Annotated in this window: 57 protein-coding genes (2 of these 57 cut by a window edge); 37 read left to right on the top strand and 20 right to left on the bottom strand. The window is 37.4% G+C overall.

Annotated features, from left to right (window positions below):
- The 6 genes from C0430_RS03770 to arsB all read left to right on the top strand — a co-directional run.
- A protein-coding gene (locus C0430_RS03770) for a nitrophenyl compound nitroreductase subunit ArsF family protein (RefSeq protein ID WP_290865635.1) crosses the window boundary here: on the top strand, nucleotides 1-312 show its 3' portion. The gene continues 81 nt to the left of window position 1, outside the view; only the last 312 of its 393 coding nucleotides appear in the window; its start codon lies beyond the left edge, outside the window; its stop codon occupies nucleotides 310-312.
- 1 nt (nucleotide 313) lies between these two features.
- Nucleotides 314-1,015, top strand: a complete 702-nt coding sequence (locus tag C0430_RS03765) for an aromatic aminobenezylarsenical efflux permease ArsG family transporter (protein ID WP_290865633.1) — start codon at nucleotides 314-316, stop codon at nucleotides 1,013-1,015.
- A 74-nt stretch (nucleotides 1,016-1,089) separates the two neighbouring features.
- A complete protein-coding gene (locus tag C0430_RS03760) occupies nucleotides 1,090-1,422 on the top strand; it encodes a metalloregulator ArsR/SmtB family transcription factor (protein ID WP_290865631.1) in 333 nt (110 codons plus the stop codon).
- A gap of 16 nt (nucleotides 1,423-1,438) precedes the next feature.
- Nucleotides 1,439-1,909, top strand: a complete 471-nt coding sequence (locus tag C0430_RS03755; RefSeq protein WP_290865629.1) for a DUF6428 family protein — start codon at nucleotides 1,439-1,441, stop codon at nucleotides 1,907-1,909.
- Nucleotides 1,910-1,935: 26 nt separating this feature from the next.
- Nucleotides 1,936-2,568: a protein-tyrosine-phosphatase gene (locus tag C0430_RS03750; protein WP_290865627.1), complete on the top strand. Its 633-nt coding sequence runs from the start codon at nucleotides 1,936-1,938 to the stop codon at nucleotides 2,566-2,568.
- A 2-nt stretch (nucleotides 2,569-2,570) separates the two neighbouring features.
- Nucleotides 2,571-3,638, top strand: a complete 1,068-nt coding sequence (arsB, locus tag C0430_RS03745; RefSeq protein WP_290865625.1) for an ACR3 family arsenite efflux transporter — start codon at nucleotides 2,571-2,573, stop codon at nucleotides 3,636-3,638.
- A 124-nt stretch (nucleotides 3,639-3,762) separates the two neighbouring features.
- Here arsB and C0430_RS03740 read toward each other — a convergent pair whose 3' ends face one another.
- The 3 genes from C0430_RS03740 to C0430_RS03730 all read right to left on the bottom strand — a co-directional run bounded on the left by C0430_RS03740 (nucleotide 3,763) and on the right by C0430_RS03730 (nucleotide 6,133).
- Nucleotides 3,763-4,782, bottom strand: a complete 1,020-nt coding sequence (locus C0430_RS03740; protein ID WP_290865623.1) for a M28 family metallopeptidase — start codon at nucleotides 4,780-4,782, stop codon at nucleotides 3,763-3,765.
- Nucleotides 4,783-4,813: 31 nt separating this feature from the next.
- Nucleotides 4,814-5,587, bottom strand: coding sequence for a dienelactone hydrolase family protein (locus C0430_RS03735; protein WP_290865621.1), 774 nt, complete (start codon nucleotides 5,585-5,587; stop codon nucleotides 4,814-4,816).
- 93 nt (nucleotides 5,588-5,680) lie between these two features.
- On the bottom strand, nucleotides 5,681-6,133 hold the full coding sequence (locus C0430_RS03730) for an Lrp/AsnC family transcriptional regulator (protein ID WP_290865619.1): 453 nt from the start codon (nucleotides 6,131-6,133) through the stop codon (nucleotides 5,681-5,683).
- Between the two features lie 147 nt (nucleotides 6,134-6,280).
- Here C0430_RS03730 and rocD point away from each other — a divergent pair, with 147 nt between their 5' ends.
- From rocD to C0430_RS03715, 3 genes are all read left to right on the top strand, one after another.
- A complete protein-coding gene (rocD, locus tag C0430_RS03725) occupies nucleotides 6,281-7,564 on the top strand; it encodes an ornithine--oxo-acid transaminase (protein ID WP_290865617.1) in 1,284 nt (427 codons plus the stop codon).
- A 9-nt stretch (nucleotides 7,565-7,573) separates the two neighbouring features.
- On the top strand, nucleotides 7,574-8,536 hold the full coding sequence (locus C0430_RS03720) for an arginase (protein ID WP_290865615.1): 963 nt from the start codon (nucleotides 7,574-7,576) through the stop codon (nucleotides 8,534-8,536).
- 231 nt (nucleotides 8,537-8,767) lie between these two features.
- Nucleotides 8,768-11,050 (top strand): GH92 family glycosyl hydrolase, encoded by a 2,283-nt coding sequence (locus C0430_RS03715; RefSeq protein WP_290865613.1) that lies wholly within the window; start codon nucleotides 8,768-8,770, stop codon nucleotides 11,048-11,050.
- Nucleotides 11,051-11,158: 108 nt separating this feature from the next.
- On the opposite strand, the gene C0430_RS03710 is transcribed toward C0430_RS03715, so the two are convergent.
- A complete protein-coding gene (locus C0430_RS03710) occupies nucleotides 11,159-12,799 on the bottom strand; it encodes an FAD-dependent oxidoreductase (protein WP_290865611.1) in 1,641 nt (546 codons plus the stop codon).
- A 224-nt stretch (nucleotides 12,800-13,023) separates the two neighbouring features.
- On the opposite strand from C0430_RS03710, the gene C0430_RS03705 reads away from it, so the two are divergent.
- From C0430_RS03705 to C0430_RS03630, 16 genes are all read left to right on the top strand, one after another.
- Nucleotides 13,024-13,653, top strand: a complete 630-nt coding sequence (locus tag C0430_RS03705) for a Crp/Fnr family transcriptional regulator (protein ID WP_290865609.1) — start codon at nucleotides 13,024-13,026, stop codon at nucleotides 13,651-13,653.
- Nucleotides 13,654-13,717: 64 nt separating this feature from the next.
- Entirely contained in the window at nucleotides 13,718-14,521 is an 804-nt protein-coding gene (locus C0430_RS03700) for a sulfite exporter TauE/SafE family protein (RefSeq protein ID WP_290865607.1), read from the top strand.
- A 79-nt stretch (nucleotides 14,522-14,600) separates the two neighbouring features.
- Nucleotides 14,601-16,025, top strand: a complete 1,425-nt coding sequence (locus C0430_RS03695) for a rhodanese-like domain-containing protein (protein ID WP_290865605.1) — start codon at nucleotides 14,601-14,603, stop codon at nucleotides 16,023-16,025.
- Nucleotide 16,026: 1 nt separating this feature from the next.
- Nucleotides 16,027-16,230 carry a hypothetical protein gene (locus C0430_RS03690; protein ID WP_290865604.1) on the top strand — a complete coding sequence of 68 codons (204 nt, stop codon included), beginning with the start codon at nucleotides 16,027-16,029 and terminating at the stop codon, nucleotides 16,228-16,230.
- Nucleotides 16,227-16,529: a thioredoxin gene (trxA, locus tag C0430_RS03685; protein ID WP_290865602.1), complete on the top strand. Its 303-nt coding sequence runs from the start codon at nucleotides 16,227-16,229 to the stop codon at nucleotides 16,527-16,529. Before C0430_RS03690 ends, trxA begins: the two co-directional genes overlap by 4 nt.
- Nucleotides 16,529-16,726 carry a DUF6132 family protein gene (locus tag C0430_RS03680; RefSeq protein ID WP_290865600.1) on the top strand — a complete coding sequence of 66 codons (198 nt, stop codon included), beginning with the start codon at nucleotides 16,529-16,531 and terminating at the stop codon, nucleotides 16,724-16,726. Before trxA ends, C0430_RS03680 begins: the two co-directional genes overlap by 1 nt.
- Before the next feature lie 26 nt (nucleotides 16,727-16,752).
- Nucleotides 16,753-16,962: a DUF2892 domain-containing protein gene (locus tag C0430_RS03675; RefSeq protein ID WP_290865598.1), complete on the top strand. Its 210-nt coding sequence runs from the start codon at nucleotides 16,753-16,755 to the stop codon at nucleotides 16,960-16,962.
- A gap of 288 nt (nucleotides 16,963-17,250) precedes the next feature.
- A complete protein-coding gene (locus C0430_RS03670; RefSeq protein WP_290865596.1) occupies nucleotides 17,251-17,841 on the top strand; it encodes a methyltransferase domain-containing protein in 591 nt (196 codons plus the stop codon).
- Nucleotides 17,842-17,929: 88 nt separating this feature from the next.
- The gene (locus C0430_RS03665) at nucleotides 17,930-18,523 is read left to right on the top strand and encodes a TetR/AcrR family transcriptional regulator (RefSeq protein WP_290865594.1); all 594 of its coding nucleotides are present in this window, start codon (nucleotides 17,930-17,932) and stop codon (nucleotides 18,521-18,523) included.
- Nucleotides 18,520-19,764 carry a TolC family protein gene (locus C0430_RS03660; protein WP_290865592.1) on the top strand — a complete coding sequence of 415 codons (1,245 nt, stop codon included), beginning with the start codon at nucleotides 18,520-18,522 and terminating at the stop codon, nucleotides 19,762-19,764. The genes C0430_RS03665 and C0430_RS03660 overlap by 4 nt, the downstream gene beginning before the upstream one ends.
- A 13-nt stretch (nucleotides 19,765-19,777) precedes the next feature.
- Nucleotides 19,778-20,653, top strand: coding sequence for an HlyD family efflux transporter periplasmic adaptor subunit (locus C0430_RS03655; protein ID WP_290865590.1), 876 nt, complete (start codon nucleotides 19,778-19,780; stop codon nucleotides 20,651-20,653).
- Between the two features lie 17 nt (nucleotides 20,654-20,670).
- The gene (locus tag C0430_RS03650) at nucleotides 20,671-21,567 is read left to right on the top strand and encodes an ABC transporter ATP-binding protein (RefSeq protein ID WP_290865588.1); all 897 of its coding nucleotides are present in this window, start codon (nucleotides 20,671-20,673) and stop codon (nucleotides 21,565-21,567) included.
- A 153-nt stretch (nucleotides 21,568-21,720) separates the two neighbouring features.
- Nucleotides 21,721-22,455 carry an ABC transporter ATP-binding protein gene (locus tag C0430_RS03645; RefSeq protein ID WP_290865586.1) on the top strand — a complete coding sequence of 245 codons (735 nt, stop codon included), beginning with the start codon at nucleotides 21,721-21,723 and terminating at the stop codon, nucleotides 22,453-22,455.
- Between the two features lie 60 nt (nucleotides 22,456-22,515).
- Nucleotides 22,516-23,622, top strand: coding sequence for an ABC transporter permease (locus tag C0430_RS03640; RefSeq protein WP_290865584.1), 1,107 nt, complete (start codon nucleotides 22,516-22,518; stop codon nucleotides 23,620-23,622).
- 49 nt (nucleotides 23,623-23,671) lie between these two features.
- Nucleotides 23,672-24,796, top strand: a complete 1,125-nt coding sequence (locus tag C0430_RS03635) for an ABC transporter permease (RefSeq protein WP_290865582.1) — start codon at nucleotides 23,672-23,674, stop codon at nucleotides 24,794-24,796.
- Between the two features lie 183 nt (nucleotides 24,797-24,979).
- Entirely contained in the window at nucleotides 24,980-25,702 is a 723-nt protein-coding gene (locus C0430_RS03630; RefSeq protein WP_290865580.1) for a TIGR00730 family Rossman fold protein, read from the top strand.
- Nucleotides 25,703-25,760: 58 nt separating this feature from the next.
- On the opposite strand, the gene C0430_RS03625 is transcribed toward C0430_RS03630, so the two are convergent.
- Entirely contained in the window at nucleotides 25,761-29,576 is a 3,816-nt protein-coding gene (locus C0430_RS03625) for a PAS domain S-box protein (RefSeq protein ID WP_290865578.1), read from the bottom strand.
- Between the two features lie 167 nt (nucleotides 29,577-29,743).
- Here C0430_RS03625 and C0430_RS03620 point away from each other — a divergent pair, with 167 nt between their 5' ends.
- From C0430_RS03620 to C0430_RS03595, 6 genes are all read left to right on the top strand, one after another.
- On the top strand, nucleotides 29,744-31,057 hold the full coding sequence (locus tag C0430_RS03620; protein WP_290865576.1) for a TolC family protein: 1,314 nt from the start codon (nucleotides 29,744-29,746) through the stop codon (nucleotides 31,055-31,057).
- Nucleotides 31,058-31,113: 56 nt separating this feature from the next.
- Nucleotides 31,114-32,193, top strand: coding sequence for an efflux RND transporter periplasmic adaptor subunit (locus C0430_RS03615; RefSeq protein WP_290865574.1), 1,080 nt, complete (start codon nucleotides 31,114-31,116; stop codon nucleotides 32,191-32,193).
- 85 nt (nucleotides 32,194-32,278) lie between these two features.
- On the top strand, nucleotides 32,279-35,503 hold the full coding sequence (locus C0430_RS03610) for an efflux RND transporter permease subunit (RefSeq protein WP_290865572.1): 3,225 nt from the start codon (nucleotides 32,279-32,281) through the stop codon (nucleotides 35,501-35,503).
- Nucleotides 35,504-35,515: 12 nt separating this feature from the next.
- Nucleotides 35,516-35,821 carry a hypothetical protein gene (locus tag C0430_RS03605; RefSeq protein WP_290865570.1) on the top strand — a complete coding sequence of 102 codons (306 nt, stop codon included), beginning with the start codon at nucleotides 35,516-35,518 and terminating at the stop codon, nucleotides 35,819-35,821.
- Between the two features lie 19 nt (nucleotides 35,822-35,840).
- Nucleotides 35,841-36,026 carry a DUF2892 domain-containing protein gene (locus C0430_RS03600; protein ID WP_290865568.1) on the top strand — a complete coding sequence of 62 codons (186 nt, stop codon included), beginning with the start codon at nucleotides 35,841-35,843 and terminating at the stop codon, nucleotides 36,024-36,026.
- A gap of 134 nt (nucleotides 36,027-36,160) precedes the next feature.
- Nucleotides 36,161-36,745: a DNA polymerase ligase N-terminal domain-containing protein gene (locus C0430_RS03595; protein WP_290865566.1), complete on the top strand. Its 585-nt coding sequence runs from the start codon at nucleotides 36,161-36,163 to the stop codon at nucleotides 36,743-36,745.
- Here C0430_RS03595 and C0430_RS03590 read toward each other — a convergent pair.
- The 9 genes from C0430_RS03590 to C0430_RS03550 form a co-directional block, all read right to left on the bottom strand.
- Nucleotides 36,739-37,521 carry an RMD1 family protein gene (locus tag C0430_RS03590; RefSeq protein WP_290865564.1) on the bottom strand — a complete coding sequence of 261 codons (783 nt, stop codon included), beginning with the start codon at nucleotides 37,519-37,521 and terminating at the stop codon, nucleotides 36,739-36,741. The two genes, C0430_RS03595 and C0430_RS03590, sit on opposite strands and share 7 nt — an antisense overlap.
- A 62-nt stretch (nucleotides 37,522-37,583) precedes the next feature.
- The gene (locus tag C0430_RS03585) at nucleotides 37,584-38,300 is read right to left on the bottom strand and encodes a sulfite exporter TauE/SafE family protein (RefSeq protein ID WP_290865563.1); all 717 of its coding nucleotides are present in this window, start codon (nucleotides 38,298-38,300) and stop codon (nucleotides 37,584-37,586) included.
- Between the two features lie 6 nt (nucleotides 38,301-38,306).
- Nucleotides 38,307-39,386, bottom strand: a complete 1,080-nt coding sequence (gene hypD / locus C0430_RS03580) for a hydrogenase formation protein HypD (RefSeq protein ID WP_290865561.1) — start codon at nucleotides 39,384-39,386, stop codon at nucleotides 38,307-38,309.
- A gap of 446 nt (nucleotides 39,387-39,832) precedes the next feature.
- Nucleotides 39,833-40,459, bottom strand: a complete 627-nt coding sequence (locus C0430_RS03575; protein ID WP_290865559.1) for an FKBP-type peptidyl-prolyl cis-trans isomerase — start codon at nucleotides 40,457-40,459, stop codon at nucleotides 39,833-39,835.
- 10 nt (nucleotides 40,460-40,469) lie between these two features.
- The gene (gene hypF, locus C0430_RS03570; protein WP_290865557.1) at nucleotides 40,470-42,752 is read right to left on the bottom strand and encodes a carbamoyltransferase HypF; all 2,283 of its coding nucleotides are present in this window, start codon (nucleotides 42,750-42,752) and stop codon (nucleotides 40,470-40,472) included.
- Nucleotides 42,745-43,272 (bottom strand): hydrogenase maturation protease, encoded by a 528-nt coding sequence (locus tag C0430_RS03565; RefSeq protein ID WP_290865555.1) that lies wholly within the window; start codon nucleotides 43,270-43,272, stop codon nucleotides 42,745-42,747. The genes hypF and C0430_RS03565 overlap by 8 nt, the downstream gene beginning before the upstream one ends.
- A 62-nt stretch (nucleotides 43,273-43,334) precedes the next feature.
- The gene (gene cybH, locus C0430_RS03560) at nucleotides 43,335-44,060 is read right to left on the bottom strand and encodes a Ni/Fe-hydrogenase, b-type cytochrome subunit (protein WP_290865553.1); all 726 of its coding nucleotides are present in this window, start codon (nucleotides 44,058-44,060) and stop codon (nucleotides 43,335-43,337) included.
- Nucleotides 44,061-44,083: 23 nt separating this feature from the next.
- Nucleotides 44,084-45,820: a nickel-dependent hydrogenase large subunit gene (locus tag C0430_RS03555; RefSeq protein WP_290865551.1), complete on the bottom strand. Its 1,737-nt coding sequence runs from the start codon at nucleotides 45,818-45,820 to the stop codon at nucleotides 44,084-44,086.
- A 21-nt stretch (nucleotides 45,821-45,841) separates the two neighbouring features.
- The gene (locus tag C0430_RS03550) at nucleotides 45,842-46,963 is read right to left on the bottom strand and encodes a hydrogenase small subunit (RefSeq protein ID WP_290865549.1); all 1,122 of its coding nucleotides are present in this window, start codon (nucleotides 46,961-46,963) and stop codon (nucleotides 45,842-45,844) included.
- A 164-nt stretch (nucleotides 46,964-47,127) separates the two neighbouring features.
- Here C0430_RS03550 and hypA point away from each other — a divergent pair, with 164 nt between their 5' ends.
- The 5 genes from hypA (at nucleotide 47,128) to C0430_RS03525 (ending at nucleotide 51,800) form a co-directional block, all read left to right on the top strand.
- Nucleotides 47,128-47,469: a hydrogenase maturation nickel metallochaperone HypA gene (gene hypA, locus C0430_RS03545; RefSeq protein WP_290865547.1), complete on the top strand. Its 342-nt coding sequence runs from the start codon at nucleotides 47,128-47,130 to the stop codon at nucleotides 47,467-47,469.
- A gap of 10 nt (nucleotides 47,470-47,479) precedes the next feature.
- Nucleotides 47,480-48,316: a hydrogenase nickel incorporation protein HypB gene (hypB, locus tag C0430_RS03540; RefSeq protein WP_290865545.1), complete on the top strand. Its 837-nt coding sequence runs from the start codon at nucleotides 47,480-47,482 to the stop codon at nucleotides 48,314-48,316.
- Between the two features lie 4 nt (nucleotides 48,317-48,320).
- Nucleotides 48,321-48,557 (top strand): HypC/HybG/HupF family hydrogenase formation chaperone, encoded by a 237-nt coding sequence (locus tag C0430_RS03535; RefSeq protein ID WP_290865543.1) that lies wholly within the window; start codon nucleotides 48,321-48,323, stop codon nucleotides 48,555-48,557.
- A gap of 86 nt (nucleotides 48,558-48,643) precedes the next feature.
- Nucleotides 48,644-49,663, top strand: coding sequence for a hydrogenase expression/formation protein HypE (gene hypE / locus C0430_RS03530; protein ID WP_290865541.1), 1,020 nt, complete (start codon nucleotides 48,644-48,646; stop codon nucleotides 49,661-49,663).
- A 160-nt stretch (nucleotides 49,664-49,823) separates the two neighbouring features.
- Nucleotides 49,824-51,800, top strand: coding sequence for a dehydrogenase E1 component subunit alpha/beta (locus C0430_RS03525; RefSeq protein WP_290865539.1), 1,977 nt, complete (start codon nucleotides 49,824-49,826; stop codon nucleotides 51,798-51,800).
- Between the two features lie 131 nt (nucleotides 51,801-51,931).
- Here C0430_RS03525 and C0430_RS03520 read toward each other — a convergent pair whose 3' ends face one another.
- The 5 genes from C0430_RS03520 to C0430_RS03500 all read right to left on the bottom strand — a co-directional run bounded on the left by C0430_RS03520 (nucleotide 51,932) and on the right by C0430_RS03500 (nucleotide 55,583).
- Entirely contained in the window at nucleotides 51,932-52,285 is a 354-nt protein-coding gene (locus C0430_RS03520; RefSeq protein WP_290865537.1) for an RteC domain-containing protein, read from the bottom strand.
- Between the two features lie 150 nt (nucleotides 52,286-52,435).
- The gene (locus C0430_RS03515; RefSeq protein WP_290865535.1) at nucleotides 52,436-53,191 is read right to left on the bottom strand and encodes an SDR family oxidoreductase; all 756 of its coding nucleotides are present in this window, start codon (nucleotides 53,189-53,191) and stop codon (nucleotides 52,436-52,438) included.
- A gap of 11 nt (nucleotides 53,192-53,202) precedes the next feature.
- Nucleotides 53,203-54,387: an NAD(P)-dependent alcohol dehydrogenase gene (locus C0430_RS03510; RefSeq protein ID WP_290865533.1), complete on the bottom strand. Its 1,185-nt coding sequence runs from the start codon at nucleotides 54,385-54,387 to the stop codon at nucleotides 53,203-53,205.
- A gap of 335 nt (nucleotides 54,388-54,722) precedes the next feature.
- On the bottom strand, nucleotides 54,723-55,136 hold the full coding sequence (locus tag C0430_RS03505) for a cupin domain-containing protein (protein WP_290865531.1): 414 nt from the start codon (nucleotides 55,134-55,136) through the stop codon (nucleotides 54,723-54,725).
- 96 nt (nucleotides 55,137-55,232) lie between these two features.
- Complete coding sequence (locus tag C0430_RS03500; RefSeq protein ID WP_290865529.1) at nucleotides 55,233-55,583, bottom strand: cyclophilin-like fold protein; 351 nt, start codon at nucleotides 55,581-55,583, stop codon at nucleotides 55,233-55,235.
- Nucleotides 55,584-55,741: 158 nt separating this feature from the next.
- Here C0430_RS03500 and C0430_RS03495 point away from each other — a divergent pair, with 158 nt between their 5' ends.
- Nucleotides 55,742-56,638 (top strand): helix-turn-helix transcriptional regulator, encoded by an 897-nt coding sequence (locus C0430_RS03495; RefSeq protein ID WP_290865527.1) that lies wholly within the window; start codon nucleotides 55,742-55,744, stop codon nucleotides 56,636-56,638.
- Between the two features lie 217 nt (nucleotides 56,639-56,855).
- Here the strand turns inward: C0430_RS03495 and C0430_RS03490 are convergent, their stop codons facing one another.
- Nucleotides 56,856-57,671, bottom strand: the 3' portion of a protein-coding gene (locus tag C0430_RS03490) for an aldo/keto reductase (RefSeq protein ID WP_290865525.1). Its footprint extends 327 nt past the window's final position; the window shows 816 of its 1,143 coding nt (coding positions 328-1,143); its start codon lies off the right edge, out of view; the stop codon is at nucleotides 56,856-56,858.

The following is a 57,671-nucleotide window of genomic DNA, read 5'->3' as shown; positions in this document are numbered from 1 at the left end:
ACAACCACCACCGTTCAAGTGATTCAGTTTCACTCGGAACACCGCTGTATGACCTGTAACAAAATAGAAGAATTAGCAAGGGTTGCTTTGAAAAAATACCCAACCATTCCGTTTTCGTTGGTCAATGCCGACGATAAAAAGAACGAAAAATTATGTACCCAATTTCAGGCCTACGGAAGTTCCTTGTTTTTGTACAACACCAAAACCAAAAAGATCAAGAATTTAACCGAAATGGCTTTTATGAATGCCGGCGACCAAGATAAATTCATCAAGGAATTCAATAAAAATATGGATGCTTTCCTAAAATCCTGATATGGAATGGTTAAATGAGTTGGCTCAAAACAATGAAATTCCTTTATTGGCAGCCTTGGCTTTGGGATTGTTGACCGCGATTGCACCTTGTCCGTTGGCTACCAATATCACAGCAACGGCATTTATCGCCAAAACCATCAACAGCCGAAAGAAAGTATTGTTGAGCGGTTTACTGTATACTTTGGGCAGAATGTTTTCTTATACAATAATTGGTTCCATCATTTATTTTGGCGCCAACACATTCCAAATAGCCAAACTTTTTCAAGGAAACGGCGAAAAATATATAGGTTTTGTTTTGGTTATTCTGGGCTTGATAATGCTGGACATCATCAAACTCAATTTTATAAAAGGAGGGAACTGGATTGACCAACTTTCGGATAAATTCAAAACTAAGGGGTTGTTGGGCGCTTTTCTTTTGGGTGCTTTGTTTGCTTTGGCTTTTTGTCCTTACAGTGGTGCCTTGTTTTTCGGAATGCTGGTTCCAATGACTCTTAAGTCAGGATTGGTAATGCCTGTACTGTTTTCTATTGGCACGGGATTACCCGTAATTCTTTTCGCATTCGTGATTGCTTTTAGTATGGAAAAGCTGGGAATCTATTTCAAAGCGATAACCAAAATCGAAAAAATAATGCGAATATTAGCGGGAGTTACCTTTACCGTAACAGGTTTGTATTACATTAATATTTACTTCAAACTATTTTAGATAATTGATAAGTTCAAAAAATAATTTTGTCTTTACAAATATATATCGTAATATTGCAATATAAAAATATAACGATGGGAGCATCCAAAACAGAACAATTTACAGACCAACAAAATGAATTGGCGATTCTTGCCAAAGCATTGGGACATCCGGCACGAATCGCCATAATTGAATACTTGCTAAAAGTAGATACTTGCATTTGCGGCGATATAGTAAACGAATTGCCTTTGGCCCAGCCAACGGTTTCGCAGCATTTGAAGGAGCTGAAAAATGCAGGTTTAATCAAGGGAAACTTCGAAGGTGCATCTATTTGTTACTGCATCGACGAACTGGGATTCGAAAAAATAAAAGGCTTTTTCCAAGAAGTTACCAATCATTTGGAAAAAAATAAAAATCAATGTTGTTAATTTAAATTCAATACAAATGAAACTATCTCAAGCAAAAAACATTTTGAAGTCAGTAGAAGCAGTAAATTTCCTTTTGCCTGACGGTACTTCGGTGCCGGAACATTTTCACGTGACCGAAGTGGGATTGATTACCAAAAACTTCATCGATTGTGGCGGAACGGTTCGCAAGGAAACCGTGGTGAATTTCCAGTTATGGGATGCCAACGATTTCGAACACCGTTTGAAACCCCAAAAATTACTCAACATCATCGAATTATCCGAAAAGGTTTTGGGTATCGAGGATTTTGAAATAGAAGTGGAATACCAAGCACAAACCATTGGTAAATACGATTTGGATTCCAACGGAAACGACTTTGTTTTACTAGACAAACAAACCGCTTGTTTGGCTCAAGACCAATGTGGCATTCCTGCTGAAAAACAAAAAGTAAGATTATCGGATATTAAAATTGAACAAAGCTGCTGCACTCCAGGCGGAAGCTGTTGCTAATTTTTAAATGAATAAAACTAATATAAATGACATCAACCAAAAACATCCTTTTCCCAGAAATTGAAAAAGTTATCAATACTTTAAACTTCGAAAGTATTTCCGATGAACGAAAAATCGTTTTGCAACCGCTTGTTGATTTTATCCAAGGTAAAGCCAGCAAAAATCAAGAAATTCGTTTGAACTTGATTTGCACGCACAATTCCAGAAGAAGTCATTTGTCGCAAGTTTGGGCGCAAACAGCAGCAGCTCATTACAATATTAAAAACGTATTTTGCTATTCGGGTGGAACCGAAGCTACGGCAATGTTCCCGATGGCTGCCAAAACATTGGCAAAACAAGGCTTTCAAATCAAGACCATTGCCGAAGGAAACAATCCTGTTTATGCGATAAAATATTCGGAAAATGCGCATCCAGTAATTTGTTTTTCGAAAACTTTTGACGACGATTTCAATCCACAAAGCGAGTTTGCAGCTATTCTGACTTGTTCCTCAGCCGACCAAGGTTGTCCGTTTATTGCTGGAGCGGAAAAACGTATTCCAATGACTTTTGAAGACCCAAAAGCTTTTGATAACACGTCTGAACAAGCCGAAAAATATGAGGAAAGAAGTGTGCAAATTGCCACCGAAATGTTTTATGTATTCTCCCAAATAAAAAAATAAATATGTCAGCAAATCATTGTGCACCAGTTGTGGAAAGAAAGAAATTGAGCTTTCTCGACAATTACCTTACCCTTTGGATTTTCTTGGCGATGGCTTTGGGAGTTTTGATTGGTTATTTCATTCCTTCGAGTGGGAATTTCATCAATTCCTTTTCAAATGGAACCACCAATATTCCGTTGGCAATTGGCTTGATATTAATGATGTATCCGCCTTTGGCTAAAGTAAAATACGAACAAATGGGAGAGGTGTTCAAAAACACCAAAGTCCTTGGAGCATCCCTGTTCTTGAACTGGGTTGTCGGACCAATTTTGATGTTTTTCTTGGCATTGTTGTTACTAAACGGCTATCCCGAATACATGATTGGCGTCATCCTGATTGGTTTGGCACGTTGTATTGCGATGGTCGTAGTTTGGAATGATTTAGCCGATGGAAACCGAGAATATGCGGCAGGTTTAATCGCCTTGAACAGTATTTTTCAAGTGTTGTTGTACAGCGTTTATGCCTATGTTTTCATTACAATTTTGCCACCTTACTTTGGTTATACCGGCTTTGAAGTCAACATCAGCATTGGTCAAATTGCCGAAAGCGTGGGTATTTATCTAGGGATTCCTTTTGTAATGGGAATTGTCAGTAGGTATGCGTTAATCGCACTTAAAGGTTCAGAATGGTTTGAAACAAAATACGTTCCTTTTATTTCTCCAATAACACTGATTTCATTACTTTTTACGATTGTTTTGATGTTCAGCCTGAAAGGAGAATTGATTGTTCAAATTCCTTTTGATGTGTTGCGAATAGCGCTTCCTTTGGTAATCTATTTTACCATAATGTTCATCATAAGTTTCTTGATCGGGAAGTATTTTGGTGCCGATTATTCGAAAGCTACGGCTATCGCTTTTACCGCAACAGGCAACAACTTTGAATTGGCCATTGCTGTAGCCATTGGTGTTTTTGGTATCAATAGTGGTCAGGCTTTTGCAGGTGTCATTGGGCCTTTGGTAGAAGTTCCGGCTTTGATAGCTTTGGTAAATGTTGCCTTTTGGTTCAGAAAAAAATACTTCTTGAATCAATAAAACTAAATACTATCATATAAAAATAACCGCAGATTCTCGGATTTAAAAAATGATTTAAAAATCTGCGAATCTGCGGTAAAAAAATTATGTAATTTCCTGACCAAATTTATTCTTCTTTTAACAATCAATTCCCGCTTTTGTCCACCACGGGACGATTTTCCCTGTTGGCCAATTCCCAAGCAATGGCAAAGGCGAATTGGGTTCTTTTGGCTAAAACATCAAACTCGATTTTATCAACTTCGTCCGTGGCTTTGTGGTAATCAGCATGCACTCCGCTAAAAAGAAAAACCGAGGGAATCCCGTTTTTGGCAAAATTATAATGATCGGAACGGTAATAGAAACGGTTGGGATCGTTTCTGTCATTGTATTTGTAATCCAAAAACAGTTTAGAATAGTTTGTATTGGCAGCTTCGCAAATGTTGTGCAAATCGCTCGAAAGATAATCGGACCCAATGAGATAAACATAATTGCTGGAATCATTATGGAATTGGTCGTGACGACCAATCATGTCGATATTGATGTCAGCAACGGTATTGGCCAACGGAAACAAGGGATTTTGGGAATAATAACTGGACCCCAATAATCCGTGTTCTTCGCCGGTTACATGAAGAAACAAGATGGAACGTTTCGGGCCATTGCCTTCTTTTTTTGCGGTTTCAAATGCTTGGGCAATTTCCAGCAAAGCCACGGTTCCAGAGCCATCATCATCGGCTCCATTGTACACTTCACCGTTTATTACACCAATGTGATCGTAATGAGCCGAAATCACGACAATCTCGTCTGGTTTTTCGGAACCTTCGATAAAAGCCCAGATATTTTCGGAATCGGACAAATTATCATTGCGAATGGCATTCAGGAAGGAAGCCGGAATTCTTTGGTAATAATCCGTTGCTCCTTTTGGAAAAGGAACCGTGTTTGTTTTATATTGGTTTATGAGATAATCTCCCGCTTTTTTTTGTCCGGAAGAACCCGTTTGACGGCCTTCCATTTCATCGGAAGCGATTACAAGAAGATGCTTTTTTAAATCTACAGCAGTGATGGTATTGATGTATTCGGCAGGATCAACACGGTTCACTTTGCCTACTTGACTGGAGCAACTTATGCTCAAGAGAAATAGCGTACTTATAAGAATTATTTTTTTCATCTAAAATATTGATTTTGATTAATACAAAAGGCTATTTTTTCAGCACTTCATTCAAGAAAAGTTTCAAGTGTTCCCAAGAACGTTTTGCTGCTTTTTCGTTGTAAGCTGCACCTTTCGAATTATCGTTTCCAGATTCAGGATTGGTAAAAGAATGTACCGCATTGGCATAATAAATCATCTGCCAGTCGGCTTTTGTGTCGCGCATTTCCTGTTGGAAAGCCGTGATTTCTTCCTTGGATTCGTATGGGTCATCCGCTCCATGGCAAACCAAAACCTTGGCAGAAATTGGCTCTGTTGGTCTTGTTGCCGCTTTGCCCAATCCTCCGTGGAAAGAAACGACACCTTTTACGTTCAAATGTCCTCGAGCCACTTCTAACGCTCCAGTTCCTCCAAAACAATAACCGATAACGACTATGTTTTCCGGATTTGCACCCGAGCGAATCAACTGTTCCAATGCCAAGGCAATTCGTTTTTGGTAATCCTTGAAATTAGTTTTGTAGAAACCGGCATTTTGTCCTGCTTCTTTATAGTCTTTTGGGTAATTTCCTTCGCCATAAATATCTGCAATAAATGCATAATAGCCCAATTTTGCCAAGTTCTCGGCGGTATCTTTGGACAATTTATCGATTCCCATCCAAGCAGGAAGTATCAAAATTCCGGGTTTTTGCAGGTTTTTTTTCGAAGGTTGAATTTCAAAACCGTTTAAAACTTGAGTTCCGTCCTTGTATTTCACGGGTTTTAATTGGGCAAACGAAACGCTTGCATACGATAAAATGGCTAAAAAGAAATAGTTGATATTTTTCATGACGATATTGTTTCTGACAAATATCTGAAATAAAAAAGAATAGTTGTTTATAAACAGTTGTTAATTAGATGATTTTTACAAAGAGGACAATGTTTACAAAGTAACATTGCGTTTAAAGGCACAACCCAATTCCATAATGGAATCGGTTTTTGAAATACCGGGAATATTGTCAATTTTTTCATAAAGCACCTTCCGCATGTGCTCATGATCTCGGGCTATGATTTTGATGTAAAGCGTGTATAAGCCTGATATATAATAACATTCCGTGATTTCTGGAATTTTTTTCAATTCTTCAATTATTCGAGACGAATCTTGGTCTTTATTCAAGGTAATTCCCGTGAAAGCGCCCCAATCGTACCCAATTTTTTTTTCGTTCAATACTGGTTTTATTCCAAGAAGAATACCATGTTCCATCAACCGATTGACGCGTTGGTGTACCATAGTGTTTGAAATTTTCAAATTGGCGGCAATTGTCGAATAGGCCATTCGTCCGTCTTTTTCTAATTCCTTGATGATAAATATATCAAATTTGTCCAGTTTTTCCATACAATTTTAAATTAAATTGACTTAAATTTTATAATATAAATTAAATATGACTTATTTGACTCAAATGTAAGTCAAAATTATTATTTTAAATTGCTAAATAAAAAATAATATTAATTTTGTAATCAAATATCTTAAAAACATTGGATTATGGAACAAATACATCAAACACTTTCTTCAAAAGCATCAGCAATGATAGCAAAAGAAAATAAATACGGAGCTCACAATTACCATCCGTTGCCCGTGGTTTTAAAAAGGGGAGAAGGTGTTTTTGTTTGGGATATGGACGACAAAAAATATTTTGATTTCCTATCGGCTTATTCTGCCGTGAACCAAGGACATTGTCATCCAAAAATTGTGAATGCAATGATCAAACAAGCGCAAACATTGACCTTGACATCGCGTGCCTTTTATAACGACCAATTGGGAAATTTTGAAGAATATGTAACCAAATATTTTGGTTTTGACAAAGTGTTGCCAATGAACACAGGTGCCGAAGCGGTAGAAACGGCTCTTAAATTATGCCGAAAATGGGCTTATGAAGTAAAGGGTATTCCTGAAAACCAAGCGCAAATCATCGTTTGCGAAAACAATTTTCATGGAAGAACCACAACCATTATTTCGTTTTCCAATGATGAAAGTGCTCGTAAAAGTTTTGGTCCTTTCACCGCCGGATTTATAAAAATTCCTTATGATGATATCGATGCTTTGGAAAATGTATTGAAATCAACACCAAATATCGCTGGATTCTTGGTAGAACCTATTCAAGGTGAAGCCGGAGTTTACGTGCCTGCCGACGGATATTTGGCGAAAGCCAAAGCACTTTGCGAAAAATACAATGCTTTGTTTATCGCTGATGAAGTGCAAACAGGTATTGCCAGAACCGGAAGATTGCTCGCAACTTGCGGGAATTGCTCATGTGAAAATGGATGCGAAAATAAACCGGAAGTAAAACCTGATATTCTTATTTTGGGAAAAGCGATTTCGGGTGGCGTTTATCCAGTTTCGGCGGTTTTGACAAATGACGAAATTATGAACGTAATCAAACCGGGACAACACGGTTCCACTTTCGGTGGAAATCCAATTGCAGCGGCCGTAGCCATCGCCGCGCTTGAGGTCGTAAAAGAAGAAAATCTCGCCGCCAATGCCGAAAAACTGGGGATAATTTTGAGAAAAGGATTGAACGATATTGCTTCAAGAAACTCAATCATTAAATTAGTTCGAGGTAAAGGATTGTTAAATGCCATTGTTATCAACAGTGACGAAGAATCGGATTTAGCTTGGGATATTTGCATGAAATTCAGTGAAAACGGACTATTGGCAAAACCAACGCATGGCAACAAAATTCGTTTTGCACCACCATTGGTGATAACCGAAAGTCAAATTCAGGAATGTCTTGCCATTATAGAAAAATCGCTAAATGATTTCAAATAACAGCCTCATATGGAAGCCATAATTAAATTGATAAAGAATCGGTCTGACATTGGCGCAGGAACAAGAGGGTCGGATATGGGAGTTGATGCCATTGAAATTGCGGCCATCAACCAGAATAGCGCTTATTTTAACCAGTTTCCGTTTGAAGACGTAAAAACGCACAACGAGTCGATTTATGACAAAAACCGAAGCACGTTTGCCAAGAGAATTGAACACGTTGTAGAACAATGCACGAGAGTTTGCGCCACGGTCAAGAAAAATTTGGAAGCTAATTTCTTTCCCATTGTTTTGTCGGGTGACCATTCTTCAGCTTTGGGAACGATAAGTGCGATAAAATCCGTTTATCCCAAGCAAACATTGGGAGTCATTTGGATTGATGCCCATGCCGATTTGCATTCGCCTTACACTTCGCCATCAGGAAATATTCACGGAATGCCTTTGTCTGCCGCGATTGCCGATGACAATTTGAGTTGCCAGATCAACGAATTGGCTCCAGAAACCCAACATTATTGGGAAGAATTGAAAAATATTGGTTGCAAAGGAGCAAAAGTATTGCCCCAAAACATTGTATATTTTGGCCTTCGCGATACGGAAGAAGCTGAAGAAAAGCAAATAGAAAAATATAAAATCCGGAATTACAAAGTAGCCGAAATCCGGTATCGCGGCCTCAAAACTTGCGTGAAAGAAGCATTGGACAAACTCTCCCATTGCGACATTTTGTATCTTTCATTTGATGTGGATTCGATGGATTGCGATTTGATATCTTATGGAACGGGAACGCCGGTTCCAAGAGGGTTTGACCAATATGAAATTATCGCCATTATGGATCAAATTATCGAAACCAAAAAAGTGGTTTGTATTGAATTTGTGGAGATAAACCCGCTTTTGGACAACAAGGGAAACAAAATGGCCGAGACGGCTTTCGAGGTTTTGGAACATATTACCGCCACGGTTATGTTGCCAAGAGAATAGTTTTTGTTTTAAGTTGTAGTAAAAAACAACAATAAGTTTCCTTAAATTGATTTATGAGTATTTATTTCATGATTATTCCAGAGAATAAGTCATTGGAATAAAAATTACTTGTCCAATTGTAAAAATAGTTGTTACATTTATGAAAAAATTATCCCTGAATAGTTGTCCTATTTTATTCTAAAAACTATTTTTACCAAACGGCGTTTAAGCAACCATTCAATATTTTTCCAAATGAAATACTTCTTATTTGTTATTCTTTTACTCCATTTTAATTGTGTTAATGCACAGCAAAATTTAATTAAATATGTAAAACCCATCATTGGTTCCGAAAAAATGGGACATACTTATCCCGGTGCAACGGTGCCGTTTGGAGCAGTGCAATTGAGTCCGGAAACGGATACTTTATCCTATGAATTGAACGGGAAATACAATGGCGATGTATATAAATATTGTGCAGGTTATAAATATGAAGACAAAACTATTGTAGGCTTCAGTCACACCCATTTTAGTGGAACGGGACATTCAGACCTTGGTGATTTTTTGGTTATGCCAACGCAAGGAAAACTGCAATTGAATCCCGGAACTACTTCAAATTCAAAAAGCGGTTATCGTTCTGCATTCTCTCATTCTAACGAAATTTCCGAAGCTGGTTATTATAAAGTAAAACTAGATGATGATGCCATTATCGCCGAAATGACGGCAAGTACCAGAGTTGGAATGCATCAATATACCTTTCCAAAATCGGAGGAAAGTCATATTATTCTTGATTTGATGGCCGGTATTTATAATTATGAAGAAAAAAACGTTTGGACTTACGTGCGAGTGGTTAACGACACCTTGATTACGGGCTATCGCCAAACAAATGGCTGGGCACGAACTCGAACCGTGTATTTTGCTATGTCGTTTTCAAAACCATTTATCAGTTATGGCCAGAAAAATTATGATACCAAACAAGCGTATCGTGGATTTTGGAGGAAATTTGATCAATCGAAAAACTTTCCGGAAATAGCAGGAAAAAGGATTCGAATGTATTTTGATTTTAAAACCGAGGAGTCTGAAAAAATCAAAATAAAATTGGCGTTGTCATCTGTAAGCCAAGAAAATGCTTTGGAAAATATGCAATCCGAAATTAGGGATTGGGATTTTGAAAAAGTAAAAACCAATGCTCAAAAATTATGGAATACAGAACTGAACAAAATTAAAATCGAAGCTTCGGAAGACACCAAGGTAAATTTTTATACCGCCATGTATCACACTTTCATCAATCCGACCGTTTATACCGACGTGAATGGAGAATACAAAGGCTTGGATCAAGACATTCATTTAGCCAATGGTTTTACCAATTACAGCACGTTTTCTTTGTGGGATACTTATCGGGCGCTGCATCCTTTTTTTAACATCATTCAGCCTTCCCGAAATAACGATATGGTAAAATCGATGATGGCTCATTACCATCAAAGTGCCTTGCACATGTTGCCCATTTGGTCGCATTATTCCAATGATAATTGGTGTATGAGCGGTTATCACAGCGTTTCGGTCATTGCAGATGCCATTCTCAAAGGCGTTTATGATGGCGACCCAAACGAAGCCTTGAATGCTTGTGTAGCAACAGCAAAACATCGAAATTATGAAGGAATTGGTTCTTATATGGATTTAGGTTTTATACCTGATGAAGAAAATGGAACTTCCGTTTCCAATACTTTAGAATACGCCTACGATGATTGGTGCATTGCGCAATTGGCCAAAAAATTAAACAGGCAAGACGTTTATGAAGAGTTTATTAAACGATCCACAAATTGGCAAAATAATTTTAACGACACTACAAGATTCATGCAACCCAAATTGGCAAATGGAACTTTTAAAACCAATTTTGATGCTTTGTCGACGCACGGTCAAGGATTTATTGAAGGAAATAGTTGGAATTACAGTTTTTTTGTTCCCCATAATCCAACCGAATTGATTGCCAAAATGGGCGGAACAACAGCATTTTCATCCCGTTTAGACACCTTGTTTTCGATGCATTTGCCTGATTCCTTTTTTGCAGAAACAGAAGACATCACCAGAGAAGGAATTATTGGCGGTTATGTTCACGGAAATGAGCCTGCGCACCATGTGGCTTATTTTTACAATTGGACAAATCAACCTTGGAAAACACAATTTCAGGTTCGAAAAATAATGCAAATGCAATACAAACCAACAGCTGATGGTTTGGGAGGAAATGACGATTGCGGACAAATGAGTGCTTGGTATATTTTTTCTTCCTTGGGATTTTATCCGGTTGCACCAGGTTCAAACGAATATGCCATTGGATCGCCATTGGTAAACAATGCGGTGTTGACTTTAGAAAATGGAAAAACATTTACAATAGACGTAATTAATCAAAAAGACAAAAATGTTTACGTTCAAAAAATCCTGCTAAACGGAAAACCTTTGCCAACTTTGTTTATAAACCACGATAACATTACGGATGGAAGTAAATTGACATTTTATATGGGGTCAAAACCAAAAAAATGAGGATATTTTTCGGTTTTATGAACGATAATTGATTTCTGCATTATACAGCACAAAAAAGCCCATCAAAATATTTGATGGGCTTTTTTGTAGGTTTGGGACAGTTTAAATTTAACTATTCACGGGTTTCCAAAGTCCGTAACCGCCATTCAAATTCACGGAATAGATGTTGTTGTTTCTCAAAATTCGTTGAGCCAAATAACCTCTTAAACCAATCTGGCAGTAAATCACATATTTTTTATTCTTGTCAAAGAAATCCAGATTTTCTCTCAAAGTATCCACATCCATGTTTATGGCATTTGGAATCGCGCCGTTTTCGAATTCTTTTTTGGTTCTCACATCAATCAGAATGGCATTTTCGGTCGAAAGATACTCGACTAATTGGTCGTAATTGACGAATCGTACATCGTCGTTCAACATATTTTCGGCAACGTAACCTAGAATGTTTACGGGGTCTTTGGCGGAATTATAAGGTGGAGCATAAGCCACTTCAATTTCTTGCAAATCATGAATTGTCAAATTTCCTTTTATGGCCGTTGCAATTACGTCAATTCTTTTGTCGACTCCTTCTTGTCCCAAGGCTTGTGCGCCATAAATGGTTCCATCTTCTCCAAAATTCATTTTCAAGACAATATTCGTGGCTCCAGGATAATAACTGGCGTGATTGGCTCTGGTAACCGTTACGGTTCGATACGGAATATTGTAGCGTTTCAATAGTTTTTCGTTAAGTCCAGTGGCACCAACGGTCAAGTCAAAGAATTTTATAATCGAAGTTCCCAAAGTTCCTTTATTCGATATTTTATTTCCTCTAGTGATATTATCGGCCACAATTCTACCTTGACGATTGGCTGGCCAAGCAAGCGGAATCAACACTTTTGCCTGATTGATGAAATGTGCAACTTCAACTGCATCGCCCACTGCATAAATATTGGGGTCAGAAGTTTGCATAAACTCGTTTACGGCAATTCCGCCGGTGACGCCCAACTCCAGTCCAGCTGATTTTGCCAAAGCGTTTTCGGGTTTTACTCCAATGGCAAACACAACTGCATCAGCCAAAATAGTGCCGCCGTTATTTAGTTTTAATTCGATTTCATTGTTTTTGTCTTCAAAAGCTTCAACGCCCGTGTTTACGAGAATATTTAGATTTTTGGCAACAGCGTGATGTTGTACCATTTTGGCAAATTCATAATCCACTGGAGCCATCACTTGGTTTCCCAACTCGATAACAGTGACATTGAGTCCTTTTTCAACCAGATTTTCAGCTACTTCCAAGCCAATGAAACCACCGCCGACAACGGCAATATTTTTCAAATTTTTAGTCTTGGCAATGATTCTGTCCATATCGGCAACATTTCGAAGCGTCATTATTTTGTTGGAATCAATCCCGGGAATGTTGGGTCTGAAGGGTTCTGCGCCTGGAGACAATAATAATGTATCGTAAGTTTCGATGTAAATTTCATTCGTAATCACGTTTCTAACTTCGACCGTTTTTTCTTTATTGTTTATTTTTAAAACTTCATTAAAAATGCGCACATCCAAGTTGAATCTTGTTTTTAAAGATGTGGGTGTGTTCAACAATAATTTGGAGCGTTCCACGATTACACCGCCAATATGATAGGGCAGGCCACAGTTTGCAAAACTAACATGTTCTCCTTTTTCAAAAATGATAATTTCATTTTCTTCGCTCAATCTTCTTAATCTTGCTGCTGCAGTTGCGCCACCGGCAACTCCACCTATAATAAGTATTTTCATGTTTAGAGTATTTCTTGTATTTAATTATGGTACAAATTTGAGAAAACACAACGTAAAAGTTTGTAGCTTTTGTTACATAAAATCAAATGTTTGAACTAAAAAATGTGTGTTGCCAAAATGCGGTACATATACATTGCAAAAACTTCGACAAACTGTTTTACATATTTATGTTTAAAGTTAATTTTTTTTAGCGAAATTTACGACTTATTAAAGAATTAACAGCAATGAAAGAACTAATCAAGCAAACTTACGGTTATATATTTGAAGATAAATTGATTGATGAAATAGCCGAATCTTCTTTGCTGAGGGATTTCAAAGAAGGCGACATCCTGATCGATTTTGGTGATTCCATAAGGAAAATGCCGTTGTTGATTTCTGGAGCCATCAAGATATTGCGAGAAGATTTTGACGAAGGCGAATTACTGTTGTATTTTATAGAAAAAGGCGACACTTGTGCCATGACGATGGCTTGCTGTTTAGGCGAAACCAAAAGCGAAATTCGAGCTGTGGCCGAAACCAAAGGAACTGTCGTAATGATTCCCATAATCAAAATGGAAGAATGGTTGGGTAAATACAAAAGCTGGAGAAACTTTGTTTTTAACAGTTACAACAATCGTTTAAAAGAAATGCTGTCCGCCATTGACAATCTTGCTTTTATGAATATGGACGAACGATTGTTAAACTATCTCAACGAGAAAGTAAAAATTAATAATACCAATGAAATTCACAACACCCATCAAGAAATTGCGTATGACTTGCATACTTCGAGAGTCGTGATTTCCCGCTTGTTGAAAGCATTGGAAAACAATGGGAAAATTAAACTCAACAGGTCTTCGATAGTATTGTTGAAATGAGGTAACATTTGTTACAGAAATGGGATGAAAATACCCTTATTTTTGTAATCAAAAATTTTTATAAATGGAAATATCTCAAATAATTGGTTATGTTCTGGCGGTTTTTGTAGGTATGACACTCGGAATGTTGGGAAGTGGCGGCTCCATACTTTCCGTGCCTATTTTGGTGTATGTCATGAGCATAGAACCAACATTGGCGACGGCCTATTCTTTATTTGTGATTGGCACAACTTCATTCGTTGGCGGAATTCACAAGGCCAAACAAAAATTAGTTGATTTCAATAAGGTATTTTTGTTTGGAATTCCAGCGGTAATTTCGGTTTTTGTCACGCGAAAAATTCTTGTTCCCAGGATACCCGATATTATTTTTTCGACAGAAAATTTCACTTTGAGCAAGTCCATCTTAATTATGGTGGTTTTTGCCTTCGTGATGATTTTTGCATCAATTCAAATGATAAAACCTTTGAAAGAGAGAATTGTTCATGAGGGTGAAAAACTCAATTATTATAAAATTATTTTTCTGGGAATTTTTATTGGACTACTTTCAGGATTTGTTGGAGCAGGAGGTGGTTTTTTGATAGTTCCCACTTTGTTGTTCTTTGCAAAAACGCCCATGAAAATGGCTGTTGGTACCTCTCTTTTTATCGTTTCACTACAATCATTGATTGGATTTATGGGCGATATTATGGGAAATCAAATCATTGACTGGATGTTATTATTTTTCTTTACTTTAGCATCAATAGTTGGGATTTTTATTGGAAATTTCATCTCCAAAAAAGTAGAAGACGAAAAACTCAAAAACAGTTTTGGGTGGTTTGTGCTCGGAATGGGAATTTATATCATTATTAGGGAACTTTTTTGGTCATAATAATTTCCTAAAATCTAACTCAAAATACGGTCTTGTTTAAAAAAATAAATAAATTTACATTATAAATACACTTTGAAACATGAAAATAGAACAAATTTATACGGGTTGTTTAGCGCAAGGTGCATATTATATTGAAAGTAATGGAGAAGTTGCCATTATAGATCCATTGCGAGAAGTGCAGCCTTACATTGATAAAGCCACTAACGCAAAAGCTAAAATCAAATATATTTTTGAAACCCATTTCCACGCTGATTTTGTAAGTGGACATGTCACGTTAGCCGAGAAAACGGGTGCTCCAATCATATATGGTCCTACGGCAGAGCCAAAATTTAAAGCACATATTGCCACTGATGGCGAAGTTTTTCAATTGGGAGAAATTACGATAACCGTTTTACATACGCCGGGACACACCTTGGAAAGTTCCTGTTATCTTTTGAAAGACAAAGATGGAAAGGATTATGCACTTTTTAGTGGTGACACCTTATTTTTAGGCGATGTTGGTCGTCCTGATTTAGCCCAAAAAGTGGCTAACATGACCAAGGAACAACTAGCCGGAATTTTATTCGATAGTTTGCGAAACAAGGTAATGACCTTGGCCGATGACGTGATTGTTTATCCAGCGCATGGTGCAGGAAGTGCTTGTGGCAAGAATTTGAGCAAGGAAACAATAGGTTCCATTGGGGAACAAAAGCAGATCAATTATGCGCTTCGTGCCAACATGACCAAAGACGAATTCATCAAGGAAGTTACGGATGGATTGTTGCCTCCGCCAGTATATTTTCCGTTGAACGTAAAACTCAATAAAGAGGGTTATGAAAATGTGGAAGACATTATCAGGGACGCTGTAGCTTATGATGCCGAGACTTTTGAAATGGTTGCCAATGAAATCGACACCGTAATTCTGGACGTTCGTCATCAAGATGATTATGCAAAAGGACATATTCCAAAATCTATTTTCATAGGTATCGATGGCGATTTTGCTCCTTGGGTTGGTGCTTTAATTCCAGACATCAAGCAACCTTTACTATTAATAACGCCATTGGGCAGGGAAGAGGAAAGTATAATTCGTTTGGCAAGAGTGGGTTACGACAATACCTTGGGGTATCTAAAAGGTGGATTTGACACTTGGAAAAATGAAGGATTGGAATACGACACTGTCAGTTCCGTTTCGGCTCCAATGCTGGAAGAAATATTGGAAGAGGCAGAAGAGGAGAAAGAAAAAGTAATCATTTTTGATGTTAGAAAAGACGGTGAATATTCTGCTGAACATATAGCTGACGTCCCATCAACACCATTGGATAATATTAACGACCATTTAGCCGAATTCCCAAAAGAAGAAGAATTCTATTTGCATTGTGCCGGTGGCTATCGTTCCATGATTGCGGCTTCCATATTAAAAGCAAGAGGGTATCACAACGTAATTAACGTGGCAGGCGGATTTGCAGCCATCAAAAAAACATCCATAAAAACGACAAATTATGTTTGTCCGTCAACATTGAAATAGAATGAAACAAATACTTTTTACAAATTGGCACGCCATGCGTTGGGTTAGATTGGCATTTGCCTTGTTTTTGTTCGTTCAAGCTTACACTACCCATGAATGGTTTTTTATTGCTTTCGGTTTATTTTTTTTATTTCAAGCGATTTTTAATTTAGGCTGTGGGCCAAATGGTTGCGCCATTCCCAACAATAAATATTCTAAAAAATGAGCAATAGTTTCGAAAATATTATCCAATCGGAAAAACCGGTTTTGATTGATTTTTTTGCCACTTGGTGTGGTCCTTGCAAGATGCTGGCTCCCGTTTTAAAAGAGGTAAAAGACAGTTTGGGAGAACGCATTACCATACTAAAAATCGATGTGGATAAAAACCAGCAGTTATCATCAAAATACCAAGTTCGCGGTGTTCCAACAATGATTTTGTTTCAAAATGGAAAACAGTTATGGAGACAATCCGGTGTTTTGACCAAAGATGAAATCATAAAAACCATTGTTGAAAAAAGCAACTAATGAGCAAGAAAGCAATTATTATCACGGCAACAGGAATTATAATTGGTGCCATCGCAGGCTATCTTTACTACTATTATGTAGGCTGTGTTACAGGAACTTGTGCCATAACCTCAAAACCTTTAAACAGCACTTTGTATGGAGCATTAATGGGAGGTTTACTATTTAACATGTTCGTGAAATCACCAAAAAAACTTTAATAATTAACCAACAAAATTCGAAAATCATGAAAAAAAACATGGGTTCAACAGACAAAATTATTCGTATTCTATTTGCTCTTGTAGTTGCCGTTTTGTTTTACACCAAAACAGTTGAAGGCACATTGGCATTAGTTTTAGGTATTTTGGCAACAGTAATGGTAGCAACCAGTTTTATCAGTTTTTGTCCTTTGTATTTGCCTTTTGGACTTTCTACACGAAAAAAAAAGAATAAATGATTGAAAAGTCTCTAAATAAAGACCTTATTTTAAGAGAACGATTGGCTATGCAAAGAACAATTTTGGCAATCAATCGACTTTTTTGGCATTTCTGCGAACTTCGATGTATTTTTTATAGCAGCTTTAAGTTTGGAAGGTTTGTTAAAAGTAGAACTCAGTTTTGCCATTGAATTTTTTTTTTCACCAGTTCGTTCGTCCTTTTTTTAATTGGCGTGTTCAACTATTTCAAGCACAAGAAAATGATTTTAGAAAACGAAAAACACGTTGGCGATTATAAAATGGAATATTATGAATAGTGAAAAAATATTGGATCAAGAATATTGGGACAAACAATACATATCCAATGCAACTGGTTGGGATTTAGGCCAAGTTTCTCCACCAATAAAAAAATATGTGGACAATTTAAAGGACAAGCACATCAACATTTTGATTCCAGGTTGCGGCAATACTTATGAAGCAGAATATCTATTGGAACAAGGCTTTACCAATGTTACCGTGATAGATATAGCACCAACATTAGTAAAAAATCTCCAAAAAAAATTCAAAGACAACACCAATATAAGCATTGTTTTAGGTGATTTCTTTGAGCATCAAGGAAGTTATGATTTGATTATTGAGCAAACTTTTTTCTGTGCCTTGCCACCCTTAATACGTGAAGAATATGTGTCGAAAATGTACCAACTTTTGACAGAAAAAGGAAAATTAGTTGGATTGTTGTTCAATAAAATTTTTGATTCTGGACCTCCTTTTGGTGGAACCCAAATCGAATATGAGCAATTATTTAAAGATTATTTCGACTTTAAAATTATGGAGAATTGCCACAATTCAATTGCGCCAAGAGCCAATTCTGAATTGTTTATCGAATTTCAAAAAAAATAATTTCCTATGAATTAAAGTATTTCATCACGGAATACTTTTTTTATTTACCTTTGTTAACCAAATGGTTAAACCACATAGTTAAATCACGATGACAACTGAAGAAAAAATATTCAATGCTGCTCGAATTGTATTCCAAAAGAAAGGATTCGCAGGAGCCAGAATGCAGGAAATAGCAGATGAAGCAGGTATCAACAAAGCAATGCTACATTATTGTTTCAAGAACAAACAATTACTTTTTGAAGCCGTTTTCATGAATGCATTCAGTCAATTGGCACCACAAATCAAAGAAATCTTCACATCTGGAGAAAGTGTTTTTGATAAAATCAAGAAATTCACGCACAGCTACATTTCATTTGTAATTCATAATCCCTATTTACCGCAATTTATAATCCAGGAAATGAACAACAATCCAGCGTTTGTCATGTCCTTTTTAAACAATGAAAACAGACCCAATCCCACCTTGCTGATTACTCAAATCGAAAAAGAAATCGCCGACGGAATCATTAAACCCGTCAATCCAAAACAGCTTTTGATGGATGTTTTTTCGATGACCGTTTTTCCTTTTGCCGCACAGATATTGGCCAAAGGAATGTTGCAAATTTCGGATGCAGAATTCAATCAAATGATGGAAGAACGAAAAACCAGCATTGCCGAACAAATTATAAATTCCATAAAAAGATGAAACGAATATTAATCATATCCTTTTTATTGGCTGCATTTTTTTCCAATGCACAGCAATCATTGACCTTGGAAGAGTGTTATGCTTTGGCCAATAAAAATTATCCCATAGCCAAACAAATTGGATTGTTGCAGCAAAAATCTGATTACGAAGTAGATGCATTGCAAACCGGCAAACTTCCCAAAATAGATTTGGTTGCCCAAGGAAGCTACCAAAATCAAGTGACCATGATTCCAAATCCAGTTCTCGAACCGTTAAACAAAGACCAATATCGAGCTAATTTTGATGTCAACCAACTCATTTATAATGGCGGATTGATTGATGCCAACACCAAGCTGAAAGAGGCGCAAACCAAAACCCAACAACAACAAGTTGAAGTCAATTTATACCAAATCAAGACCAGAATCAACCAGTTGTATTTCTCAATTTTACTATTGCAGGAGCGAAAAGAAATCCTGATTTACAAACAAGAACAATTGGTTTCCAAAATAAAAGAAGTCAATGCTGGAATCAAATTTGGAGCCATTCTTCCTGCTTCCGAAAAAGTATTGGAAGCCGAGAATTTGAAAATAAAACAACAACTTTCTGAAATTCATTTCGATCAAAAACGCTTGTTCGAAAATCTTTCGTCCTTGACTTATACGACGATTCCTGAAACCAGTGTTTTGCAAAAACCAACAATAATCACGGAAGAAAACACGGCAAAAAATCGGCCGGAATTGAAATATTTCGAATTGCAAAACCAGCAAATTGAAGCTTCGAAAATGGTTATCTCTAAAAATAATTTACCAAAAATAAATGCTTTCGGGATTGCTGGTTATGGAAATCCCGGATTGAATATGGTCGATAATTCGTATCAACCCATTTTTATGGTGGGATTGAGAGCCAATTGGAATGTTTTTGATTGGAACAAATCCAAAGCCGAAAAAGACGCATTGACGGTTTCAGCCGATATTGTCGCCACTGAAAAAGAAACTTTTTTACTCAACAATTCCTTGCAATTGCAGGAAATGGAGAACGAAATAAAAAAAACAGAAGAAATCATCAAAACCGATACAGCAATTATTGGTTTAAGAGAATATGTCGAAAAATCGGCCAATTCTCAATTGAAAAACGGTGTGATAACCACTTCCGAATATTTGGTGGAATTCACGAATTTATTTGAAGCGCGAACCAATCAAAAGTTACACGAAATTCAATTGGCTTTGGCCAAGGCAAATTATCAAGTTATTAAAGGAAACTAAAAATAGAAGAAACATGAAAAAAATAATCCCAATCTTAATGCTTGCAAGCCTAATCTCCTGCACCAAAAACAACGACAAAGCCGATGGTTACGGGAATTTTGAAGCAACAGAAATTACCATTTCGGCGGAAGCAAACGGGAAAATCGAATATTTAAAACTTGAAGAAGGCGATATTTTGGAACCCAATAACCAAGTTGGTTTGATCAACACAACCCAATTGCATTTCAACAAACAACAATTATTGGCTTCAAAAAGTACCGTTTATTCCAAATCGGCCAATGTTCTGTCGCAAATTAAAGTGTTGCAGGAACAACTGAAAACGGCACAAATCGAGAAAAAAAGAATCCAAAACATGTTTGCCGAAAATGCCGCAACCAAACGTCAAGTGGATGAAATTGACGGAAAAGTAAGCGTCATTCAAGAGCAAATAAAAAGCGTGCAAACCCAAAATGCGCCCATCGTCAACGAAGCAAAATCCATCGATTTCCAGATTGAAAAAATTAACGACCAAATCGAGAAAAGCAAAATCATCAACCCAATGAAAGGAACAGTTTTAGCCAAATATGCAGAGCCAAACGAAGTAACCGCTTTCGGGAAACCCATCTACAAAATAGCCGATATTTCAGAAATGACGCTTCGGGTTTATGTGAGCGAAACCCAATTATCAAACATAAAAATGGGTCAAAAAGTAACCGTAAAAATAGATGCCGAAAAAGAAATGAAATCCTTTCCCGGAACCATTTCTTGGATTGCCTCTTCGGCAGAATTCACTCCGAAAATTGTCCAAACCAAGGAAGAAAGGGTAAATTTGGTTTATGCCGTAAAAGTGAAAGTAAAAAATGATGGCAGTTTAAAAACAGGAATGCCTGCCGAAATGTGGATTAAATAGAGATTAGAAAAAAAAATATGAGTATAACCGTCCAAAACATCTCCAAATCCTACAACAAAATCAAAGCTGTTGAAGCCATTTCTTTTGATGTAAAAGAAGGGGAGCTGTTTGGATTGATTGGACCGGATGGAGCAGGAAAGACAACCATTTTTAGGATTTTGACCACGCTTTTATTGGCCAATGAAGGCTCGGCAACCGTTGCCGGTTTTGATGTGGTAAAAGATTACAAATCTATTAGAAATTCTGTAGGGTATATGCCTGGAAAATTTTCTTTGTACCAAGATTTATCCGTGGAGGAAAACTTGTCTTTTTTCGCCACCATTTTTGGAACAACAATTGAAGAAAATTACGATTTGATCAAGGATATTTACATTCAAATTGAACCATTCAAAACCAGAAGAGCAGGAGCACTTTCGGGTGGGATGAAGCAAAAATTGGCCTTGTGTTGCGCCTTGATTCACAAGCCCAAAGTCTTGTTTCTGGACGAACCCACCACGGGAGTCGATCCGGTTTCGCGCAAAGAATTTTGGGAAATGCTCAAGCGATTGCAGCAAAAAGGCATCACGATTTTGGTTTCCACGCCTTATATGGACGAGGCTGCGCTCTGCGAACGAATTGCGCTCATCCAAAAAGGAAATATCCTGAAAATTGATTCTCCCGAAAATATCATCAAAAATTATGACAAAATAATTTATGATGTCCGAACCAACAATATGCACCAATTAATTTTGGATTTGAAAAATTATCCGAATCAATACAGTGTTTTTGCTTTTGGGGAATTCATTCATTATATCGATAAAAATGCCGATTTTAATCCAAAAGATTTGGAAATCTATCTGGAAAAAAAGCAGCATTCCGAAATAGAAATCAGCGTTTCAAAACCAACAATTGAGGACGTTTTTATGGACTTGTAAATAATTACGAATTAGAAATTAGGAATTACGAATACAAAATAAATTTGTGAAATTCTGTGCAATTTGTGGTTAAAAAACAACAGAAATCCGTTTAATCCGTGTAATCTGTGGCCAAAAAAATTTGTGCTAATTAGTGAAATTAGTGGCTAAAAAATGAAGAAAGAAAAAATCATAGCAGTTCAAAATTTGACCAAGCAATTTGGCAGCTTCACGGCGGTCAATAGCATTTCTTTTGATGTCTATAAAGGAGAAATTTTTGGATTTCTCGGAGCCAATGGTGCCGGAAAAACCACAGCGATGAAAATGCTTATCGGGATATCAAAACCTTCGTCTGGAGTAGCTTTGGTTGCGGGATTTGACGTAAAAAATAATACTGAACTGGTTAAGAGAAGCATTGGTTACATGAGCCAAAAATTTTCAATGTACGATGATTTAACCATCAAAGAAAATATCACATTTTTTGGTGGAATTTATGGATTGAGCAGGGTTCAAATCAAGGAAAAGACGGCGCAATTAATTCAAGAACTGGAACTGGATGAAGTGGCAGATAAACTCGTAGGCTCACTGCCATTGGGATGGAAACAAAAATTATCCTTTTCGGTAGCCTTGTTGCACGAACCTAAAATCGTGTTTTTGGATGAGCCAACCGGAGGTGTTGACCCGATTACCCGAAGACAATTTTGGGAAATGATTTATGCCGAAGCCAACAAGGGAACCACTATTTTTGTGACCACGCATTATATGGACGAAGCCGAATATTGTGACAGGGTTTCCATAATGGTCGAAGGAGTGATTGAAGCGTTAGATACTCCCAAAAACCTGAAAAACAAGTATAATGTAGCTTCAATGAATGATGTTTTCTTGAAATTGGCTAGAAATGTGGAATAATTTCCAGTATGAAATAATTTAAAATGAGGATGAAATTGTTTCGTTCCTCACAATGACAATATGAAAAGATTCATCGGTTTTGTAACAAAAGAATTCTATCACATTTTTCGTGACAAGCGAACTATGTTCATTCTTTTCGGGATGCCAATAGCCCAAATTATGTTGTTTGGTTTTGCCATAACCAACGAAATCAACAACGTGAATATTGCGATTTTAGATAAATCAAAGGATAGCGAAACGCAAAAAATAATCAACAAAATCAGTTCGTCCAGCTATTTTAAAATCAATGAGGAAATTAGCAACGAAAACCAAATAGAAAGTGTTTTCAAAAAAGGAAAAGTTAAAGCCGTTTTGGTTTTCGAAACCGATTTTATCAAGAATTTGCAAATCCAAAAGCAAGCTAAAGTACAAGTCATAACCGATGCCACTGACCCCAATGTAGCCAATACGATTGCTAATTATGTCAACGCCATTTTGCAAAATTACACCCAGGAAATCAATAAAAACAACAAGGCAAGTCATCAAATACAGACACAAACCCAACTTTACTACAACCCCGAATTAAAGAGTGTTTTTAACTTTGTGCCCGGCGTGATGACCATCATTTTGATGTTGGTTTCGGCTATGATGACGTCGATTTCCATCACTCGAGAAAAAGAATTGGGAACGATGGAAGTATTGTTGGTTTCTCCCATAAAACCATTTCAAGTCATAATTGGCAAAGTGTTTCCGTATATTTTTCTATCTATCATTAACGCCACAATTATTTTGCTTTTGGGCTTTTTTGTATTCAAAATGCCAGTTGAAGGAAATTTGTTTTTATTGGCTTTCGAAAGCGTTTTGTTCATCACAACGGCACTTTCATTGGGCATATTAATCTCTACGGTGTCCAATTCGCAACAAACCGCGATGATGCTTTCCTTGATGGGATTAATGCTGCCCGTCATCATCCTTTCGGGTTTTATTTTCCCTATTTCGAGTATGCCGTTGCCGTTGCAAATCATCAGCAACATTATTCCTGCCAAGTGGTTTATCATCATCATCAAGGCGATTTTGCTCAAAGGAGCAACCCTCAGCGTAATCTGGAAAGAGACCCTGATTCTGGTTGCCATGACGGTGTTTTTCCTTGCCATAAGTGTCAAGAAATATAAAATAAGATTAGAGTAGGAGATAGAGAAAAGACAAAATATAATCCGTGAATATCAGCTTCCCATTTATGAAAACAATACTATTCATCATCCAAAAAGAGTTCCGGCAAATCTTTAGAAACAAAGGTATGCTTCCCATTATATTTGTTTTGCCACTGATGCAATTGCTTATTTTATCAAATGCGGCCAGTTTTGAAATCAAGAACATCAAGTTTTCGTATATAGACAATGATCATTCCGTGGCTTCCAGGGAATTGATTTCAAAATTTGAAGCTTCGAAATATTTCAATGTTGTCGAAAGTTTTTCTTCCAAGAAAGAGGCTAACCTGCAAATGCAAACCGGAAAAGTGGATGTCATTCTCGAAATTCCAAACCATTTTGAACGGGATTTAATCACCGAAAAAACAACAAATCTTTCGGTAAGCATCAACGCCATTGACGGTGCTGCGGCAGGAGTGGAGAGTGTTTATATTTCGCAAATCATAACGGGTTTTAACCAAAAAATCCAAACCCAACTGTATCAATACAATGAGGCTTCCTACATTCAGCCCGTGAATATTGTGACAATTCCTTCGTTTTGGTACAACAATACCTTGAACTACAAAACCTTTATGGTTCCGGGAATTTTGGTGTTGCTGGTAACTATGATCACGCTTTTTTTATCTTCGATGAATATTGTTCGGGAAAAAGAAATAGGAACCTTGGAACAAATTAACGTGACGCCCATAAGAAAGCACCAATTTATCATCGGGAAATTGTTTCCGTTTTGGGTCTTGGGATTGATGATTTTGACCGTGGGTTTAATCATTGCCAAAGTCATTTTTAACGTTCCCATTTTGGGAAGCATTGGCTTGATTTATTTTTTTACTTCAGTATATTTGTTGGTTATTCTCGGCATTGGATTAATCATCTCCAACAATTCCGATACCCAACAGCAAGCGATGTTTATTGCTTGGTTTTTTTCGGTTATCTTCATCTTGATGAGCGGATTATTTACGCCTATCGAAAGTATGCCTCAATGGGCACAAAACGTGACGTTGCTTAATCCAATACGTTATTTTGTGGAGATTATTCGAATGGTAATGCTTAAAGGTGCAACGTTTTGGGATATTTCGAGACCTTTTTTTCTTATTGTTTTGTATGCTTTTGCCTTGAATGGAATTGCGGTTTGGAGTTATAAAAAGGTGAATTAATATTGATCGTTAAATCAATTTAACAAGTTGTGCAAAGTTTGGTTCCTTGATTTTGGATCAATCTTCAATAGTCTCATAAATAATACAGCTAGTTATTTTTGTTTATAGCTTTCAGATGTAATTTAGGCAATATTTTTTTGAGTTTTTGTAAGTTATAAAACTATTCACTAACTTTATGAAGCCATGAAAAAGACGTCACACTACAGACTTTCAAAGAGCGAATCCCGATTTGTCCAAGGGCCGTTGTCGCGGTTTAAGGAATTGGTCTTTATGTTTAAAGTGCTCTTCACTTTTATTCGGGCTTTTCGAAAAATGCATCCTATTGGGCCTTGTGTGACCATATTTGGTTCGGCACGTTTTGGTCCTGAAATGGATCATTACAAAGATGCCGAAAGAATTGGTGCAGCCATGGCAAAACTGGGTTTTACCGTAATGACGGGAGGCGGTCCCGGAATTATGGAAGCTGCCAACAAAGGCGCTTATGAAGCTGGTGGTTATTCCGTGGGTTGCAATATTGTGCTTCCCGTGGAGCAAAAACCGAATCCGTATCTTCACAAATGGATTTATATTCCCCATTTTTTTGTTCGAAAAGTGATTCTTGTCAAATATTCCTTTGCTTTTGTGGTTATGCCGGGAGGAATTGGCACGTTAGACGAACTGTTTGAAGCCTTGGCTTTAATCCAAAACCGAATGATTGCGGGCTTTCCTGTCGTGATTTTTGACACAGAATACCATAAAGATTTGTGCCAACACATTGACATGATGGTTAAACACGAAAGCATTAGTCCTGAAGACATGCAATTGTTGTTTGTAACTGATTCAGTCGAGGATTTAGTGGCACACATTAAAAAACACGCTATCAAGAAGTTTGGTTTAAAAAAGAAAGAATACAAAGCTAGATGGTAATCAGAAAAGAAAATACCCATACCATTTGACGAGGCTTTTTTGGGAAATTAAGTGAGGCCTACTTTTTGAGCCATTTGGTAATAATTTCTTCTAAATCTTTTTTAATTATTGGTTTAGGCAGGTAATCATTCATTCCTGATTCTATACATTTTTCTCTTTCTCCTGACATTATTCCTGCTGTCAAGGCAATTATTGGTGTATTGACCGCATCTTTTATTTTTCTAATTTCTTTTACGGCTTCGTAACCATTTTTATTGGGCATTTGAATGTCCATCAGGATGAGATCTGGTTTTTCTTGACTATATCTTTCTATGGCTTCATTTCCATCGGTGGCTTCAAAAATGGCACAATTAAAAATTATGGTGCTAATTAGTTTTTTTGTCAAAAGCATGTTGATTTTATTGTCCTCGACAATTAAAACTTTTTTATCTTTAAGAACTATTTCCGGTATTGCCTTTTTGCTTTTGGAAACATCTAAAAGTTCTGATTTTATTTTTACGTGTTTTGATTTTCTAAATTTAATCGTGAAGAAAAAATCACTTCCTTCGCCATAATGACTTATCAGTTCCAATTTACTATCCATAAGTCCCAAAAGTTTGTTGGAAATTGCCAAACCTAGTCCCGTTCCTCCAAATTTTCTGTTTGTGGAATTGTCTTCCTGCATGAAGGATTTGAATATTTTTTCGTTGTTGCCTTCTTTTATGCCCACACCGGTATCTTTTACGGAAAACTTTATGGATGCCCATTCTTTATCTGACACTTCAATATCATAGAGTTCCAATCTGATTTCTCCAAAAGTTGTGAATTTTACGGCATTACTCAATAAATTAACCAATATCTGTTTTAACCGCACATAATCCGCAAAAACATATTGTGGAATTTTTTTATTGATGGTTAGTGTTAGTTCTATATTTTTTTTCTCGGCTTGGTATTTAAATAAATCAATAACGTGATTGGTTAGTTTATACAGATTGACTTCTTCTAAATTTAATTCTAGTTTTCCAGATTCGATTTTAGAAAAATCTAAAACATCATTGACAATATGCATCAATAAATTAGCTGATTCATTGACCGTGGCCATGTATTCTGCCTGTTTCTTTTTTAGATTTGACTCCATCAACAAATGGGTAAAACCGATGATTCCGTTCAATGGTGTCCTGATTTCGTGGCTCATATTGGCCAAGAAATCCGTTTTGGCTTTATTGGCTGATTCGGCCAGTTCTTTGGCTTTTATTAATTCTGTTTCCATCAACTTGCGCTCAGTGAAGTCAATCAAACAAAGTACTATTTCCGTTATTTCATCATTTTCATCAATAATTGGAAAACCACTGACCAAGAGCCAAATATTTTCACCATTGGTTTTTCTTTCTAAACCTATCATATAATTTTTTAAAGGCTGTTTGCTTTGCCTTATGATTAGTGCGGGATCTTTTTCTAAATCCATTTTAGAACCATCTTCACTAAATATAGACCGGTTTAAATCTATTTGTAATTTCCCGTTTATTTTGTCAACTTCTAATTCCATCAATTCTGATGCTTCGTGATTGCAAAAAATAATGGAATTGTCCGATGCCAGAACAATAATGCCGGCATCGAGATTATTTAATAAACCACGAAGTCTTTCCTCGCTGATTTGAAGTGCAAAATCCGATTTTTTTGCTTCAGTGATATCTCTCGAAAGGATGATAAAATGAGCCTTGTAATCTTCAGTATCTTGCATGGGAGCAACTGAAAGTTCGAACCAATGTTTTCCGTCCGGTAACTCTATTGTATACTGTTTTCCTGTTGAAAATCCTTTTTCATGCGCTTCATTAATTGCCGCTAAACATATATCGGACGCTTCTGAAGGCAATATGTCGGAGAATCTTTTTCCAAGGAATAAATCCGGTGGCATCGCCAATAATTCTTCTCGTCTGGAATGGTAATTATAAACCCTGCCATCAATTCCAACTTCAAAAAGCAAATCCGGAATCGCATCCAGAATAGCTTCCATTTTTTGATGCACATTATTTTCATTTATTTCCGCGAGCTTACGATCCGTAATATCAGTTATGGTTCCGATATAGCCAATAATTTGATTGTCGGAATTGAGTTCCGGGATGGCTTGACCTATTACCCAAGCAATTGATTTATCAGGTCTGACAAATCTATATTCGGATTCTGATCTTTCCTTTTTGGACGTGGAATACATCCATCCTTCAAATAATTTAGCACTGTCTTCAACATGTACGGCTCTAAGCCAGCCTTTGCCCATTGCCTCCTGATAGGAGATTCCTGCAATTTCACACCAACGTTGGTTAACATAAGTTGTGCTTCCGTAAGCATCAGTACGAAAAATTCCTACGGGTGAAACTTCGGTAAGTGTTTGATATCTTTGTTCGCTTTCTAAGACAGAAACTTCTGCTTTTTTTCGAAGAGCTTCTTTTTCAATATTTTCTAATGCAAAAGAGACATCTCCCGTTGCTTCTTCTAATAATGCAATTTCTTCTGAATCAAAAAAGTTTTTTTCTCCGGCATAAAAAGTAAAAGCTCCAATTACTTTTCCAAATTTTTTGATGGGTGATGACATCGAAGACAAATAGCCTCTTTTTAATGCATCATTTTGCCACGGCGACATTCGCAAATCATTTTCGATATCATTGCAAATGGTATATCTTTCTTCTCGCAAAGCAGTTCCAGTAGGTCCTCTTCCTTCAGGTTTATCGTCTACCGTAATTCTATTTATTGTTGACAAATATCCATTATCCTCTCCTGCAACCATTGTGGGAATTACTTCCTTCGTGTCTTCGTTTATCAAGCCTATCCAAACCATTTTAAACTTTCCTAAATTTACGGCAATATCACAAGCTTCTTTAAACAGTGTTTGCTCATCCGTGACACGAACAATCATTTGATTGATCTGGCTGATAAATAAATAAAGTCGATTTGCTTTAATTATTTTTTGCTCTGCCAAAATTCTATCGGTGACATCGGTAATAATTCCGTGGCAAATTACGGTTCCTTCTGGTTCCACTACAGGCAATGAATTGACTTCGTGCCAAACTAATCCTTTTTTGGGATGCAGGTAACGATAGGTTCCTCTTAACGGAATTAATTTAGTTTTGGTTTCATAAATGCTCTTCATGACATATTCTATATCATCAGGATGTATCAATGAAAATATTTTATTGGAGTCGTTCTCGATGGCTGGATAGGTAAATCCATAAATATCCTCAACGGCATCGCTGGCATAGGGATATGTCAATGAACCGTCGTTATTTTGGCGCATCGAATAAATTAAACCGGGAGATGTGGATGCTATTTTTGCAAATTTATCTCTTTCTTCCTTGAGTGTTTCTTCTGTTTTTTTGCTTTCGGTAACATCTTCCAAATTGGTTACGATGCCTCTAATTTCTGGGTTGGAAAGCAAGTTATTGATAGAACCTTTCAGCCAAATGTAATGGCCTTTTTTATGCCTTACTCGCATTAAAATGGAAAATAAACAACCTGGATTTTCCAATACTTTTTGGAGTGTTTTTTCCAATACTTGAACATCGTCGGGATGAACGTATTTTCTGGTAGAAATTATTTCAAACTCTTTATGGTTCCATCCCGTGATTCGTATGGCTGATGAGTTGCGAAAAATGGTATTTAAATTCTCGTCGATTAAAAAGACAATGCCTTCATTATTTTCCAATAATGCACGAAAACGCTTTTCATTTTGGATGATTTTATCTAAGGTCCTTTTACTTTTGGCAATAGCCTGAGTCTCCTTCAAAAAATTATTTTCAGATTTATTTATCGATTGTTTAAACTCCAATAAGTTATTAATTTCTAACTCTTGAATTTTAATTTTCTCTTGTAAATCTTCATAAGTTGGAAGTTTCTTTTTCATAATTCAAGAAATAGACAATTATTTGGACTTTTAAATAATGCTTAAATATATAAAAAAAATATGATATGTGAGAATATTAAATCCATAAAATCATTGTAATGTAACACTTGTTACTGAACAACTTTTTTGCTGAATATATCTTTGCCCATAATTTAGATAAAACAATTATGAGGAAAATTAATTTACTATTGCTATTTGGAACCATTTCCATTTCGACATTAGGTTTTGGTCAAGACACCTTGACGATTTCCAAAAATGATATTTGGCAAAAAGCAAACGACAAGAACCTGCAACTCCAAATTGCCAATCAGGCATTCAAATCGGCGCAAGCTGATTACAGACAATCCAATGCCTTGTTTTTGCCCAGTATTTCGGCTTCGCACACTGCCATTTCCACGACAAATCCGTTGATGGCTTTTGGGTCTAAATTAAATCAGGAGGTCTTAACAGCTTCTGATTTTAATCCGGCATTGCTAAATAATCCTGCCGCAACCCAAAATTACGCGACCAAAATTGAAGTGTTGCAGCCTTTAATCAATATGGACGGATTGTACGGACGTCAAGCCGCCAAATCAAAAATGGAAGCTTATCAATTGCAAACCGAACGCACCACGGAATATTTAGCATTGGAGGTCAACAAATCCTTTATGCAATTGCAATTGGCGTACAAAGCCGTAAAAGTTTTGGAAAAAGCAAATGCCACGGCTAATGCCAATTTGAAACTGGTAGAAAATTATTTCAAACAAGGAATTCTTCAAAAAACGGATTTATTATCGGTTCAGGTTCGTGTCAACGAAATCAAAAACCAGTTGCAATATGCCAAAAGCAATGTGCAAAACGCTTCCGATTATTTGGCTTTTCTTCTCAACGAAGACAATACGAATAAAGTGTATAAACCACTGGAAGAGTTAGACAACACCATTTCCATTTCAAGTATAAATACAACAGTTTCGAGCAACAGAAAAGACATTTTGGCAATGAATAAATCTTCCGAAGCTTATGCCAAAATGTATCAATCCAGCAAAATGAATTTCCTGCCTACTTTGAATGCTTTTGGAAGTTACGAAATGTATGACGACACTCTTTTTGGAACGAATGCACAAGGTTATTTGGTGGGTGCACAATTGTCCTGGAAAGTTTTCGATGGTTACAAATCCATTGGAAAAATGGAAAAAGCCAAAGCCGATTTCCAAAAAGCCGAAGTGGAAAACCAACAATACAAATCCCAAAGCCAACTGGAACTCAACAAAATCAATCGTCAGTTGAAAGATGCCGAAAACAAGGTAAATCTAGAAAAATTGGCCTTGGAACAATCACAAGAAGCTTACCGAATTAGAAGCAACCGTTTCAGCCAAGGTCTTGAAAAAACGACAGATTTATTGCTAACCGAAACCCAAATGTTCCAAAAAGAACTGGAGTTGTTGCAAGCCGTTTTCGAATATAATTTTACCCAACAATATTTACAATTTTTAACCAAATAATAGGATTATACTTAACGGTTTTAAAACCTGCCAGGTATGCAATAAAAATAACAACTATGAAAAAAATAATAGCAATCCTTTCAATATCAGTAGTTTTCTTAACTTCTTGTGGAGAAAACAAAAAAGAACAAATTATCAAAGAACCTGCCATAGCAGTGAAAGTTAGCGGTGTTTCTGAAAACAACAACAGCCCGTTCGTGACGGCCAGCGGAAAAATCGAAGCCGAAAACAGTGCCAATCTAAGCACTCGAATGATGGGTTACGTGACCAAAATTCACGTGAAAGTGGGACAAAAAGTAGGAGCCGGACAATTGTTGGTCAGCATCAACAATAGCGATTTACTGGCCAAAAAAGCACAAGTAGACGCCAGTATTCTGCAAGCGACTGCGGGTTACAACAATGCCAAAAAAGACTACGATCGTTTCGTGAATTTGTTCAAACAACAATCGGCTTCCCAAAAAGAATTGGACGATATGACGGCTCGTTACGAAATGGCGAAAGCCGGCTTGGAAGGCGCCAAACAAATGCGAAACGAAGTCTTGGCGCAGTTTTCCTATTCGAATATCACGGCTCCATTTTCGGGAACGGTGACCAACACTTTCGTGAAAGAAGGCGATATGGCGAATCCGGGAATGCCCTTAGTTAGTGTGGAAGGAGCTTCAAGATTGCAAGTAACAGCGATGGTTTCAGAAAATGATATTGCTTCCATCAAAAAAGGAATGACGGTGAAAGTTTTGGTAAAATCCTCCAACGTAACGCTAAACGGAAAAGTAAGCGAAGTGAGTTTGTCTGCAACCAATACGGGTGGACAATATTTGGTAAAAGTGAATTTAGACAAAACCGACAATTCCATTTTATCAGGAATGTTTGTCAACGTCCAGTTCCCAGTTGAAAACAAAACGCAAACAGTTCAAACCGACAAGGTTTTAGTCCCTGAAAACGCTTTGGTAAAACAAGGACAGTTAACCGGAATTTATACGATAGGAACAGGAAATGTGGCCATTTTAAGATGGTTGCGCATTGGAAAAATCTTTGGCAATCAAGTAGAGGTTTTATCTGGATTGTCGGCTAACGAACAATATATTGTCTCGGCTGACGGCAAATTGTATAACGGAGTTAAAGTGTCAATTAATTAATGAGGTAATTTGAAAATTTGAAAATGATTTGTGCGATACAGCATTTTCAAATTTCCATATTTCCACATTTTCAAATTATAAAATTATGCAAGAAGGTATTTCAGGTAAAATAGCCCATTTTTTCATCAATTCGAAACTCACCATTTTATTGATGGTAGCCTTGATGATTATTGGCGTGTACAGTTCGTTTCTAATTCCAAGGGAAGAAGAACCGCAAATCAATGTCCCAATGGCCGACGTAATGGTAGGTTATCCAGGTGCAAGTCCTACAGAAGTCGAAAGTCGCGTGGCAAAACCATTGGAAAAAATTATTTCCAACATCAAAGGTGTGGAGCACGTTCACACGATGGCAATGAATGGCCAAGCGATGTTGATTGTCCAGTTTTATGTGGGACAAGACGTGGAGCGTTCCTACGTGAAATTGTATGACGAGTTGGCCAAACATGAAGACATGTTTCCGCAAGGTGTTTACAAACCAATGGTAAAAACCCGTTCCATCGACGATGTGCCAATGTTGGGATTGACGCTTTGGAGCGAAAAACAAGATGATTTCCAGTTGCGCCAGATTGCCGAAGAAGTGACTTCGGAAATCGAGAAAGTGAAAGACGTGGCGATTACCAAGGAAATTGGAGGTGCAAATCGTGGACTAAAAGTCGTTTTAGACAAGGATAAAATGGCCGAAAACGGTGTTGATGCTTTGGGTATTATGCAAATGATTCAAGCCAACAACGGCAGTTCGCAATCGGGTAGTTTTGTACAAAATGACCAAGAATATTTGATTACAACCGGACAATTTTTATCGAATTCGGAAGACGTGGAAAACTTGGTGGTGGGCGTCAACAAAAATATGCCGGTTTATTTGAAACAAGTGGCGACGGTACAAGACGGGCCGTCCACGCCCAGAAGTTATGTATCTTTTGGTTATGGCAAAGCCAACGAGAAATTCAAAACCGCCAAATCGGAATATCCTGCCGTGACGATTTCCATCGGAAAGGTGAAAGGGGCAGATGCGATGAAAATTTCGGAGAAAATTATTGACAAGGTCGAGCATTTAAAGAAAAACTTGATTCCTGATGATGTTCACGTGGAAGTAACCCGAAATTATGGTGAAACCGCTTCGGACAAAGTGGGTGAATTGTTGTTGCACTTGGGCATTGCGATTATTGCCGTAACGATTTTGGTGATTTTGGCAATGGGTTGGCGAGGCGGATTGGTCGTGTTTTTCTCCGTTCCGTTGACGTTTGCCTTGACCTTGTTTGCCTATTATTTATTGGGTTATACGTTAAATCGAATTACTCTTTTTGCCCTAGTATTCGTAGTGGGAATCGTCGTCGATGACAGTATTATCATTGCCGAAAATATGCACCGTCATTTCAAGATGAAGCGACTGCCCTTTAAACAAGCGGCTATTTATGCGATAAACGAGGTTGGAAATCCAACGATTTTAGCAACTTTCACTGTAATTGCGGCTATTCTACCAATGGCTTTCGTGTCCGGAATGATGGGGCCTTATATGAGTCCGATGCCGATTGGCGCTTCGATAGCGATGCTGTTGTCCCTGTTCGTGGCCTTGACCGTAACGCCTTATTTGGGCTATCATTTGCTACAAGAAAAAGAGGAGCAAGAGCACAAACACGAAGCAGGAATGGAAACCAGTTGGGTATATAAAATTTACAACAAACTTGAAAGACCTTTATTGGAAAGCAGTGCGAAAAGGAAAATCCTTTTGGCCGTGACCGTGGTATTATTGTTTGGTTCGGTGACGATGTTTTTTACCAAATCGGTGGTCGTGAAAATGTTGCCTTTTGACAACAAAAACGAATTTCAAGTCGTGATTGATATGCCCGAAGGAACCACCTTGGAAAGAACTTCGGCAGTGACCAAAGAAATTGCGCAATATCTTTCGACCAAACCCGAAGTGGTGAATTACCAGAATTATATTGGGACTTCGGCTCCGATTACTTTCAACGGATTGGTGCGTCATTACGATATGCGTGGTGGTAGCAATATGGCGGATATTCAGGTGAATTTGTTGCACAAAGAAGAACGTGATTTGCAAAGTCACGACATCGCCAAGGAAATGCGTCCGGAAATTCAGAAGATTGCCAAGAAATATGGTGCGAATGTGAAGCTGATTGAAGTTCCGCCGGGACCACCAGTTTTATCGACTTTGGTGGCCGAAATTTATGGACCGAATTACAAAGACCAGATTAAAGTGGCGAATCAGGTGAAAACTATTTTACAAAACACTTCGGATATTGTCGATATCGATTGGATGGTAGAAGACAACCAAACCGAATACAAACTGGAAGTCGATAAAGAAAAAGCAATGCTGAACGGAATTGCACCACAACAAATAGTGGGGAATCTGACGTATTTGTTGAAAGAATATCCCGTTTCTAATTTGTATGACGAGAATTCCAACGACAATGTGGGCATCGTGCTTTCGCTGGACGACAAGGACAAAACGAGTCTGCAGGACATCGAAAACCTGAAAATCAAGGGCAGTCAAGGCAATATGATTCCGGTGAGCGATTTGGTAAAAGTGGTTCAAGACACTTTGCAGAAAACCATTTACCGAAAAGACCAAAAACGCGTGGTTTATGTTACCGCCGATATGGCTGGAGCATTAGAAAGTCCAGTGTATGCCATTTTGGGAATGAACGAAAAACTGGCCAAAATAAAACTGCCAGCAGGTTACAAAGTCAACGAATTGTATATGGAACAACCTACGGACGAAAGCGATTTTACCGTAAAATGGGATGGCGAATGGCAAATTACGTTGGAGGTTTTCCGTGATTTGGGTGTGGCTTTTATGGTTGTCATCGTGATTATTTATATGCTGATTGTGGGTTGGTTCCAAAACTTCAAAACGCCGATGGTGATGATGTTGGCCATTCCGCTTTCGCTAATTGGGATTGTATTGGGTCACTGGTTGTTGAATGCTTATTTTACGGCCACTTCTTTTATCGGAATGATTGCTTTGGCAGGAGTGATGGTTCGAAATTCGGTCTTGTTGATTGACTTTATCGAAATCCGACTGAACGATGGCGTGCCTTTAAAACAAGCCATCATCGAAGCCGGAGCGGTGCGAACAACGCCAATTTTGTTGACAACTGGAGCGGTCGTTATTGGAGCTTCCATCATTTTGTTTGATCCAATTTTTCAGGGATTGGCCATTTCATTGGTTGCCGGAGCCATTGTTTCGACCGTATTGACCTTGCTTGTAGTGCCTTTGATTTATTACATCACAGAGAGAAAAAAATGGGAAACCAACACTGATTCTTCTGAAGAAAATAAAGAACTTTAAAAAGCCAAAAACATGAAATTACTTATTATTGTTGCCGTTAAGGAATTTGAAAAAGACATCAAACAGATTCTAAAAAAGTCGAATGTTAGGTCATTCTCTTACAAAGATGTGGCGGGATTTAAAGATAGTTCAGAGGAGTTGATGGAGAAAAATTGGTTTGCCACCGAAATGAGCGAAAATGAATCGGTGCTGTTTTATGCCTTTGTGGATAATGAAAAAGTAGACCATCTTTTCGAATTGGTTGATGCTTTTAATACCAAGCAAAAATCAGCATCGCATATCCATGTATCCGTTTTATGTGTTGAAAAATCAAATTAAAAAATAAAAAATAAAAAATATGAAAAATAGAATTGTTAGAGCCGTTGCAGGAACTTTTATACTGATAAGTTTATTATTGTCCATTTATGTTGACCAAAATTGGTTGTGGTTTACCGCCTTTGTAGGAGCCAATTTGTTGCAATCCTCCATCACCAAATGGTGTTTGATGGAAGATATTTTGACCAAACTAGGCGTGAAGGATTAATTCAAATTCACAGGTTTACAAAGAGGATGTTCTTAAAGGGCATCCTCTTTTTTGGTTTATATCAGGCATTCTTACAGGAAATAAATTTAAAAATTGTATCTTTTACGTTAGTTTTAATGCTAATCCCCAAGACAATGGATTTAAGTAAATACAACCTTAAACGCAATTTTAATTCCACCAATGAACCCAAAGGCGAGATTAAAAAATCAAAAAATGAATTAATTTTTGTAGTACAAAAACATGCCGCATCGCACTTGCATTATGATTTTCGGCTTGAAATGAATGGTGTTTTGAAAAGTTGGGCCATTCCAAAAGGGCCATCAATGAATCCAGGGGAAAAGCGGCTGGCGATTATGGTCGAAAATCATCCGTACTCATACAAGGATTTTGAAGGAACCATTCCTGAAGGAAATTACGGTGCTGGAAATGTCATTGTTTGGGATAACGGAACTTACACTTTAGCTGACGAACAAAAAACAGAGTCCGTTGAAACCAAGTTTAAATCCGGCTTACAAAACGGACATTTGAGTTTTATCCTGAACGGCAAAAAATTGAAAGGCGAATTTGCCTTGGTGAGATTAAAAATAAAACAGAAAAATGCCTGGCTTTTAATAAAAAAAGAAGATGAATTTGCCAGTGAAACCGATATTTTGAATGCAAATAAATCCGTGATTTCTAATTTGACATTGGAGGAAATTGGAAAATCATTTTCTCAATGAAAAAATAAGGCAATTACGATTTCAAGGGCAATTAAAATGATAACTATCCATTCCAATCGGGAACTTTCCCTAACGTTGAGAACATCCGTAAAAAGGGTGAGATTATTTTCGACAATTTGAAGCCGATAATCCAAATCCTTGAAACGGGGATTGATGTCAAAATTAGTCTTAAGGTTGCGATTCAACAAATTGAGTTCTTCATTGTCCCAAACCAAATTGGGATCGTCCAAAATGTATAAATTATCAACAATACTGTTTTTGACATTCAAAACTCGGCCAATGTATTTAAGCAAATCTTTTTTGGAAATACTCAGTTTACCACGGTTTTCCAGTTCCATGATATAATGTTTGGAAGACGAAATGAGTTCATCCGTCAAGACTTCATAATGTTCCAATGCGACCGATTGCCCTATATTGAGCATCACGATTCGCAATAGGGAAGAGTCAATTTGAGGAACGGAAACAAAATCATTTTTAACCAAAATCTTGTTCAATTTTTCGTCCACAACGATTCGGTATTCTTCGGATAAATCCAAATTGACCAATGTAATGGCGTAATTTCTCATGAATTGTATGAATTCACTTTTGGCGACAGCATCGTAATTGGCAAAAACCACCACGCCATAATCAAACACATACAAATAACGATTGTTTTCCGTCAAGGCATAAAATACTTCTGAAGTGGATCCCGAAAAGGTTTCGGCACGGAATTCAGCTCGGAATTTCTTGATATTGAAGGATTCTGCAATTTGGACGGCTTCGATTTGGATTTCCATTAGACAGTGTTTTAGACAAATTTAATAAAATTTCCAATTTAGAAAACAAGGAAAATTCACTATCAGGCATTAAAAATATTGTCATAAATGACGTGACTGCCATAAAAAACACAAAGAAGCGAAGAAACTGTAATGAGAACGATTTGTAGTTTATTAGATTTTAAAACTGATTTACTGAAGGGAATGCTGAACAAACCCGAGGCAATAAACATCCCCAATATGGAACCAATTCCAAAAATCAAGATGTATACTAATCCTTCCGTTGCCGATTTTATTTGTGTCAGCACCAAGGCCACAAGAGCACCACTTCCCGCCAAACCGTGTACCAAGCCTACGCCAAAAGCGGCACTAAAAGTATTCAAATTATTGGGATGACTGTGATTAGAAACCGTTATGTAATGCGAATGCGAATAAGTGTGGGAATGCAAATGACTCACGGAATTTGAATTGGAAAGTGTGTGACTGTGGGAATAAGTGTGGGTATGCGTGTTCTTTTTAAACAATTTTGACAAGCGATATATTCCCAAAAAAACCAACATCAATCCAACAGTGGCTTCCAGATAATTAAAAATATGCTCGCTGACGGCCACTTTGAAACCAATCATGAAAATCCCTACCACAAAAATGGTGAGTGTATGTCCAATTCCCCAATAAATTCCATCTTTAATGGCTTCATTCATTTTGTTTCTGTTGGTCACCAAATTATTGACCGCCAATAAATGATCGGCTTCAAAAGCGTGTTCCAAGCCAGCGTAGGCCGTGATGAAAAATCCAAGCATAATTTTCTAAATTGAGTAATGGTAATAAGCGGCACAAGCTCCTTCAGAGGAAACCATAGGAGCTCCAAGAGGATTTGAAGGCTTGCAATTTTTACCAAATTCAGGACATTCGTGTGGTTTTTTGGTGCCTTTCAAGATTTCTCCCGCAATACAGTTTATATCTTTTTTACTATGGATTACTTCAATGGAAAATTTTTTGTTGGCATCGTATTTTTTGTATTTTTCGGTCATGACAAAACCACTTTCCGGGATTTTCCCAATGCCGCGCCATTCTTGTTCACCTATTTCGAACACGTCATAAATCACTTCTTTGGCACGAACATTTCCTTCTGGCTTGACCAATCTTTTGTATTGATTGTCCACAAAATATTCCCCATTTTCTAATTGAAGTACGGCGTGATAAATGCCTTGAACCAAATCGGCAGGCTCAAATCCTGTTACCACAAGCGGAATTTTATATTTCGCAGCAATGGGATGGTATTCGTCCAATCCCATTATCGTGCAAACGTGACCCGCCGCCAAAAAGGCGTCGATGGTACAAAACTCATCCGACAAAATAGCTTCCATTGCGGGCGGAACCAAGACGTGAGACACTAAAATAGAGTAATTATTTAGACCTAATTTTGCGGCGTGAATAACGGAAAGCGCATTGCTTGGAGCGGTAGTTTCAAAACCAACGGCAAAGAAAACCACTTCTTTGTCTGGATTTTCAGCAGCGATATTTACGGCTTCGAGAGGGGAATACAAAATTCTCAAATCACCGCCATCGGCTTTGGCTTGCAATAAACTTTTTGTTGAACCCGGAACTCGAATCATGTCGCCAAATGAGCAAACAATAACGCCTTGTTTCAAGAGTTCGATGGCTTTGTCAATCAATGAAATAGGGGTGACGCAAACCGGGCAACCTGGGCCATGAATCATTCGAACTTCTTTTGGAAGCAAATCCAACAAGCCGTTTTTGACCAAGGAATGGGTTTGACCACCACAAATTTCCATGATGTTCCAAGGTTTCGTGACAATCTTGTTTATCTCCGACAAATAGTGTTTTACGAGTTCTGGATTTCGGTATTCGGTTAGGTATTTCATTGGAATTATTTTAATTCTCTATTGTTTATTTTTCTGAATTTATAAATATCAATAAAAATTAATGTTGAAATGAGTAGGTTTAAAATTGGAAAAAATATAGTATCATAATCCAAACTCAACATTTGTAAGATGCTGGTTACTATCCAAATTATAAAAAGATTAATGTTAAAGATACCAGTAAAAACATAGAAAAAATTATTTATCAATTTATTCTTTTTGTCTTTTTTAAAATAAAGAAATCTAGAAATGAATAAAATAATTCCCATTCCAATAGCAAAATATACGCTAAAAATAAAAAAAGACAAGAGTCCAAATCCTCTAAGCATTTCAGCGTTAGTGTAATAACCAAAAAAGACATACGAAGTCCAGATGTTTATCAACAGCAAGGAAATTGAGGCGTATTTATAATCATTTTTAGTCATCATTTGAAAAAGTCAAGATTTATATTACACTATTTCCAACAATTCAATAATAAAAATTAGTGTGGAATTGGGTTGAATCATGGGTTGTGCGCCATATTCTCCATAAGCCAAATGATGCGGAATGTATAATTTCCAGCGAGAACCCACCGGCATCAGCAATAACGCTTCTTGCCAAGCCAAAATGGTTTGCGCCACGTTCATGTCGATGGCACCGCTTTCCTTTGTGGAATCAAAAACGTCACCGCTCAATAAAGTACCTTCATAAATGACTCTCACGACATCATTAATAGTGGGGATTTCTCCATTTCCTTGCACCAGAATTTCGAATTGCAAACCGCTTTCGAGCGTGATTACACCTTCCTTTTGGGCATTTTTATTTAAAAATTCTTTACCCAATTCGGCATTTCTCTCTTTTAAATCTTCTTGAAGCAAAGCAACGTAGTTTTGAAAAATGGCGATGGCCTGTTTTTGCGTGATTTTGGGATAGGAATCATTGAAAACGGACTTCATTCCTTCCAGATAATCATCGTATTTTATTTCGTCAAAACCAATGTCTTTGAGGCTTTGCGCCATAATTACTCCTGCTGAATAAGAAATTTTATCCGATTCATCTGTTTTTCCAATGGTTCCCAATAGTTCGTTTATATTCATTTTTTTGAAATTAATTTTTAATATTTAAGTAATAATTCAATTGCCCGAAAGAAATATTTTCGTCGTTTGGCGAAAGGATTTCGTGAAAATGAACGGCGAAATTTTTAGATAAAAATTCAATAATTAAATCTACAAGCAAAGCATTTTGAAATACACCACCGCTGAATGCTAATGTATGAATTTTATTGTTGACAGCGATTTTTTCGATACACTTAATTAGCGTGTAATGAAAATTCAAGGCAATTTCACCGGCTTGAATTCCGCTTTGTTGACAGGAAATGATGTTGTCAAAAAGCAACTTTATTGGAATGATGTTGTTGCTTAAATTTTCGTCTTCAAGATAATCAACAAAAGTTTTTTGGTTTGTGGAATATTGTTTTTGGGCAATTTTTTCCAAATACATTGCTGCTTCCCCTTCAAAGGAAATAGTTTGTTGAAATCCTAACACGAAACCACCGGCATCAAATAACCTGCCCATTGAAGAGGTTTCCATTTTTGGGCTTTGGATTGCTTTTGAATACACACTCCATTCATTGTCATCAAAATATTCTTTGAAAGTTGGATTGGAATTACTGATTGACAAAGCCGAAATCTTTGGATTTTTGGACATTTTGTCACCAAGAATCCAAGGATAATATTCCAAATGACCAATTCTATTGATGGCATTTTCGTGATAGTCGAAAAATTCTCCTCCCCAAATTTTGTCATCTTCTCCATAACCAATGCCATCCCAGATAATTCCCAAAATTTTGCCATCGGATTTCCATAAATTTTTCTCTCCCAGAATTGCCGCAAAATGCGCTTTGTGATGCTGGATTTTTTGAAAATGCACCTTTTTTTCATCGTGAACAAAAATTTCGGCAAATCTGGAACTTACATATTTCGGATGCGCATCGAATAAAAGGACTTGCGGTTCAAAATTGAATATTCGAGTGTAATTTTCGATTGTTTTTTCGAATCGCAAATAAGTGTCATAATTTGCCAAATCGCCGATGTATTCGCTAACATAGCAATTACTGTTGGGCAAAATGCTAATCGTGTTTTTTAAATCGCTGCCAAAACAGAGTATTTTTTTATTGCTGTTTATTTTTCCTATTTCCAACAAATTGGGAGCAAAACCACGAGAGCGTCGCAGGATTATTTTTTTTAAAAATTTTTCAGAGAATTTCATCACGGAATCATCTTGGGGATGCAGAACATTCAAGGAATTATGAAGAAAATAATCGGCAACTTCTTTCAAGTTTTTAGTGACATCTTTTTCGGAACAACAGATAGGCGAGCCGTGAAAATTAGCGCTTGTGGCAATGATTGGTTTATTAAAATTTTTAGTTACCAATTTTAAAGTTCCGGAGTTTGGAATCATCGTACCAATGGTTTCCATATTTGGCGCAATTTGGTTCACGGCTAAATTTAATGGATTTTTTATGGACAAAATCACGATTGGAGCTTCAGTTGAACTTAATATGGTCCTTTCTAAATTGTTTAAATATAAATAGTTGCCAATTGTTTTAACGTCGTTAAATAAAACGGCAAATGGTTTTGTGGGTCTTCGTTTTCGAACTCTTAATTCTTTTACGGTTTCTTCATTGGTGGCATCACAAATTAATAAATAGCCTGCCGTGTTTTTCAGGGCAATTATTTTTCCCAAAGAAAGTTTTTTAGCAATGATTTTGAAAATTTCAGTATTAGATTCTGATATAATTTCACCTGAATTGTTGGTGAATTTCAACCTAATTCCGCAATTTGGACACGAATTGGTTTGAGAATGAAATCGAATGTCGTGGCTAGTTTTGTATTCTTTCGAGCAACTTTCGCACATTACGAATTCATCAATACTGGTGTTTTCTCTTTCGAACGGAAATTTTTTGGTGATGGCATATCTCGGGCCACAAGCTGTGCAAGTAGTAAACGGATAATAGTATCTCGGGTTTTCTGCATCCAATATTTCTGCCGCACAATGTTCGCAAATGGCGAAATCAGGCGTTAAAGGAATATCGATGAATAGGTGGGGAGCGGTGGGTTTTATATAAAAATCATAAAAAAATTCCGTCGTCGAAATTTCTTTTTTGTGTGAGGAAGTAATCTTGGAACTTTGCGGTTTTTGGATGACTATTTGCTTGTAAAAAGCATCCAATGTGTTTTGGTTGGCCACGGCAATTATAAAAACGCCTTTTGCATCATTGGTCACGAAACCTTTTATATCATAATTCTTGGCCAAATTATATATAAACGGCCTGAAGCCCACACCTTGAACCCTTCCGGAAATCGTTATTTCATAGACTTTATTACTCAACTAAAATAGTATTTTTTATATTCAATTCTTCAATTAACTGCAGTACTTTGTCTTTCACGACGGCTAGAGAAGCCTGGACTTTTGGAGACAATTCAGTAACCATCGGATCCATGTTGTCAATGGAAACGGTGTAAAGGTAAATGTCAGGCATTCTTTCGAACATAGTCAAAATTTCGACCATATCTTTTAATCCAAAGTTGTGTCCGCTTAACGATAAAGGAAAATCATTGGAAAATTTTGGTGTCAAAAGCGAAACCGTTCCAGCCTCTTTTCCGTCCATTGTGGCATCGACAATTATGGCCACGGGATGGCTTTCGAGATAGGGAATAAGCAGGAATCCACCTGTTCCACCATCCATAAAAGTGATGTTTTTAGGAAATTCGGATTCGTCAAGCGTATTGACAAAATGAACGCCAACACCTTCGTCTCCCATCAAATAATTACCAATTCCCAGGATCAAAATAGCGTTTCCGTTGTTATGAAAATCATCGGGTGTATGTGGAAATAATTCTTCTTTCATCTTTGTCAAATTAAATTTTTGGGTACTAAAAAAATTCCCTGAAAGTATCAGGGAATTTTTAATTATTTTTCCTTTTCTGATTCATTTTTGGGTGCTGCCTTGGCTCTTTCGGCCCTAACAAATTTGTAACCGCTCACCATTGCCGATGATTCGCCTCGGCCTTCCAACCAATCGTGGAATAACACAAGATAAACATGTACCAAAGAAAACAATATAAATGCCCACATTGTTAAGTGATGCAACACTCTGGTATTCATGTCTCCACCAAGGAATTCGGGTACCCAAGCAAACATTTTTGGCAAGAACCAAGTTGCATTGTCCGCATACAATCCAAATCCGGTAAAAATCATGACCAAAGCCAGAATAAACATGACCAAATAGGATATTGCAGCGATATCATTATGTCCTACAAAAACACTTTTTTTATAGTCGTAATGTTTTTCATTTTGAAGAAAAATATCATGTTTAAGAGTATGCCATATACTTGACACTCCTTCTTTGTCAAAGGGTACAAAAACTCTCCAACTGGAATATTTATTTCCCTTAAAAGACCAATAAACCCTCATAATCAAAACAGCCACCATCACGTAAGCACTCATAAAATGAATCTTGCGAATGTATCCAAACCAAAACTGGGCTGAAGCTTCACCAGCAGACATAATTGCTGGCGGATGAGAGATTAAAAGTCCTGTGGCGATTAAGACTAATAATGCCAATGCATTGGCCCAATGAAATATCCTAACCGGCAATTGCCATATATAGGCTCTTTTATAATCTTGAGTTGGCATAAGTAATTAATTTAAAAGTTGGATTACACATTGCAAACAGATATGTCATTCACTTGGTTAATGATGTTGCCATTCTCATCATACAAATGCACTGCACAAGCAATGCAAGGGTCGAAGGAGTGAATCGTTCTAATGATTTCCAGAGGCAATTCAGCATTGGCAACCGGAGTGTTTATCAAGGCACTTTCATAAGGTGATCTTTGACCTTTTGGATCTCTGGGCGAAGCATTCCATGTTGATGGAACCACTTGTTGGTAGTTGTCCGTTTTGCCGTCTTTTATCACGATCCAGTGACTTAATCCGCCTCTAGGCGCTTCTACCAATCCAACACCTTTGGCTTCTGAAGGCCATGTTGATTCTTCCCATTTTTCCATATTGGACATTCTTTCATCGCCATTTTTGATGTTTTTGATCAATTCATCAAAAAATTCCAAGTTCCAGCCTGCCACTAATTGGGTTTCCAATGCTCTTGCTGCAGTTCTTCCCAAGGTAGAGAAAAGGGCAGCGGCAGGAACCTGCAATTTAGAAAGTGTGGCATCCACAATTTCTTTGTATTCAGGTCTTCCAGAAGCATAACCAATTAAAGTTCTTGCCAAAGGTCCCACTTCCATGGCTTGACCTTTCCACCTAGGCGTTTTGATGTAGCTGTATTTATTGTCCACATCAAGATGGGTGTAAGGAGGTTTTGGTCCCGTGTAATTGATTTTGGTTTCACCAACCCAAGGATGTTTACCGGCATCTCCATCACCGGAATAGTCGTACCAAGAGTTGTTTACATATTCTTCCACGGTTTTTAAATCTCTTAAATCAAGATTGTGAACTTTGGTCAAATCCTTGTTTAAAATTACGCCAGAAGGGAATTTGAATGTATCCCTATTGGTATTATTATGTCCTTGCATTGGGAAATCGCCAAAACTCATGAAGTTATGGAATCCGCCAATGGCTCCCCAATCTTTATAGAAGCCTGCAATTGCCAACACGTCAGGAATATAAACTTGTTCCACGAATTCTTTTCCTTGAATCAACAATTTTTGAACCATTGCCAATCTTTCGGCATTTAGTCCACTGGCATCATCCAGATTGATGGAACAAGCCATTCCACCCACCAAGAAGTTAGGGTGTGGATTTTTTCCTCCAAAAATGGCGTGTACTTTTACTATTTCTTTTTGCCATTCCAGGGCTTCCAAATAATGTGCGGTAGCCATCAAATTAGCTTCTGGCGGCAATTTCATCGCTGGATGTCCCCAATAACCGTTGGCAAATATGCCCAATTGTCCACTGGCAACGAATTTTTTGAGTCTTTTTTGCAAATCAGAAAAATAACCCGGAGAGCTTTTTGGCCAATTCGAAATGCTTTGCGCCAATTGCGAAGTTTTTACAGGATCCGCACTTAATCCACTCACCACATCTACCCAATCAAAGGCATGCAAATGGTAAAAGTGAACCACGTGGTCGTGAATATATAAGGAACCCAACATTATGTTTCGCACTATTTCTGCATTTGGCGGTACTTTTATGTCTAAAGCATCTTCCACGGCTCTCACTGATGCCGTGGCGTGAACGGCTGTACAAACGCCACAGGTTCTTTGAACAAAAGCCCAAACATCTTTAGGGTTTCTTCCTTTAACAATATTTTCCAGACCTCTTACCATTGTCGAAGACAAAAAAGCTTCTTGTATCGTTCCATCCGAAATTTCTACTTCTGCTCTTAAATGTCCTTCAATTCTTGTAATTGGGTCAACTACGATTCTTTCTGCCATCTTAAATTATTTTTTGGTTTATCAATCTTTAATTTTTGCTTCCACTTTTTCACCTTCAGCGATTCTTCGTGCTAATTCTTTTCTTTTGGAAACATTGGAAAGTGCTGCGTGTGCAGCGATTCCAACGCCTACAGCTCCAAGAGCCACTTTTCCTAAAGTATCTGCATCGCTTTCTATTCCGCCGCCAATTGCCAGGTCTCTCGAATAGAAACTGCCTGCATCCCAGAACCCTTTGGCACTGCATCCCAAGCAACCATGTCCTGATTGAATTGGGTAGCTAACGCCACCGTTCCATTTAATGTTTCCACAGGCATTGTAAGTAGTTGGGCCTTTGCAACCCACTTTGTAGAGACAATACCCTTTTTTGGCATTTTCGTCATCAAAGTTTTCGACAAATAATCCGGCATCAAAATATGGTCTTCTGTAACAGCTGTCGTGTACTCTTTTAGAGTAAAATGCTTTAGGTCTTCCTGCACCATCCAGTTCTGGAAGTCTTTCGAAAGCCACGACATGCACAATAATTCCCGCCATGACTTCGCCAATGGGAGGACAACCGGGAACATTAATTATAGGTTTATCGGTAATTATCTGGTCGATTGACACAGCACCCGTTGGATTGGGTTTGGCAGCTTGGACACAACCGGAAGTTGCACAACTTCCCCAAGCAATTATGGCTTTGGCTCCAGCCGCAGCTTCTTTTACTATATCGATTGCGCTTCTACCGCCAATGCAACAATAATTTCCATCATCACCCATAGGAATGGAACCTTCCACACAAAGGATGTATTCTCCTTTGTATTTGTCCATTGTGGCTTTCTTGGCAGCTTCAGCTTGATGTCCGGAAGCGGCCATTAAAGTTAGTGTATAATCAAGAGAAATTTTGTCCAAAATAATATCGGCAACAATGGGGTGATCCGAACGAATGAATGATTCACTACAACATGTACATTCCTGAAAATGTTCCCATATAACCGGTAATCTTGGTTTTGTTTTTAAAGATGCTGCAATTTGCCCCAAAGCGGAGGATTCCACTCCCATATAAGCTCCAATAAATGCCACAAACTTTAGAAAATCTCTTCGGTCATATCCTTGTCTTATGACGCTGTCGTAATAGGTTTCATTCGTTTTGATTTTTTGTCCCATAGCTAGGTGATTTGAAAAAATTAATACTTTTGTAAAAAATAAAAAACGTTTTAAATTTATTGTCATAATCTCAGTAATTATATGATATTTATCATATAATATTAACTTTTTTATATTTTTATTTGTTAATTACATAATAACGATTGCACTTAATTAACACAATTATGCACGAACTTTCCATTGCAACTTCAATTGTCAAAACCGCCGAAAAGGAGGTGCAGGATAATGGTGGCGAAAAAGTGTTGGAAATTCATTTGGAAATTGGTCAACTTTCGGGAGTGGAAATTCAATCGTTACAGTTTGTTTGGGAATTATCTGCCAAAGGAACGGTGTTGCAAGATTCGAAAATCATTATATTTGAACCTGAAGGAAGGGCAAAATGTGCCGAGTGCGAAACGGAATTTGCATTGGAAAAAATTTATGATTCCTGTCCAAAATGCAACAGCCCTTTCAAAAACATCATCTCGGGCAAAGAGTTAAAAATAAAGAAATTAATAATAAACTAACCTAATTATTATGTGTGTAACTTGTGGATGCAGTTCCGATGAAAATGAAGTTAAAATCATAAAAGTGGATGGCAAAACCGTTCAACATTCTCATTCGCACGATCACGGAAATGGACCTCATGTGCATAGCCATAGCCATGACCACGATCACGAACATCATCATCACGACCACGATCATGATCACAGCCATAGCCACATCAAGGAAATTGATTTAGAAAAAGACATCTTGCACAAAAACGATTTGTTGGCCGAGAGAAACAAAGGTTATTTTGAGGCCAAGAACATTTATGCCATCAATTTAGTCAGTTCTCCAGGTTCTGGAAAAACGTCATTATTAGAGAGAACAATAGCTGATTTAAAAAGTGAAATTCCATTCGCCGTGATTGAAGGCGACCAGCAAACCACAAACGATGCCGACAGAATTGCAGCTCTTGAAGTTCCCGTAATCCAAATCAACACGGGCAAAGGATGTCACCTGGATAGCGAAATGATTTCGAAAGCCGTAAAACAACTTTCACCAGTGGACGGAACCTTGTTGATGATTGAAAATGTGGGTAATTTAGTGTGTCCGTCAATGTTTGATTTGGGCGAAAATGTAAGGGTTGTCATAATTTCAATCACCGAAGGAGAAGATAAACCGATCAAATATCCCGACATGTTTTATGGCTCACAAATATGTATCATCAATAAAATTGATTTATTGCCTTATCTTAAATTCGATATCGAAAAGTTGAAGGATTATGCCAAGAAAGTGAATCCAAATCTCCTGTTTTTTGAAGTTTCAGCTTACACGGGCGAAGGAATGGAGTCTTGGTACAACTTTTTAAAGAAATCGTTAAAAAAATAAAATTATGTGTTTAGCCATTCCCGGAAAATTAGAAAAAATCATAGCCGAACTGGATGAAACCTTCCGAATTGGCAGTGTTTCATTCGAAGGAGTTGTCAAGGAAGTCAATCTAGCCTTGGTTCCCGAAGCCCAAATAGGCGATTATTTATTGGTGCACGTTGGTGCCGCCATTGGAATAATAAATGAGGAAGAAGCCAAATCCACGATGAAAGTTTTGAAGCAAATGGGTGAAGGGATTTGATTGCAGATTTTAGATTTGTTGGAATTTGAAATTAAAAGTTCTGAAACTAATTGGTCGTTCTATTCATTGAAAAAAAACTATAATTAATGCCGAATCAACAAGATAATTACGAAAAAATAAACATGCACCACGGAAGCGGAGGTGAACACACCACCAAGCTTTTGAATGAAGTGATTTTTAAACACTTGAGCAATCCCATTCTCAACGTGAAACACGATGGTGCTTTTCTTGACATACAAGGGAAATTAGCTTTTTCTACCGATAGTTATGTCATTCATCCCATTTTCTTCAAAGGTGGAAATATTGGCGAATTGGCCATAAACGGAACTGTGAATGATTTGTCTATGTGTGGTGCCATGCCAAAATACCTTTCGTTAGCCTTTATTATTGAAGAAGGTTTCGGATTGGACAAATTCACACAAATTATAAAATCCATCAGGGAAACGGCCGATAAAGCAGGTGTTTATATCGTGACAGGCGATACCAAAGTGGTCGAAAAAGGGAAAGGCGACAAGATTTATATCAACACTTCAGGCGTTGGAGTTTTGCACGAAAAGGCGAACATCAAGATTAGCAACATTCAAGCCGGAGATTCCATAATTGTCAATATGCCCATAGCTTCTCACGGAATGGCGATTATGTCCGAAAGGGAGGGACTGCAATTTGAAAGTGAAATTCTCAGTGACACCAACAATCTTAACTTTATTGTAGAGAAATTAATGGATCAATGTGGTGACGACATCCATTTTTTGAGAGATGCCACTCGCGGCGGATTAGCTTCTGTTTTGCACGAAATCACCACCGAAAGTAATCTTGGAATGCTGCTTGAAGACGAGAAAATTCTTGTGGATACTCAAGTACAAAGTGCTTGCGAAATTCTGGGATTAGATCCTTTATATGTTGCTAACGAAGGCGTTTTTGCTTGTATTGTTTCCAAATCTGTCGAAAATGACATATTGGAAATCTTAAAATCATTGGGGCAAAATCCATCCATAATTGGCCAAATAACAAACGACACGAATGCCAAGATTATCTTGCAAAGTGCTTTCGGAGGAAAAAGAGTGGTAAGTCCTTTGATTGGGGAACAATTGCCTAGAATTTGCTAAAGACAGAATTCTTATTGTTTTTAATTTCGATAAATGAGATTGTTTTCGAACATTCTCATTTTTTATTTCAATGCAACTCAATCACAATAAAAATATAACAATACAAGGCAAAACTGTTATTTTTTTATACTTTTGAACAGCAATAAAAAAAGAGAATCAAATGAATTTCGACAGAAAAAGTCTTTCCAACGACCAATTATTGGATTTATATAAAAAATTACTTAAACCACGGTTAATCGAAGAAAAAATGTTGATTCTTATCCGACAAGGAAAAGTCTCCAAATGGTTTTCCGGAATTGGGCAGGAAGCCATTTCCGTGGGAGTTACGGCAGTTTTGGATGCTGATGAATACATCTTGCCAATGCACCGAAACTTGGGTGTTTTCACTGGAAGAGACATCCCTTTGTACCGACTTTTTTCGCAATGGCAAGGCAAAGCCAATGGATTTACCAAAGGTCGCGATCGCAGTTTTCACTTTGGAACGCAGCAATACAAGATTATCGGGATGATTTCGCACCTGGGACCACAATTGGGCGTTGCCGATGGAATTGCTTTGGCCAACAAACTACAAAAAAACGGCAAAATTACTGCTGTTTTTACTGGAGAAGGAGCCACTTCTGAAGGTGATTTTCACGAAGCATTAAACATTGCAGCTGTTTGGGAATTACCCGTTATGTTCATTATCGAAAACAATGGATACGGACTTTCGACACCCACGGACGAGCAATTTCGTTGCGAAAACCTTGCCGACAAAGGCATTGGTTATGGAATGGAAAACCATATTATCGACGGTAACAACATTCTTGAAGTCTACAACAAATTATCGGAATTGAAAGCTTCGATGGCAGTAAATCCACGTCCCGTTTTATTGGAATTCAAAACCTTCAGGATGCGGGGACACGAAGAGGCGAGTGGCACCAAATATGTTCCTCAGGAGTTGATGGATTTATGGGCTGCAAAAGATCCGGTGGAAAATTACAGGCAATTTTTATTAGAAAACGGAATTCTTTCTGACGATTTTGATGCGACTATACGAAGTGAAATAAAGAAGGAAATTGATGAAAATCTGGCTGTTGCCAATGCCGAACCAGAAATTGAAGCTACTTATGAAGAAGAATTAAATGACGTTTACAAACCATTTCAATATCAAGAAGTTAAACCTAATGATGAAGTTAAAAACATTCGATTTATAGATGCCATTTCCAGCAGTTTGAGACTATCAATGGAACGTTATGACAATTTGGTCATTATGGGTCAGGACGTTGCCGAATATGGAGGTGCCTTCAAGATTACCGACGGATTTGTTGAGCAGTTTGGTAAAGAACGCGTTCGCAATACACCAATCTGTGAAAGTGCCGTTGTTTCGGCAGGAATGGGATTGTCCATCAACGGTTACAAAGCCATAGTTGAGATGCAGTTTGCCGATTTTGTTTCCACTGGATTCAATCCAATTGTCAATTTATTGGCCAAAACACATTACCGTTGGCAGGAAAAAGCCGATGTCGTGGTTCGGATGCCTTGTGGTGGAGGCACGCAAGCAGGGCCTTTTCATTCGCAAACCAATGAAGCCTGGTTTACCAAAACACCGGGATTGAAAGTGGTTTATCCAGCGTTTCCGTATGATGCCAAAGGTTTGTTGAATGAATCCATCAACGAACCCAATCCTGTTTTGTTTTTTGAACACAAACAATTGTACAGAAGTATCTACCAAGATGTGCCAACGGATTATTACACGATTCCGTTAGGGAAAGCGGCTTTGCTGAAAGAAGGAAACCAGGTTACCATTATCGCTTTTGGTGCCGCAGTCCATTGGGCATTGGAAACTTTGGCTAAAAACCCAGAAATAGCAGCCGATGTATTGGATTTAAGAACCTTGCAACCTTTGGACACCCAAGCTATTTATGCTTCGGTGAAGAAAACGGGGAGAGCGATTATTTATCAGGAGGACACTTTATTTGGCGGTATTGCCAGCGATATTTCGGCCTTGATTATGGAAAATTGTTTCCAGTATCTCGACGCTCCCGTAAAACGTGTGGCGAGTTTAGATAGCCCGATTCCTTTTACCAAAGCCTTGGAAGACCAGTATTTGCCAAAAGGAAGATTTGAAAAGGAATTGTTGGAGTTGTTGGAGTATTAGAGGTTTTTCTTTAAATTATTATATCATAAATGAGCTATAACGACTGTTATAGCTTTTTTTTGTTTGAAAAACACCTCATATTTCATAAACCTTTAGGGTACCACAACCTAACCTTTGATACGGGGTATGTATTACGATGCCCTACAGTAACCCTGCTTATGACCCGTCCTTGACCCGTCCTCATTGTTTAAATATTTCTTTAAAATACGTTCTCCACCATGAGGTTTTTTGCTTTCTATTTTATAAATAGCATTGTAATAAATTAGTTTTGATGTAAATTTTGGTTTTATATTTTTGAAAAAATCTATTTCTATTTCTTGTGATTTGTATTTTTCTTTTTCAAAAATATTCTTCAATTTTTCAATCGAATTTACAATAATATTTATCGCACTTTCACTTCTTTGAATGGAATCATCTATTTCTAAATCGGTAAAGTTTAATTGTTCGTTTAATTTAGAAAGTAGTTGCGTGGCTTTGTTATTCAAGTTTAAAATTTGATTTTGGTTGTATTTTTTTTATAACGATTGGCATTATACTAAAACACCAGTCAATTTATGGCTGGTGTTTTTCAACGTTATGTTTTTGACAGCTATTTAATTCTTCAAAACTTTTTTATAGTTTTTTTATAATTAAAATTATTGTGCAGTATAACCTCCGTCTACTGAAATGGCCTGCCCGATTACATACGTAGACGCTTTGCTGCACAGCCAAAGTACCACATCGGCAATTTCCTCAGCCTTACCTAAACGTTTGATAGGGAGCTGCTGTATTAATACATCCATTGCTTCTGCTTCATTAACAAGCATACTTTCTACCATAGGGGTTAAAATAATGCCAGGACATACTGCATTAATTCGTATACCCTGCGAAGCATACTCCAGAGCTGCACTTTTCGTCATACCTAAAATGCCATGCTTAGAAGCGTGATAAGCAGCACGCCCAGGCACACCTACCAATCCGCCAAGAGAAGAATTGTTCACTATGACTCCATTACCCTGTTTACGCATCTGCTGCAGTTCATACTTCATAAAATTCCAGATTCCCTTTAGATTTACATCCATTGTGCGATCATAAATCTCATTGCTTACATCGGCAAGTTCTTGCGGTGGTGCTTGTATGCCTGCATTATTAAATGCAAAATCAAGTCTTCCAAATTGCCCTGCAATTTTTTCTACGGTAGCTTTAACCTGTTTTTCATCGGCTACATCGCACACAAATGCCACTGCTTTGTATCCTGCCTTTGTAAGTTCTTCAGCTTGTGCATTGGCATCCATTATATCTACCAAAGCTACATGAGCACCAACCTCTGCAAATGCTTTTGCTGCTGCAAGTCCCATACCCATTGAGGCACCTGTTACTACTGCTACCTTATCTTTAAATTCTTCTTTCATTTTTCTATTTTTTAAAAAGTTGCAGCATCTATCACATACCTATAACGAGCTTCTTTATTGACTACTTTATCCCAAGCATTGTTTATTTCATTAGCTTTAATAATCTCAATTTGGGGATAAATTTTATTTTTAGCACAATAATCTACTACTTCTTGGGTTTCTGGAATTCCTCCAATTAAAGAAGCGTTGAAGTTTACACGGTTAAAAATCATTTGGAAATTATTGAGTGATAAATGACCATTTATCGGCATACCGACTTGTGTGAAACTACCATAAGGTTTAACGCAATTGGCATAGGAAGCTAAATCATAATCGTAAGGAACAGTTGAAAGCATATAATCTAACTTTCCTTTGTATGGATTCAATTTTTCAATAGAATCTACTACAATCACTTCTTTGGCACCAAAGGAAAGAATATCTTCTTTTTTTGCAGCGGTAGTAGTAAAAGCATATACTTCAGCTCCTTTTGAAACTGCCAATTTAATGGCAATATGACCAAGTCCGCCAATTCCAATTATTCCTATTTTATCTCCTTTTTTGAAGTTTTCTCTCATCAAAGGCGAGTAAGTTGTAATTCCTGCACATAATAATGGTGCTGCATATTTTAAATCTATGTTGTTAGGAATTTTGATTGCAAAATGTTCTTTTACCACTATGTTATTAGAATATCCCCCTTGAGTAATACCTGAAGGAGAAGTTGGGTCTGTTGCGCCATAAGTACCCACCATTCCGGTAGTTTCGCAATGATGTTCTTCACCGTTTTTGCAACTGTTGCATTCCATACAACTGTCAACCATACAGCCAACGCCTGCTTGATCTCCAATCTTAAATTTGGTCACATTTTTTCCAACTGCAGTTACTATTCCTGCAATTTCATGACCTGGAACTTGAGGATATTTTTGTGGTCCCCAATGACCTTTTATGGTATGAATATCTGAATGACAAATTCCAGAAAATTTAATATCTATTAAAATGTCGTTATCACCAACAGCTCTGCGCTCAAAGTTCCATAGTTCCAATTTGCCGTGTATATCTTTTCCAGCAAAGCCTTTTGATTTTATTGTATTGTTCATTTTTTTTGAATTATTGTTTTGTGAAAAAAGTTGCAAAGAAGTAGCAAGCATAATACCCGCACCAGCCAATGCACTTGTTTGAATAAATTCTCTTCTTGATTGTTGTTTTTTATTTTCCTCCATAATTTACCATTTTTAGGGTTGAACAATGTATTAAAGTCCCGTCATTTTCTCGGCGGCTTCAGGATAACGAGCTCCCTCGATTTTAATTTTTTAATTTTTGCAAATCTTCACGTGATAATTCCACATTTACGGCATTCATTCCGTTGTCCAACTGAATTTTTAAAATTCATCAAATCCCCTGTTGCCGTGAGTGCCGAAATTTTCACAAGGCTTTGCTGTTGGCTATTTAGGGCATTTTCCGTTTTATTTTGCGCATTCATTTTATTTGTATTTATCGCCAAGACAAGAAATAGGAACCCTTTTAAAAATTTGTTTTTTCTCATCATTTTGATTGCTTAATTTTCATTGGCTGAATTAAATTCTTCCTCTGTTACCGGATTTAGCCAAACTGCATTGATTTCACCTTCATAATTGGTAATTGCAATGTGTACCATTTTTGTTTTTGCAGTAGCGCCGTGCCAATGTTCCACATTTTCAGGAATGTTAATTACATCTCCTTTTTTGATGATTTGGGCAGCTTTGCCTTTTTCCTGATATAATCCTTGTCCTTCGGTTACAATCAGTACCTGACCTTTTGGATGCTTGTGCCAGTTGGTTCTTGCTCCCGGTTTAAATGTTACGCTACCCATAACAAAATTGTTGTTCTTGTCTTTTGCCAAAAGCAGTTGCAAATAGGCATTTCCAGTAAACCAATCGTTGGTTAGTTTTTCTCCTTTTGGAAAAAGGGAGGTGTTATTTTCTGTTGTCATTTTTACTTGATTTTTAATGTTACTGCAAGCTACAAAAGTTATTAAAGTATTGAAAGCTATTGTTTTATAAATTTTTCTCATTATCCCGTTTTTCATTTAGTGCATTAATTCAAATGTTGCCGATATTGAGCCATTGGTTTCCAGTACTTCCATACCCGAAATGATTTTACCCATTGCAATGAGTCCGTTTGCATAAGCTGCCTCTTTGTAGAACAATGCCAAATTTCCCCAAGGTTTGTAATAGGTTAGCTCGTCAATGGATGGTCTGTGTCCTTTTGGCGCGTTTTCGGAAGTCAACTTGTTTGCCAACAAACAAATTTTTTCCTTGCCATTGTAATCTTCCAGTTCCAAAGTCATAGGAAGTTGTGCCACAAAATCCCTGCTGGTTGGGTTGTCATGCAATACTGCCGTTGCCGTTTTGCCGTTTATAGTGATTTTAATTTGCATTCTTGGTAAAGAATTTATTTCTGATGCAAAGGTCGACAGAGATGTTTGCAACTACTTTATACAGATTACTTTTCTTTTTACCACTTTTACTGATTTTGCCTTGAATTTGCCAAAGGGGCGTTTGGGTTTGCTAAATTTGTATTGTAATTCAAAAAGATATGGAACAAGTTGATCGAATAGACACCGTGAATGAATACAACAAATATGCAGGAGTCGACACTTTGCATCCGTTGGTTGGCGTAATCAATTTTAACGATATGGCGCAGATAACGCATTTCCGAAGAAGAATGGGGATTTATGCCGTTTTCTTGAAGGACGTTAAATGCGGCAATATGCTCTACGGCTGTCAACCTTATGATTATGAGGACGGAACCTTGGTTTTTATTTCACCCGGACAAGTATATGGAATTGACAGCAAGGGTATTGCCACAAAGCCGTCAGGATATGGATTGATTTTTCACCCCGATTTGATTGCGAGAACCCATTTGTCAAAAACCATCAAGGATTATAGTTTCTTTTCCTACGAAGTAAACGAAGCTTTGCATTTGTCAAAGAAAGAACGACAAACCGTTGTTGACTGCCTGAAAAAAATTCACGAGGAAATTGAACAAAACATTGATAAACACAGCAATACGCTTATTGTGTCAAACATTGAACTGTTTTTGAACTATTGCCAACGTTATTATGACCGCCAATTCATTACGCGAAGCAATGCCAACAAAGATATTTTGGCCCGGTTTGAAAATTTGCTGAGCGACTATTTCAAATCCGGCAAAGCAGCGCTTCTAGGATTGCCCACCGTTGCCTATTGTGCCGAGGAACTTTTTCTGTCTCCAAACTATTTTGGCGACCTAATCAAGAAAGAAACGGGCAGCACCGCCTTGGATTACATACAATCGCGCTTGATTGATGAAGCAAAACTGAGAATGTTTGATGCCACAAAAAACATCAATGACATTGCAACGGAATTGGGTTTCAAATACCAACAACATTTTACCCGATTGTTCAAACTAAAAACAACCGTAACACCCAATGAATACAGGAATCTTAATTAGATTTTTGGAAAGAAATTTACCCCCTTGGATGAAAACGGTTCTCCATACTTTTTTTGCTTCATTCCATTACGCAAAAACACTGCTGACGTTTTTATTTGAAAGGGCTTCGACAAGCTCAGCCTGACAAAGAAAAGGGCATTTTATATTGCTTTTAAAAAAAAATCTAGCTCAAACCGAGATTTTTGACAATTTCACCCAAGGGATTAATTTTATTCATCTATTTCTTCAAAGCGGCTTCCACTCCCGACATTGCTTGCACACCGGCCGGTAATCTTTCGCCCGAAATTGGTATTGCATTTAATTCGTTGGTAAATTCTTGAAGTTCCGTTGCGGTGAATTTGACGTTATTGGCGCCAACATTGTCTTTCATGTGTGTCATTTGTGTCGTTCCCGGAATTGGAACAATCCAAGGTTTTTGTGCTAATAACCATGCCAACGAAATTTGAGCAGGAGTAGCTTCTTTTCGAATGCCCCATTTTTTTATCAAATCGACTAAAAGCATATTTTTTACAAGGTTTTCAGGAGAAAAACGTGATACAAAACCCCTGAAATCTCCTTGTGCAAAACGAGTATTCACATCAATTGCACCTGTTAGAAATGCCATGCCTAATGGGCTCCAAGGCACAAAGCCAATTCCTAATTCTTCACAAAGCGGAATTATTTCTGCTTCAGGACCTCGCCATAAAAGTGAATATTCATTTTGAATAGCTGAAATTGGATGTTCTTTGTGTGCTCTTCTCACGGTTTGAATTCCCGGTTCTGAAAGTCCGTAATACAAAACTTTTCCTTCTTTTATTAGATCTTTTATTGCTCCGACAACATCTTCAATCGGTACACTTGAATCAACTCTATGTTGGTATAATAAATCAATTCTGTCCGTTTTTAATCTTGTTAAACTCGCTTCAACTACTTTTTTGATATGGTCGGGATCACTATTTAAACCACCCGAACGTCTTCCGTCTCCGCCAATGTTAAATCCGAATTTAGTTTCAATAACAATTTTATCTCTGAATGATGCTGTTGCTTCACCTAA

It is taken from the genome of Flavobacterium sp. (assembly GCF_013823965.1).
In the GTDB taxonomy this organism is placed as follows: domain Bacteria; phylum Bacteroidota; class Bacteroidia; order Flavobacteriales; family Flavobacteriaceae; genus Flavobacterium.
The sequence above is the reverse complement of the archived record's forward strand: the minus strand, read 5'-3'. Positions and strand labels throughout refer to the sequence as shown.

Bases quoted from the DNA above. Each gene is read 5' to 3' on its own strand.
- C0430_RS03595 (WP_290865566.1), top strand. From the start codon at position 36,161: ATGGATTTAAGTAAATACAACCTTAAACGCAATTTTAATTCCACCAAT.
- C0430_RS03605 (WP_290865570.1), top strand. From the start codon at position 35,516: ATGAAATTACTTATTATTGTTGCCGTTAAGGAATTTGAAAAAGACATC.
- C0430_RS03730 (WP_290865619.1), bottom strand. From the start codon at position 6,133: ATGGAAAAACTGGACAAATTTGATATATTTATCATCAAGGAATTAGAA.
- C0430_RS03510 (WP_290865533.1), bottom strand. From the start codon at position 54,387: ATGGAGGAAAATAAAAAACAACAATCAAGAAGAGAATTTATTCAAACA.
- C0430_RS03680 (WP_290865600.1), top strand. From the start codon at position 16,529: ATGAGCAAGAAAGCAATTATTATCACGGCAACAGGAATTATAATTGGT.
- C0430_RS03625 (WP_290865578.1), bottom strand. From the start codon at position 29,576: ATGAAAAAGAAACTTCCAACTTATGAAGATTTACAAGAGAAAATTAAA.
- C0430_RS03610 (WP_290865572.1), top strand. From the start codon at position 32,279: ATGCAAGAAGGTATTTCAGGTAAAATAGCCCATTTTTTCATCAATTCG.
- C0430_RS03655 (WP_290865590.1), top strand. From the start codon at position 19,778: ATGAAAAAAATAATCCCAATCTTAATGCTTGCAAGCCTAATCTCCTGC.
- C0430_RS03665 (WP_290865594.1), top strand. From the start codon at position 17,930: ATGACAACTGAAGAAAAAATATTCAATGCTGCTCGAATTGTATTCCAA.
- C0430_RS03505 (WP_290865531.1), bottom strand. From the start codon at position 55,136: ATGACAACAGAAAATAACACCTCCCTTTTTCCAAAAGGAGAAAAACTA.
- C0430_RS03710 (WP_290865611.1), bottom strand. From the start codon at position 12,799: ATGAAAATACTTATTATAGGTGGAGTTGCCGGTGGCGCAACTGCAGCA.
- C0430_RS03575 (WP_290865559.1), bottom strand. From the start codon at position 40,459: ATGAATATAAACGAACTATTGGGAACCATTGGAAAAACAGATGAATCG.
- C0430_RS03620 (WP_290865576.1), top strand. From the start codon at position 29,744: ATGAGGAAAATTAATTTACTATTGCTATTTGGAACCATTTCCATTTCG.
- C0430_RS03715 (WP_290865613.1), top strand. From the start codon at position 8,768: ATGAAATACTTCTTATTTGTTATTCTTTTACTCCATTTTAATTGTGTT.
- C0430_RS03615 (WP_290865574.1), top strand. From the start codon at position 31,114: ATGAAAAAAATAATAGCAATCCTTTCAATATCAGTAGTTTTCTTAACT.
- C0430_RS03750 (WP_290865627.1), top strand. From the start codon at position 1,936: ATGACATCAACCAAAAACATCCTTTTCCCAGAAATTGAAAAAGTTATC.
- C0430_RS03590 (WP_290865564.1), bottom strand. From the start codon at position 37,521: ATGGAAATCCAAATCGAAGCCGTCCAAATTGCAGAATCCTTCAATATC.
- C0430_RS03535 (WP_290865543.1), top strand. From the start codon at position 48,321: ATGTGTTTAGCCATTCCCGGAAAATTAGAAAAAATCATAGCCGAACTG.
- C0430_RS03755 (WP_290865629.1), top strand. From the start codon at position 1,439: ATGAAACTATCTCAAGCAAAAAACATTTTGAAGTCAGTAGAAGCAGTA.
- C0430_RS03600 (WP_290865568.1), top strand. From the start codon at position 35,841: ATGAAAAATAGAATTGTTAGAGCCGTTGCAGGAACTTTTATACTGATA.
- C0430_RS03675 (WP_290865598.1), top strand. From the start codon at position 16,753: ATGAAAAAAAACATGGGTTCAACAGACAAAATTATTCGTATTCTATTT.
- C0430_RS03690 (WP_290865604.1), top strand. From the start codon at position 16,027: ATGAAACAAATACTTTTTACAAATTGGCACGCCATGCGTTGGGTTAGA.
- hypA (WP_290865547.1), top strand. From the start codon at position 47,128: ATGCACGAACTTTCCATTGCAACTTCAATTGTCAAAACCGCCGAAAAG.
- C0430_RS03585 (WP_290865563.1), bottom strand. From the start codon at position 38,300: ATGCTTGGATTTTTCATCACGGCCTACGCTGGCTTGGAACACGCTTTT.
- C0430_RS03645 (WP_290865586.1), top strand. From the start codon at position 21,721: ATGAAGAAAGAAAAAATCATAGCAGTTCAAAATTTGACCAAGCAATTT.
- C0430_RS03720 (WP_290865615.1), top strand. From the start codon at position 7,574: ATGGAAGCCATAATTAAATTGATAAAGAATCGGTCTGACATTGGCGCA.
- C0430_RS03670 (WP_290865596.1), top strand. From the start codon at position 17,251: ATGAATAGTGAAAAAATATTGGATCAAGAATATTGGGACAAACAATAC.
- C0430_RS03525 (WP_290865539.1), top strand. From the start codon at position 49,824: ATGAATTTCGACAGAAAAAGTCTTTCCAACGACCAATTATTGGATTTA.
- C0430_RS03650 (WP_290865588.1), top strand. From the start codon at position 20,671: ATGAGTATAACCGTCCAAAACATCTCCAAATCCTACAACAAAATCAAA.
- C0430_RS03700 (WP_290865607.1), top strand. From the start codon at position 13,718: ATGGAAATATCTCAAATAATTGGTTATGTTCTGGCGGTTTTTGTAGGT.
- rocD (WP_290865617.1), top strand. From the start codon at position 6,281: ATGGAACAAATACATCAAACACTTTCTTCAAAAGCATCAGCAATGATA.
- C0430_RS03565 (WP_290865555.1), bottom strand. From the start codon at position 43,272: ATGAAAGAAGAATTATTTCCACATACACCCGATGATTTTCATAACAAC.
- cybH (WP_290865553.1), bottom strand. From the start codon at position 44,060: ATGCCAACTCAAGATTATAAAAGAGCCTATATATGGCAATTGCCGGTT.
- C0430_RS03760 (WP_290865631.1), top strand. From the start codon at position 1,090: ATGGGAGCATCCAAAACAGAACAATTTACAGACCAACAAAATGAATTG.
- trxA (WP_290865602.1), top strand. From the start codon at position 16,227: ATGAGCAATAGTTTCGAAAATATTATCCAATCGGAAAAACCGGTTTTG.
- C0430_RS03705 (WP_290865609.1), top strand. From the start codon at position 13,024: ATGAAAGAACTAATCAAGCAAACTTACGGTTATATATTTGAAGATAAA.
- hypB (WP_290865545.1), top strand. From the start codon at position 47,480: ATGTGTGTAACTTGTGGATGCAGTTCCGATGAAAATGAAGTTAAAATC.
- arsB (WP_290865625.1), top strand. From the start codon at position 2,571: ATGTCAGCAAATCATTGTGCACCAGTTGTGGAAAGAAAGAAATTGAGC.
- C0430_RS03495 (WP_290865527.1), top strand. From the start codon at position 55,742: ATGGAACAAGTTGATCGAATAGACACCGTGAATGAATACAACAAATAT.
- hypE (WP_290865541.1), top strand. From the start codon at position 48,644: ATGCCGAATCAACAAGATAATTACGAAAAAATAAACATGCACCACGGA.
- C0430_RS03515 (WP_290865535.1), bottom strand. From the start codon at position 53,191: ATGAAAGAAGAATTTAAAGATAAGGTAGCAGTAGTAACAGGTGCCTCA.
- C0430_RS03630 (WP_290865580.1), top strand. From the start codon at position 24,980: ATGAAAAAGACGTCACACTACAGACTTTCAAAGAGCGAATCCCGATTT.
- hypD (WP_290865561.1), bottom strand. From the start codon at position 39,386: ATGAAATACCTAACCGAATACCGAAATCCAGAACTCGTAAAACACTAT.
- C0430_RS03695 (WP_290865605.1), top strand. From the start codon at position 14,601: ATGAAAATAGAACAAATTTATACGGGTTGTTTAGCGCAAGGTGCATAT.
- C0430_RS03550 (WP_290865549.1), bottom strand. From the start codon at position 46,963: ATGGGACAAAAAATCAAAACGAATGAAACCTATTACGACAGCGTCATA.
- C0430_RS03635 (WP_290865582.1), top strand. From the start codon at position 23,672: ATGAAAACAATACTATTCATCATCCAAAAAGAGTTCCGGCAAATCTTT.
- C0430_RS03660 (WP_290865592.1), top strand. From the start codon at position 18,520: ATGAAACGAATATTAATCATATCCTTTTTATTGGCTGCATTTTTTTCC.
- C0430_RS03735 (WP_290865621.1), bottom strand. From the start codon at position 5,587: ATGAAAAATATCAACTATTTCTTTTTAGCCATTTTATCGTATGCAAGC.
- C0430_RS03500 (WP_290865529.1), bottom strand. From the start codon at position 55,583: ATGCAAATTAAAATCACTATAAACGGCAAAACGGCAACGGCAGTATTG.
- C0430_RS03555 (WP_290865551.1), bottom strand. From the start codon at position 45,820: ATGGCAGAAAGAATCGTAGTTGACCCAATTACAAGAATTGAAGGACAT.
- C0430_RS03740 (WP_290865623.1), bottom strand. From the start codon at position 4,782: ATGAAAAAAATAATTCTTATAAGTACGCTATTTCTCTTGAGCATAAGT.
- C0430_RS03640 (WP_290865584.1), top strand. From the start codon at position 22,516: ATGAAAAGATTCATCGGTTTTGTAACAAAAGAATTCTATCACATTTTT.
- C0430_RS03765 (WP_290865633.1), top strand. From the start codon at position 314: ATGGAATGGTTAAATGAGTTGGCTCAAAACAATGAAATTCCTTTATTG.